Here is a 56795-nt window from a genome sequence, read left to right on the forward strand (position 1 = left end):
GCGTGGGTGGGCGAGCGTGGGTGGCCGAGCGTGGGTGGCCGAGCGTGGGTGGCCGAGCGTGGGTGGCCGAGCGTGGGTGGCCGAGCGTGGGTGGCCGAGCGTGGGTGGCCGAGCGTGGGTGGCCGAGCGTGGGTGGGCGAGCGGTGTGGGCCTGCGTGCGTGGGCGTGTGTGGGCGTGCGTGCGTGTGTGGGCGTGCCGTGGGTGCGCGTGTGTGGCGTGCGTGCGTGGGTGGGTGGGCGTGTGTGTGGGCGTGGCTGGGCCACCGATCTTCGCCCGGTGGGCGCGGCACAGGCTTGAGTTGGTAATTGATCGCGGGGCTCGGCGGGGCGAGAAAGTGCTTTTGTGGGCTTGTGTCGCGTACCGATGAAAAATGTTTTTTCTGTGCACGTGCACACGAGAGGCCGAGAAAGATGCGATCTCCGTAATCGATTGATCACTATGTGCAAATGGCACTTTCGCCCGATGGCGAACCATCGAAGGCACTCGCAGAGTCAGTACCCGATCGCCGACCGTCGTGGGATCGGGATCACAGTCGATAGCGGGAGGTTGACGGTGTCCACCGTCGCGCTGAAAGAGGTCACCAAGATCTGGCCAGACGGCACCACTGCCGTCGACAACGTCAGTCTGGACGTGCAGGACGGCGAGTTCATGGTCCTGCTGGGGCCTTCGGGCTGCGGAAAGTCGACCGTGCTGCGGATGATCGCCGGGCTGGAGGATCCCACGCGGGGGGACATCCTCCTGAACGGCGAGCCGGTCCTGGAGCTGCCGCCGCGGGACCGCAGTATCGCGATGGTGTTTCAGGATTTCGCGCTCTATCCGCACATGACCGTCTCGGAGAACATCGGCTTCCCGCTGAAGCTGTCCGGTATCGAGCCGGCGCCGCGGCAGGAGCGGGTGGACGCGATCGCCGGCGCGCTCGGCATCGGCGAGGTGCTGGCGCGACGGCCGAGTCAGCTCTCCGGCGGCCAGCGGCAGCGGGTCGCGATGGGCCGTGCCATGGTGCGCCGACCAGGCATCTTCCTGATGGACGAGCCATTGTCCAACCTCGACAGCGGCCTCCGCGCCGAGTTGCGTGCCGAGATCACGAGCATGACCCGTGAGCTGGGTGTGACGACCATGTATGTGACCCACGACCAGGCCGAGGCGCTGACCATGGCGGACCGCGTCGCGATCATGCGCAAGGGCGTGCTCCAGGACGTCGGCACGCCGACCGAGGTGTACCGGCGCCCGGCCACCCTGTACGTCGCCGCCTTCCTGGGCTCGCCCAAGATGAACCTGCTCGAGGCCGCGGTCTACGTGCACCTGGACCGCTACATCGCGCTGAGCTTCGGCGAGCAGACGCTCTACATGCCGTGGAACGACCCGCGTGCCCGGGCGGTGGCCCGCTACCACGGCGAGCGGATCGTGGTCGGCATCCGGGCCGAGGCGCTCACCCCGGTCACCCCGGACACGCAGGGGCACGTCTTCCAGGGGCGGATCCGCTACCTGGAGCACCACGGGCACGAGTCGCTGGCGTACCTGGACATCGGCGCCACCGCGATCGTGGTGGACGAGATGAGCGGCCCGGTGACCGAGACCCGGACGGGCGGCGGGTTCCGGAAGGCGCTGCAACGTCTGACCGGCCAGGCGCCGGAACCGGTGGCCCCGCAGGGCCGTGTCGGTGTGCTGAGCGAGGTGGGCAAGCATCACCGCAAGCCGGCCGAACTGGCCGTGCGCCTGGCGCCGTACCCGGCGATCGGTTCCGGTCACCCGCTGGCCGTGTCGGTGCGGATGGAGGCCGTGCACTTCTTCGACGAGCGGGGTGACCGGATCGATGTCGGCTGGCGCTGACCGGTGGTCCCGCACGACTTCCAGGCGCGTTCGAGGATGCCTCCCGCTACCGGTCGGCCACAGCGCGTAGGCTGCTGCACGGTGGAGGAAAGGAACGGCCAGGGCGTACGCGCGGCTTCCGGCCCCTCGCGGGCGTGGCCGGTGCTGCTGGACCGTGCCTTCGGCCGGGCCGACATCACGATCCTGCGGCACGAGATCACCCGGTTGCTGGGCGTCTGCGGGCTCGCCGGCGACCGCCTGGACGGTTTCGTGCTGGCGGTCAACGAAGTGATCACCAACGTGGTGCTGCACGCGGGTGGGCGGGGCCGGGTGGTGCTGCGGATCGACGGTGGGTCGGTGTGGTGTGTGGTGACCGACGCCGGTCCGGGCATCCCGAGCGCCTATCTGGACGGCGTGCGCACGCCGGAGACGTTCGAGGTCGGCGGTCGCGGTCTCTGGCTGGCCCATCAACTCTGTGACGAGGTCACCACGAGCACCGGGCCGATCGGTACCACGATCGGTCTGCGCATCGGTTTGGATGTCGTGCCGGATCTCCGGTGAAACAGCAGGTTGAACGCTCTGTGAAACATCGTGGAAATGTGAAGACGCCCTTCCGCTCTCCTCGTGGATCGCGTCCGGCTACATTGGGCGCGTGCTCGGACTTCCTTCACAGGTGACCGCTTGCCTTTTCGATCTCGACGGGGTGCTGACGCAGACCGCACTCGTGCACAGTGCCGCGTGGAAACAAACGTTCGATACGTTCCTGGAATCGTGGGCGAAGAATCATGATCAACTTTTCGTCCCGTTCGATTCCGGCGTCGACTACCACCGGTATGTCGACGGCCGTCAGCGTGCCGACGGCGTCCGTACGTTCCTGGCGTCCCGGGGCATCACGCTGCCCGAGGGCGATCCGGACGACACCCCCGATCGGGAGACCGTCAACGGCATCGGCAATCGCAAGAACGTGCTCGTGCTACAGAAGATCAAAGAAGGCGCCGTCCAGGTCTACCCCGGATCGGTGGAGTACCTGAGGGCCGCCAAGGCCGCCGGACTACGCCGTGCGGTCGTGTCGGCGAGCGCCAACTGCAAGGACGTCCTGGAGGCGGCCGGGATCGCCGACCTCCTGGAGGCCCGCGTGGACGGCGTCGTCGCGCGTGAGCTGGGCCTGCCCGGCAAGCCCGCGCCGGACACCTTCCTCAAGGGCGCCGAACTGCTCGGACTCGACCCGGTGAACTGTGCCGTCTTCGAAGACGCGCAGGCGGGCGTGGCCGCCGGGCGGGCCGGCGGATTCGGCATCGTGATCGGCGTGGACCGGGTGGGTCAGGCCGACGCGCTGCGGGAACACGGCGCCGACGTCGTGGTGCAAGATCTCAAAGACCTCCTCTGAAATCAGTTACGAGAGGCACGACCGTGATCCGTGAACGGGCTTATCCCGTCGACCCTTGGCACATCCGGGAGACCCGGCTCGACCTGGACCTGCTGGCCCAGTCCGAGTCGGTATTCGCTCTCTCGAACGGCCACATCGGGATACGCGGAAACCTGGACGAGGGCGAGCCGCACGGTCTTCCGGGCAGCTATCTGAACTCGTTCTACGAGCTGCGGCCGCTGCCGCACGCCGAGGCGGGATACGGCTTCCCGGAGTCCGGCCAGACCATGGTCAACGTCACCAACGCCAAGCTGATGCGCCTGCTCGTCAACGACGAGCCGTTCGACGTCCGGTACGGCGAGCTGCGCTCCCACGAACGCTGCCTCGACCTGCGGGCGGGCCTGCTGGAGCGCTGCGTCGAGTGGGTGTCCCCGTCCGGCCAGGGTGTCCGGGTGCGGACCGTGCGGCTGGTCTCGTTCACCCAGCGCGCGGTCGTGGCCTTCCTGTACGAGGTGGAGCCCCTGGAGACCTCGGCCCGGCTGATCCTCCAGTCCGAACTCGTGGCGAACGAACAGCTGCCGCCGATGAGCAAGGACCCGCGGGTGGCCGCCGTACTGGACCGCCCGCTGCTGGCCGAGGAGATGATGGAGCAGCCGGCCGGCGGCATCCTGGTCCACCGCACCAAGGCCAGTGACCTGCGGATGGCCGCGGCCATGGAGCACCTGGTCGAGACCCCGGGCCGGCACGCCATCACCACCGAGGGCCACCCGGACTGGCTGCGCACCACGGTCGCCTGCCGTCTGGAGCCGGGGCAGAAGCTGCGGGTGGTCAAGCTGGCGGCGTACGGGTGGTCCAGCATGCGCTCGCTGCCCGCCCTGCGCGACCAGGTCGGGGCGGCCCTGGCCAGCGCCCGGCTGGACGGCTGGGAGGGTCTGGTCCAGCAGCAGCAGGACTACCTGGACGCGTTCTGGGACCACTCGGACGTCAAGGTCGAGGGCGACCCGGAGGTGCAGCAGGCGGTCCGGTTCGGCCTCTTCCACACGCTCCAGGCCGGCGCCCGGGCGGAGAAGCGGCCGATCGGCTCCAAGGGACTGACCGGCCCCGGCTACGACGGCCACACGTTCTGGGACGCCGAGACGTTCGTGCTGCCGGCGCTCACCTACACCCAGCCCTCCGCGGCGGCCGACGTGCTGCGCTGGCGGCACTCGACGCTGGACCTGGCCCGGGAGCGGGCGCAGACGCTCGGCCTGTCGGGGGCGGCCTTCCCGTGGCGGACCATCCGCGGTCAGGAGTGTTCGGGCTACTGGCCGGCCGGCACCGCGGGCTTCCACATCGCCGCCGACATCGCCGACGCGGTCCGCCGCTACGTGCAGGCCACCGGGGACTTCGACTTCGAGCGTGAGGTCGGCCTGGAGCTGCTCGTGGAGACGGCGCGGCTGTGGCGGTCGTTGGGTCACCACGACCGGCACGGGCGGTTCCACATCGACGGCGTCACCGGGCCGGACGAGTACACCGCCGTGGTGAACGACAACATCTACACCAACCTGATGGCGCAGCAGAACCTGATGGCCGCCGTCGACGCCTGTCAGCGGCACCCGGACCTGGCCCGTGGTTTCGGGGTCGACGACGAGGAGGCGGCCTCCTGGCGGGACGCGGCGGCGGCCGTGCACGTCCCGTACGACAAGGAGCTGGGCGTCCACCAGCAGTGCGAGGGCTTCACCCGGCTCCAGGAGTGGGACTTCGAGGGCACCCCGCCGGAGGGCTACCCGCTGCTGCTCAACTACCCGTACTTCGACCTGTACCGCAAGCAGGTGGTCAAGCAGGCCGACCTGGTGATGGCGATGTACATCCGGGGCGACGCGTTCACCCCGGAGGAGAAGGCACGCAACTTCGCGTACTACGACGCCCGTACCGTCCGGGACTCGTCGCTGTCGGCCTGCATCCAGGCGGTCATGGCGGCCGAGACCGGGCATCTCGAGCTGGCGCACGACTATCTGGGCGAGGCCGCCCTGATGGACCTGCACGACCTGCACCGGAACGCGCGGGACGGCGTGCACGTGGCGTCGCTGGCCGGCTCCTGGATCGCGCTGGTCGCCGGCCTCGGCGGCATGCGGGACTTCAACGGCCAGCTGAGCTTCGCGCCGCGGCTGCCCAGCCGGATCAACAACCTGGAGTTCTCGCTGCTCTGGCGGGGTCTGCGGCTGCGCGTCAACGTGACCTCCGACGAGGTGACCTACTCGCTGCGCAACGGCGGCGGGCAGGCCCGGCTCACCCTGGTCCACCACGGCAAGGAGCTCGAGGTGACCCAGGTGCGGCCGGTCACCATGCCGATTCCGGCCGCGGTGCCGCCGGGCCCGGCGCCGACCCAGCCGCACGGCCGCGCTCCGGTCCGGCGCGCGGTGCACTGAGCACGTGAAAACGGCCCCCGTCCGGATGGGCGGGGGCCGTTCTCGTGAAGTCCGTCAGAGCATCGAGACGTGTACGTGGTCGGTGTGGTCACTGACCCCGTGGTAGGTCTTCCAGCCCGAGGCCGGGAACCAGATCATCTTGTTCCAGATCACGTAGTAGATGCCGAGCTCGTCGGCGTTACGGACCAGGAACGCCATCAGGTTGTTGCCGTACCGGAATTCCTTGTCGGTGTCGTAGACCGAGAATCCGCTCTTCTGCAGCGACCAGTCGCAGGCACGGCCCTTGGGGTGTTCGAAGGGCCCGCCGTCGCGGTGACAGCCGACGAACATGTTGAAGCCGGCCTTCTTGACCTGCTTGTACATGTGCAGTGTGCGCTTGGTGACACAGCCGCCGGTGGTCGGGTCGTCCTCGGTGCAGCCCTCCGAGGAGAAGCCGCCGGAGGAGTTCCGCGGCGCCGGGTCGGCCTCCGGTGAGTCGGCCACCACGAGGCCCTTGGTCACCGAATTGCCGCCGACCAGCTGGAACGCCTTGTCGGCCGCGTCCTTCTGCTTCTTCATCACGGCGGCGTTCTGCTGCTGCGCCTTGACCTCGGCGTCCAGCTGCGCCTTGCTCTCGGAGATCTCGGTGATCGCCGCGTTCAGCTCGTGCAGCTTGGCGTCGTGGAGCTTGTTGATCTCCTCGAGCGAGACCGCCTTGGTCAGGAAGTCGCCCGAGTCCTGGGACCGGAGCAGGAAGCCCATGGCGCTCAGGTTGCCGGTCATGTACTGCTGCTTGGCGATCTGGTCGACCTCGGGGATCAGAGCGTCCCGCCGGCCCTCCGCCGCCTTGATCTGCGCGGCCAGTTTGGCCTGCGTCTTGGTGGACTGCGTCACCGCGGACTTCGCGGAGGCGTAGCGCCGGTTGGTCGACTCGATCACGTCGTTGAGAGTTGCGTCCTCGTCCTCCTCCTGCGCGGAGGATGAGGAGCCGCCTGGCTCGGCCGCGGCCGGAGTCGCGGGCGCCATGAACATCAGGGCGCTCACCAGCGGCGCCAGGGCAAGTATCAGCCACCGGCGGGGACTTGCTGCCATCAACAGTTCCTTCCGTGACACCGCCGACCGAGTTAGCTGACGGGTTCGGGACGGAAGCAATCCCTACCGCAAACTGCGGATACACCCCAGTGAACCTGGTTCCCCGGCTCGTCTCGCGACGATTGGGCGGCGGCCTGCCGGCAACTCGGGGGCGGTGCCGTCCTGGCAGGACCGGCGGCCAGTTTACCCGAGATATCGCCGTGGATCAGACCCCGGGAACCGCTAAAAGAGTTACCTGGCAAACACATTCCGTAATTGCAATCACCTGTCGTGTCGGGGCAATTGCGGTGCGTGCGAGAACTGTCGATCTGTCGATCGAGTGGGTATGGTCGGTGCGGTTCCCGCGCGGGGGCCGCCGCCTAATCGCCCGAAATGGCGAGCCGGGGAACCATTGTGCGACTTATTCGCGACGGTGAGGGCCACCGTCGTCGACCTACGGCGAGCGAGCCTCGAGGTAGGTCGCGAATAAGCCGCCCCCGGGGTGAATCCGCTACCAGCGGTAGGGATTTCCTTCGTCCCGAACCCGTCAGCTAACCCGGCCGGCGGCCGACGGAAGGAAATGCCTGTGCAGCAGAACACTGCGCGGCGATTAGCGGCGTTGCTGGCGCTGCTCGTCGCCGCGTGCGGACTGGCCGTCGCCGCGTCGCCGGCCACCGCGGCCCCCCGACTGCTCGCCGCCCCCGGAGACACCGGGGACGACGGTGAGGGCGGTTCGAAGTCCCTCATCGAACAACTCGAGAAGGCCTCCAGCGGCTTCGTCGAGGCCAAGAAGAAGCTGAAGACCTCCAAGGAGCAGCAGGCCAAGCTGACCGCGGAGCTCAAGCGCCTGGACACCGAACTCGGGCCACAGCAGGCGCAGCTCGACCTGATCGCCACGCAGGCGTACACCGCGGGGCGGGCCGGACCGATGTCCGCCGTGCTCGGCGCCGACTCGGCCGAGGGCTTCCTGGGCCGGGCCGAGACCCTGGCCCTCGTGGCGGCCGACCAGAGCCGGGCGATCCAGGGCCTGAAGACCACCCGCGAGGACCGGCAGAAGGCCAAGGACGCCATCGACATCGCGGTCAAGGACCAGCAGAAGCAGGTCACCGTGATGGCCAAGCAGAAGGCCAAGGCCGAGGCGGCGCTCAAGGCGGCGAACCAGGGCTCGGACGCCTCGTCCTCCTCCGACGGCGGCGGCAGCGCCGACGCGGATCCGGGCCCGAGCGGGTCGAGCTGCAACCAGGACGACCCGACCGGCACCGGCGGCTGCGTCACCGCGACCCTGCTGCACGCCTACAAGCAGGCGCGGGCGGACGGCTTCACCCGGTTCACCAAGTGCTGGCGTACGCAGAACAGCGGCGAGCACCCCAAGGGCCGGGCCTGCGACTTCTCCGCCGAGAAGGGCACCTTCGGCGGAGACGCCACGGGATCCGACAAGACGTACGGCGACAACCTGGCGAACTACTTCATCAACAACGCGGACGACCTCGACGTCCTGTACGTGATCTGGTACCGCCGGATCTGGCTGCCGAGCAGTGGCTGGAAGTCGTACAGCGGGGCGGGCGGCGACCCGTCCAGCGACCACACCAACCACGTGCACCTGTCGGTCAACTGAACCACCGGGGAGTACGGGGCCTACCTGCGGGCGAAGGCCTCGTACTCCTTCATCACCTCGTCGGTCGGGCCGTCGGCGCGGATCGTGCCGGCCTCCAGCCAGATGCACCGCTCACAGGTGTCCCGGATCGACTGCTCGCTGTGGCTCACCAGGAACACCGTGCCGGCCTGGGCGCGCAGCTCCCGGACCCGGGCCTCGCTGCGCTTGCGGAACTTGGCGTCGCCGGTGGCCAGCGCCTCGTCGATCAGGAGCACGTCGTGCTGCTTGGCGGCCGCGATCGAGAAGCGCAGCCGGGCCGACATGCCCGAGGAGTACGTCCGCATCGGCAGGGTGGAGAAGTCGCCCTTGTCGTTGATGCCGGAGAACTCGATGATCTCGTCCTTCTTCGCCCGCACCTCGGCCGGCGACATGCCCATCGCGAGGCAGCCCAGCTCGACGTTGCGGTCGCCGGGCAGCTCGTTCATCAGGGCCGCGTTCACACCCAGCAGGGACGGCTGGCCGGCGGCGTAGATCGCGCCCCGGGAGACCGGCAGCAGGCCGGCCACCGCGCGCAGCAGGGTCGACTTGCCCGAGCCGTTGGTGCCGATCAGGCCGATCGCCTCGCCCTTGTAGGCCACGAAGCTGACGCCCTTGACCGCGTGCACCTCACGGATGTTCGAGTTCTTGCTGCGGGTGGCCAGGCGCTTGAAGCTGGCCAGCGGGCTGGAACTGCCCCCACCGGCCTGGTGGACCTTGTAGATGATGTGGGCCTCGTCCGCGATGACGGTGGGAATCCGCTCGTTGTCAGCCACGGCCGTAGCCCTTCTCTCCGCGCCAGAAGTAAACGAAACCGCCGATGCTGACGAGCACGGTCCAGACGAACGCCTCGATCCACAGCACGGTGGGGGAGTTCGCCAGGGTCGCGTCCTGGAGCAGCGCGTGGCGCATCAGCTCGATGTAGACCAGCAGCGGGTTGGCCTCGACCACCTGGAGCTGCCAGCCGCCCAGCAGGTCCTCGAACTTCGTCACCGGGTAGAGCACGGCCGACCCGTACAGCCAGAACCGCATGATGAACGGGATCAGCTGCTTGACGTCGCGCACCTTGGAGCCGTAGCGGGCCATGAACAGGCCCAGGCCGACGTTGAAGAACGACTGCATGACCAGGACCGGCAGCACGATCAGCCACTCGGCGGTGATCGGCTCGCCGGTGATCAGCACGATGCCCATCAGGACGAAGAGCGCCACCACGAAGTTGCGGATCTCCACCAGTGAGGCGGAGAGCGGCAGGCTGGCCCGGGGGAAGTGCAGTGCGCGGATCAGCCCCAGGTTGCCGGTGATCGCGTTCGTCCCGGTCTGCACCACCGTCTGGGTGAATTGGAACACGAAAACACCGATGCAGAGGTACGCGATGAAGTTCGGCGTCTCCTCGTGGCCACCGAGGACCAGACCGAAGATGACGTAGTAGACCGCCGCGTTGATGATCGGGGTCAGGACCTGCCACACCGCACCCAGCTTGGTGTTGCCCAGCGCGGACGTCATCTTCGCGCTGGCGTGTGCCCGGATGAAGTGCCGGTACGCCCACAGCTGCCGGGTGTAGTCCGGCAGGCTCGGAAGCCGTCCGGACGCACTCAGGCCGTTGCGCCGGGCCAGCTCCTTGAGGGAGAGGCCGGCGTCGGTCTCGGCGACCGCCGTCTCTGTCATGGGGTGGTGCTCCGATCTGGTCGGCCCGAACGGCGCGGCGGGATCCGATGCCTGGTGCGAGGTCACAGCATGCAGCATGACAGGCCCCCGCCGATACCGATGGTACGGGTTCGTATCGACGTGGATGTGACGGTAGCTGACCAAACGGCGGAACGCAACCGTTACGTCGTAGCGCTATAGTGACCGTGTGGCGACAATCAAGCGCGCACCAGCCGGAGCGGCGGTGCTCCGAGGCGACATCACCGTGGCGATCCGCAACGCCGTCATGAGTGAGCTGGCGGAGGTCGGTTACGGCCGGTTGTCCATCGAGGCGGTGGCCCGTCGTGCCGGGGTCGGCAAGACGGCGATCTACCGTCGATGGAGCAACAAGCTCGAAATGGTAATGGAGATAATCTCGGATGTCGCGGAGCGGAAAGTTCCACTTCCCGACACCGGAAGTTTCTCCGGCGACCTCCAGCTCCTCCTGATGATCGTGAGCACGGCCCTCCAACATCGGATCGCGTCCCAGATCATCCCGGACCTGATGGCCGAGGCGGCCCGTAACCCGCAGATCGCCGAAACCCTGCAACGGGCCCTGCGGACCCACCAGCAGGCCGTCGGCGAGAAGCTGATCGGGCAGGCGGTGGCCCGCGGCGAGCTGCCCGAGGGCACCGATCCGGAGGTGGCCGTGGACATGATCCTGGGCCCGCTCTACTGGCGCCTGGCCGTGGCCCGGCAGCCGATCGGCGAGGACTATCTGGAGAAGTTCACGGTGGCGGTGACCGCGGCGTTGCGCGCCACCGGCTGACCGGCAACCGAACGCGCACCGGACCGCTCCCCTTTGCAACTCAGCGATTCCAGCGTCGCGGGCCGGAAGTGCCGACCGGAGAGGTGACCCCACCTCTGGAGCCGGTTTACATGACCTCTGCCTGTGATCTCCGCGTCGACCTCACCGTCCTCGACGCCACCTCGCTGCTCGCCATCGCGCTCGGGGGCACGCCGAGCCCGTCCTTCGGCTCCGGCGGCCCCCGGCCTCCACAGGTGACCAGCGAGGCCGTGGTGGGCTCGTGGCACAGCCCCGACGGCGCGGTCCGGCTGAGCCTGCGGACCGACGGGACGTACGCCGGTGAGGTGGCCGGCCGGCGCCGGCCGGCCCGCGGCACCTACCGGATCGAGGGCGGGTCAGTGCTGCTCCGGGACGACTCCGGCCTGCAGACCGCGGTCGCCGTCCAGGACGGTGAGCTGGAGATGGCCGGTCACCGCCTGCGTCCCGCCGGATAACCCGGTTCCCTCCCGGGCGTACGGGCGTGATGCTGTCCCCCATGATCGATTGGTTGAACAGTCCGGCGCTGGTGGCGTTCGGCGTGCCGACGTCCTGGGCCGAGGTGCTCGGGTTCCTGACCGGACTCGTGAACGTCGGCCTCCTGGTCCGCCGGCACATCCTCAACTGGCCGCTCGGCATCCTCAACGTGCTCCTGCTGATGGTCGTCTTCTGGTCGGCCGGCCTGTACGCCGACGCCACCCTCCAGATCGTCTACGTGGTCCTCGGTTGCTACGGCTGGTGGGCCTGGCTCCACGGCGGCCAGGACCGGACCGCCCTGGAGGTCCGCTCCACGACCCGCCCCGAGTGGATCGGCCTGGCCGTGGCCGGGGTGCTGCTCACCGCCGGCCTCTGGCTCTTCCTGGACCGGCTCACCGGCTCCACGGTCCCGCTGGCCGACGCGCTCACCACGGCGCTGTCCCTGCTGGCCACCTACGGTCAGACCCGCAAGCTGGTGGAGAGCTGGTGGATCTGGATCGCCGCGGACCTGATCTACATCCCGCTCTACGCGTACAAGGATCTCTGGCTCACCGCGATCCTGTACGTGGCCTTCCTGCTCCTGTGTGTGCTGGGCCTGCGCTCGTGGCGGGTGGCGCTCCGGGCCCGGCCGAAGGCGGTTCCGGCGTGAGGTACCGGCACGGGCTGATCGTCGGGAAGTTCTACCCGCCGCACGAGGGCCACCACGCGCTGATCGACGCCGCGGCCGCCGCCTGCGAACGGGTCACCGTCGTGGTGGCGCCCTCCTCGGCGGAGAGCATCCCGCTGGCCGAGCGGCTGGCGTGGCTGCGCGCCGAGCACGGCCCGAACGTCCGGTTCGCCGGGGTGCACGACGACCACCCGATCGACTACGCGGACCCGGCGGTGTGGGAGCTGCACATGGCGGTCTTCCGGGCGGCGGCCGGCACCGACCGGGTGGACGCGGTGTTCTCCTCCGAGGCGTACGGGGCCGAGCTGGCCCGCCGCTTCCACGCCGAGGCGGTCCTGGTCGACCCGGACCGGCTCCGGGTGCCGGTCTCCGGCACGGCGGTCCGCGCCGACCCGGTCGCGCACTGGGACCGGCTGCGGGCCGGCGCCCGGGGCCACCTGGCCCGGCGGGTGATCGTGGTGGGCGCCGAGTCGACCGGCACCACGACCATGGCCCGGGCCCTGGCCCGGCACTACCGGACCCGCGGCGGCGTCTGGGCGGGCACCCGCTGGGTGCCCGAGTTCGGCCGGGAGCTCACCGAGCGCAAACTCGCCGCGTTGCGGGCGGACCGGCCGGAGGCCACCGTCTTCGACGTGACCTGGGACCGGGCGGACTTCGTGACGGTCGCGGTCGAGCAGAGCGCCGGCGAGGACGCGGCCGCCCGCGCCGGTTCGCCGGTGGTCTTCGGCGACACGGACGCCTTCGCCACCACGATCTGGGAGGAGCGCTATCTGGGCAGCGCCTCGCCCGAGGTGTGTGGGCTGGTCCGGGCGCCGGACCTCTACCTGTTGACCGACTGCGCGGACGTGCCGTTCGAGGACGACGGGCTGCGTGACGGCGAACACCTGCGGAAGTGGATGACCGAACGGTTCCGGGCCGGGCTGGCGGCCGGTGACACGCCGTGGGTGGAGCTGACCGGGCCGTACCGGCGCCGCCTGCGCACCGCGATCCGGGCCGTCAACGACCTGCTCGCCGAGGGCTGGCGCTTCGCCGAGCCGCTTCGGCCGCGGGACCCTTAAAACCCGCGTGCCGGAGGCCGATCAGTAGGTGACCCCGATCGGAAGGACGGCACGTGCGGCACACCAGGATCGCGATCGCGCTGGCGGCGACCTCGCTCACGCTCGGCGGCTGCGCCGCGTTCGGCCTCGGCGAGCGCACCGCGACGACCGGGGACACCGAGCGGGGCGGCGAGTCCTGGCTGCTCGTGCAGCAGGGGCAGGCGACCCCGTCCCCGACGGCCTCGCGGGGCGCCCCCACCCCGACGCCGGAGGCCTCGCTCTCCGTGCCCGCCGTCGACCCGAGGTGTACGAAGCTCTGGCCGCGAACCGACCCGGCGCTGATCCCGGTCGAGGTGACCCCGGGCCGCGGTTCGCTCCGGGTCGACTGGCCGACCCAGTTCTCCTCGAACTACCGGGTGGCGGCCGTGCCGCAGAAGCTGGTGACCGGCCCGCAGCCGGAACCGGTGTGGAAGGAGGTGGCGCCGGGCAGCGGGTGTGCGATGAGCACCACGCTCACCGGGCTGACCCCGGGCGCCGCCTACATCGTCTGGCTGGACGCGCCGAACACCGGCCGGCGGCTCGACGGCACCCGCAACCTGTACAGCGGCCGGTCAGGCGTGGTCTACCCGAAGTAGCCGGGCTCACCACTCGGCGCCGGCCCGCTCCACGGTCAGGACCTCCAGGCCGTCCGGGCCGAGCCGGTACTTCGTCATGGTGGTCAGCGCCGGACCGTAGACGTGCACGCTGACCGCCGGCCGGACGCCGTTGTTGACGATCCGGTGGATGTGGCGGCCGCCGAACCGCCGGCCCACGCCCTCACCCAGCTCCCGGGAGACGATCCGGGGCCGGCCGCCGGCCGTCGACACGGTGTCCTCGGTGAGATCGCCGCCGTGCACGAAGAACGCGCCGGACGAGCCGCCGTGGTCGTGGATCTCGGTGGCCTGGCCGGGCAGCCAGGTGAGCAGCCAGACCTCGTGGTCGTCGGCCACCGCGAGCCGGTGGTACCAGCGGTCCACCGGATCGAAGCGGGGCGCGACGGCCCAGTCGTGTGCGGTGGCGGAGTACCACTGCGCGATGGCGAGATGGTCGGACACGGCAGCCTCCCGGCAGGCATACAAAACCTATAGACCAGATAGGTTTTACCACATGATCGCCGCCGGGGTGGGGCGAATCCGCCGAAGGCTTCGGGAGGGAAAGAGGCTTGGCGACTTTTGCCTCTTTCGAAACGTGGTGCAAAAAACTGCGATGAGCGACCGTGTCGCCACGCTGCGTCGAGATTTTCGGGTGGTCTGTCACCAGATCGGCCTACCCCGATCGGCCGTATTGGCAGAATCCGCTGCTCAGGCGGTCCCTGCCCAATCGAGATGGCTATATGGTGACCAGCGCCGCCGAGAACCGGTCGCCGGAGGCCATCGCACCCCGCCTCCGATGCCCACACACCGAGGACGGACACGTGTCGAAGTCACGCCGCGGGCTGTTCGCCGCCGGCCTAACCGCAGCCGTGATCGGCTCCATCGGAGTCGTCTCGACCCTCAACGCGGGTGCGGAGCAGATCCCGGAGAGCACGGTCCCCGCGGTGGCGCCGGCCGACCCCGGTCCGGCGGAGGGCGGCGAGCCGCCGGTCGAGGACCCGCCGACGAACCTGCCCTGGGGTCAGCGGCCCCAGGAGATCCAGACCGGGCGTGACGGCGCCAGCAGCGGCGCGCTGAAGGCCGCCGGGCTGGACGCGGCCGCGCCCGACGCGAGCGGCGAGGAGGCCGAGGAGGAGTACGCGCCGAAGGGCCGCTCCTCGCGTACCGGGGTGCTCAAGAAGGAGACGACCACGGTCGTGCCGCCGGAGCCGCCGAGCCCCACCCCGACCGCCGCCGCGGCCAGGCCGACCGTCCACTTCCTCTACAACGTCGGGTCGCAGGCCGCGGTCTCCGACGGGGCGTACGCGAACCTGACGATCAGCAAGCCGGTGCTGGCCCGCTCCGACTACCACACACTGGCCGAGCTGGCCGTGCAGTCCGCCGACGGCGCCCAGATCGTCGAGGTGGGGTGGAACGTGGACCGTGTGGTCAACGGCGACGACGACCCGCACCTGTTCGTCTACCACTGGGTGGACCGGAAACCGACCTGCTACAACGGCTGCGGCTTCGTGCAGTACAGCGGCAACGTCCGGCCCGGTGACACGCTGCCGCGGGACAACACGAAGCGGTTCGGCATCCAGTACTACAACGGGGCCTGGTGGATCGCCTACGACACCGAGTGGGTGGGCTACTTCCCGGAGTGGCTGTGGCCGACCGTGGACTTCTCCAAGACCGGCCTGGTCCAGGTCTTCGGTGAGGTGGCCGCGGCCACCGCCAGCCCCTGCACCCAGATGGGCAACGGCAGGGACGGCAGCGACATGACGGCCGCCCGGGTGGGCAGCCTGACCTACCTCAACGGGCCCGCGGCGGAGATGCACATCCGCAGCACCAGCGACCTCTACACGGTCACCAGGATGAGCGCCCGGACCTTCCGCTACGGCGGCCCCGGGAACTGCTGACCTGGATCTTCAGATGTGATGCCCGGTGCCCGGAAGGGTGCCGGGCATCGGCGTTCTCCGGTTTTTCCGGGGCGGTCTTGAACCGGTCCACATGCCACGATGTACATCGAGGTGGCCGGGCCGAACCCGAGGGGAGAGCTGGCGCCGATGAAGCGACGGGTGAACCCCGACGAGCAACTGATGACCGCGCTCTACACCGAACACTATGCCGTCCTGATCAACTTCGTCTCCCGGTACGTGAACGACCGGCACAAGGCGGAGGACCTGGTTCAGGAGACACTTCTGCGAGCCTGGAAGCACATCGACCACCTCGACCCGGAACCGGGACGGACCAGGTCGTACCTGCTCACCATCGCCCGCAACGTGGTGACCAACGCCTGGCGGGCCGAACAGCGCCGGCCACGCCTGGTCGCCGACGAGAACGCGGTCAACTCGGTGCCGTCGGCGGACAATGTCGATCAGATGGTGGAAGGCTGGTTGGTGGCGGAGGCTCTGGAACGCCTCTCGCCGGAACACCGGGCGGTCATCCAGGCGATGTATTACGAAGGGCAGAGCGTGGCGGACGCGGCGCGGAAGCTGTCGGTGCCGGAGGGCACCGTCAAATCCCGGGCCTACTACGCCGTCCGTGCTCTGCGCACCGTCTTCGAGGAGATGGGGATGTTGCGATGAGCGAGCGGAGCGAGCTCATGATCAGGCTCAGCGCGGAAACTCATGACGTCCCGGAGCGAAGCGGAGGGACGGCATGAGCGATCTTGACGAGCACGGCGCTCTGCATCGTCTGCTGGGCGGCTATCTCCTGGGCGGTCTGGACGAGGCGGACACCGACCGGCTCGACGAGCATCTGCACGACTGCGCGGAGTGCCGGGCCGAACTCGACCGGCTCTCCCCCGTACCGGAAATGCTGCAGAGCCTGCCGGACGCGCGGCACCTGGGTGGCGGCGCGGCGCTCGCGGTCTCACCGACCGCCCGGCCGAGCCCGCAGAACATCGAGAACCTGCTCAGCCGGATGCGGCAGGCGAAGTTCAAGGAGACCCGGGTGAACCGGGTGCGGTGGCTGGCCGCCGCCTCGGTCACGCTCATCGCGGCCGCGGCGATCGGCTACGGGATCATGACGAACACCGGCGAGAAATCGCCGACCGGCCCGGAGGCGCTGCCCAGCGTGCAGTTGATCAGCGCGCAGTTCCAGCCGGCGCCGGGCAGCGGCCTCACCGGCAAGGCGTCGATCACCCCGAAGAAGTGGGGTGTCGAGGTGGGGCTGGACGTGAGCCGGATGTCCGGAAACGGGCCGTTCCTGTGCCTGGTGCGCACCAAGAGCGGCGGCACCGAACAGGCCGCCGCCTGGGGCGACACGCTGGACGGCGAGGCGAAGCTGACCGGGGCCAGTTCGGTGAAGGCGGCCGAGGTGGAGGCCATCCTGATCACCGACCGGGACGGGAAGGTGCTGGGCACGGCCACGGTGGCCTGAAAGCGGTTTGCCGGGGTGGGTTGAATGAGAGTCATGAAACTCCGCCCCGGCGATCGTGTCGCCGTCGTCTCGCCCTCGTTCGCCGCGCCCGCGCTCTTCCCGGAGATCCACGAGCAGGCCATGCGCCGCCTCCGGGAGGAGTTCGGCCTGGAGCCGGTGGAGTATCCGACCACCCGCCGGTTCGGCGCCTCGCCGGAGGACCGGGCGGCCGACCTGACGGCGGCCTGGGCGGACCCGTCGATTCGGGCGGTGCTGGCCACCATCGGCGGCGACGACCAGATCACCGTGCTGCGGCATCTCGACCCGGCGGTGTTCCGGGCCGACCCGAAACCGTTCCTCGGCTTCTCGGACAACACGAACCTGCTGAACTGGCTGTGGTTCCACGGGATTCCGGCCTATCACGGCGGTTCGACGCAGGTGCACCTCGGCATCGGCGGGGGGATCGACCCGGTGCACGCGGCCTCGCTGCGGGCGGCCCTGTTCGAGGAGACCGACCTGGAGATCCGTCCGCTCGCCGAGATCCGCGAGGAGGAGATCAGCTGGGAGGATCCGCGTTCGCTGACCGAGCAGGCGCCGTCGTCACCCGCCTCCGGCTGGGAGTGGCACCGGGCGGACCGGGTGGTGACCGGGCCGACCTGGGGCGGCTGTCTGGGGATCCTGCACGCGAACCTGGCCGCCGGGCGCTGGATCCACCCGGTCGAGCGGTACGCCGGTTCGATCCTGCTGCTGGAGACGCCCGAGACGATGCCGTCGGGCGAGGAGGTGTTCCGGGAACTGCGCGACGCCGGCGAGCGCGGCCTGCTGGAGCGGTTCCCGGCGGTGCTGGTGGCGGCCGCGAAGGCCAGCCACTTCTCGGCGCCGAAGCCGCCCGCGGAGCGCGAGAAGTACCGTGCCGAGCAGAGGGAGGCGGTGCTCAGGGCGCTGGAGTCCTACCACCCGGAGGCCATGGTGGTCTTCGGCGTGGAGTTCGGGCACACCGCGCCGCAGTGGGTGCTGCCGTACGGCGGACGGATCACGGTCGACGGCCCGGGCCGCCGGATCACCGCCCACTACTAGGCGATGTGCCGCACCACCTGCTTCTTCTGCTCCGCGGCAGGCGGCGGCATGGCCTGACGTGCCGCGATCAGGGCCGCCCGGGCCGCCGCCGTCGCCCGGGCCGCGGCCGCCGTCCGGAGGCGCATCAGCGCCTCCACCCGCGCGGTGAACTCGGCCCGGCTGAACGGTTTGCCCAGGAAGTCGTCAGCGCCGGCGTGCAGGGCCGTCAGGGCTTGATGACGGTGCAGGCCGGCACTGACCATCAGGATCGGCAGGGCGGCGGTCTCCGGCGCGCGGCGGATGAGGCGGCACAGTTCGATACCGGAGATCCCGGCCATCCGGACGTCGATCACGGCGACGTCGATACCGCCCTCGGCCAGCCGGGCCAGCGCCGCGGTGGCGTCGGGGACGGTGACGACGTCGAATCCCATCCGGAGCAGCGCCAACATCAGCAACTCTCGGTGGTCGACCTCGTGGTCGGCTATCAACACGGTGGCCACGGAAACCTCCCGTAACGTGGCGGGCTGCCGCTACTCCTGTTCGGCAACCGGGATGAACCACTGAGCGCGAATAGGGTGGGAGCCATGCGCGCCGCCGTCTTCCCCGAAACGGGCCCCGCTTCCGTCCTCCGCCTCGTCGACCGTGATCTGCCGCTGGCCGCCGCCGGGGAGGTCCGCGTCCGGATCGTCCTCTCCGCGGTGAATCCCACCGACACCGGCACCCGAGCCGGTCGTGGGGTGCCGGACGGGGTGGCCCCGCCCCGGGTGCCGAACCAGGACGGGGCCGGTGTGGTCGACGCCCTCGGTGAGGGTGTCTCCGGTCTCGAGCCGGGCGACCGGGTGTGGGTGTGGGACGCCGGGTACGGCCGCGTGAACGGCACCGCCCAGGAGTACGTGGTTCTGCCCCGTCACCAGGTGGTCCGGATGAACGACTACGTCCCGTTCGAGGTCGGCGCCGCTCTGGGCATTCCGGCGCTCACCGCGCACCGCTGCCTCACCCTGGCCGCCGACGGCCCGGCCCGGCTGGCCCCGGGCGCGCTGGACGGCCGGACCGTGCTGGTCGCCGGTGGTGCGGGCGCGGTCGGCAACGCCGCCATCCAGCTCGCCAAGTGGGCCGGCGCCACCGTGCTGACCACGGTCAGTTCGAAGGAGAAGGCGGCCCTCGCGCTCGCCGCCGGCGCGGACGCGGTGATCGACTACCGGGAGGAGGACGTCGCGGCCCGGGTCCGGGAGCTGAGCCCGGGCGGCCCGCACCTGATCGTCGAGGTGAACACCGCGAACCTCGACCTCGACCTGGACGTGATCGCCCCGGGCGGTGACATCGCCGTCTACGTGGGCGGGAAGGTCAGCGTGCCCAGCTTCAAGGCGATGCTGAAGAACGTCAGCCTCGACTTCGTGCTCACCTACACGACCAGGCCGGAGGAGAAGGCGAACGCGGTGGCGGCGGTCGCCGAAGCGGTCGACCGGGGCGCCTTCCGGGTCGGCGAGGACGCCGGGCTGCCGATCATCCGGTTCCCGCTGGACCGGGTCGCCGAGGCGCACGAGGCCGTCGAGAACCACGCCGTCGGCAAGGTCGTCATCGAGGTGACCGCTCCCTGAGCAGGCTGTCCGCCACCCGTTCGACACCCCGGCCGTCCACCGCGGCCCATCCGCGGACGGCCAGGGCGGTCCGCTCGCCCGGGTTCAGCAGCAGCCGGCGCAACGTGGTCACCGCCTCGCCGCCCAGCTCCCCGAGACGTCCCAGGCCGGCCGCGTAACCGCGGGCGACGGTCCGTTCGTACCCCCGGGCCTGGTTGTCGACGACCCAGACCAGCGCGGCGGCCCGGCCCAGGCACAGCAACTCCCAGGTCGACGTGCCGCTCGCGCTGACCACCAGATCGGCGTCGGCGAGCAGTTCGGGCAGGCGGTCGGTCGGTTCGATGACGTGCAGGGCCTGGCCCTCGCCGGGCGGGACGGCGAGAAGTTCGGTGCGCAGTCCGTCGTCGGCGGCGACCACGGTGGCGTCGAAGGGCGCCGCGGTCCAGGCGAGCAGTCGCGCCACCTGCGGCGCGGCACGGTAGGCGTCGGTTCCGCCGAAGAACGCGACGACCTTGGGCGTACGGGCAGGCGAGTGCACCGGCGCAGACGACGGCCGCAACCGTCGCACCGAGGCACGCAGCAGCGCATAGTCGAGCCCGGCCAGCCGCACGTCCCCGACGTCGAGGGCGGCGTCCAGGTTCTGGTCGACGTAGATGTCCGCCTCCTGGCCGCGCGGGTCACCGTCCACGATGGCCAGCACGGTCCGGCCGGCGTCGCGGACCGCCCTGCCGTGCGACGGGGGCAGTGTGTACGAGTCCACCACCAGCGCGTCCAGGTTGAGCCGTTCGACCGCCGCGACCAGCCCCACCTCGTCGTAGGGCGCCGGATGCCAGGGCAGCCCACGCCGGTCGAGTTGCGCGGCGGCCCACTCCAACCCGCCCAGGTCGCTGAGGAAGTGCACGTCCACCCCGCGGGCGGTCAGCTCCTCGGCGAGCGCCACGCACCGCACCAGGTGGCCCACCCCGGTACGCGGTCCGGCGTCACACCGGATTCCCACGGAGGTCATGCCTGTTCGAGCTCCTTCTGCCGGATGTGCGCGTTCAGCCCGGCCAGTTCGGGGCGGCCGCCGAGCCAGTCGGCGATGGCGGTGACCGGGACCGGGGCGTCGCCGAAGTGGCCGACGATCGCCTCGATCAGCCGCCAGTCGTCCTCGGTGTCCAGGGTGAGCCGGAGGTGCGACAGGTCCGGCAGCACGGTCAGACCGATCACGTCGAACGCGGCGGGGTGGGTGTAGACGTACGACGTCACGTGGGTGCGGTGATGGTCGTACGCCGGCTTGTCGATCTCCTTGAGGACCGCCGCCCGGATCACCTCGACGTCCAGGCCGCGCGGCAGGGTCCGGGTGATCGACGTGGTCAGGTAGTCCGCTCCGGAGGCCGCGAACACCCGGTACGCCCGGGCGACCAGCCGCGGGTCGAGCAGCGGGCAGTCGGCGGTGAACCGCAGGACGTGCTCGGCCGACCGGGTCTCCAGCACCCCGAGGAAACGGGTGAGCACGTCGTCGACCGGTCCGCGGTGGCAGTCGACCCCGATCGCCGCGCATGCGGCGGTGACCGCGTCGTCGTCCGGTTCGACCGTGGTCGCCACGACGAGGTCGTCCAGGACGCCGCTCTCCCGGGCGGCGCGGACCACCCGGTCGAGGACGGTCCGGCCGCCGAGGCGGCGGAGCACCTTGCCGGGCAGCCGGGTGGAGCCCATCCGGGCCTGAATGATGCCGAGCGTCGTCATCGTCCGCCTCTGTTTCGGATCCGGTCACGGGCCGCGCGGGCCATGCCGAGGCCCGCCTTGGCGGCGCGGTATCCCAGGGAGCCGCTGAACGCGGCGATCTGCACCTTGGCGCGGCCCAGTTCGGCCTCGCGTCTGCCGAGTTCCACCTCGTAGAACCGGACGCGGTCCTCGGCGTCGGCCAGCCGGCGGCGCACCGCGTCGAGCTGCTCCTCGTGCCGCCGCCGGATGTCCGGCAGCTCGTCGCCGGCCGTGGGCGCCGGCGTCGGCGCGGTGGTCAGCCCGGCCGCCCCGGCGAGCACGTCGGTGAGCCGGGCGACGTCGGTGACGCCCGGCCACGGGTGGTGGTAGCCGCCGGTGGCCAGCGTGTGCGCGAAGCGGGCCAGCGCGTCCGCCCGGTCCGGCGCCGACGGATCCAGCCGGGCGTACCGGTCGCCGTCCACCAGCACGTTTCCGGCGGGCACGTGCGGCAGGCCGGTCATCCAGCCGGTGAGCAGCCGCCGCAGGCCCGGCAGGTCGTGCCCGAGCGCGGCGGTGAGCAGCCGCTCCTCCAGCAGCCGGCCGGTCGGCAGCGGGCCGGCGAGCTCCTCCGGGCCGTGCACGACCCGGCGCAGCCAGGCGCCGTCCGGGCCACCCACCAGCTCGGTGATCGTCCCGGCCGGGCCGGCGATCAGCGCCGGCGCGAGCGGAACGGCCTGGCCCGGGCGGGCGGCCAGCTGGGCGACGGCCAGCCAGGCGGGCGCCAGTTCGGCGCCGAGACCGCGGCGCACGGCCGCGGCGGCCAGCCGGCGGGGATCGCTCAGGACGGACCTCTCCCGGTACGCCGGAGCGGTCGCCGCCGCGGCCAGGGCGGCCAGCGCGTCCAGCGGCCCGTACCGGAGGGTCTCCGGGGTGGCCAGCAGGGTGGGGCATGCGGGCAGCGGCCAGGCGGCGGCCAGCCCGCAGACCGGCAGCCCTTCGGCGCCGAGCGCGGCGGCGAGCCGGTCCGGACGGCCGGGCGCGCTGCCGAACTCGCCGAGCGGAGCCCAGGCGTCCCCGGACCGGGCCGCCGTCGGGGTGCCCGGATCGACCAGGCGGTGCACGCCCAGCTCGTTCTCCACGGCGAGCAGCAGCGTGCCGCCGGGACGCAGCGCCCGCTTGAGCACCCGGACCGAGTCCGTCCAGTCCGGCGGCGGGCCCTCCGGTGAGTGGAGGCGGTCCGTGCCGTCCAGGGCGATCACCGCGTCGTACCGGTCGGTGTCGGTGAACGTGGACAGCGTGCCGCAGAGCACCCGTACGTCGCGGACGTCGACCCGCTCGGCGTCCGGCCGCGAGCGCAACAGCAGGGTGACCTCGCGGCGGTCGGCCACCGCCCGCAGCAGGGTGTCCCGGTGCGGGCCGGCGACCAGCACCCGGATGCCGGTGGGCAGCCGCTCGACCAGATGCCGGAGAAGGGGGCCGCCGGCCGGTGGGCGCTCCTCGGCGTATGCCGGCATCTCGCCGCCGATCAGGGTGATCACGCCGGCCACCCCAGGATCGCGCGCAGTTCGGCCGGCGAGGCCAGATGACCGTCCCCGAGCTCGGCCAGCGCGACGGCCCGGGCCGGTTCCGGGTCCGGCGACGTGCCGTGCAGCTCCGGCCACTCCCGGCGGATCCGTTCGGCGGTCGCGGTGTCCTCGCCGGTCAGGTACATCGGGTCGCCGTAGACGGCCGGGGCGCACCCGGCCACGGCGCCGTAGAGGATCGCGGTGCTCAACCGGTTCGACGCCACCCGGCGGTGCCGGCGCAGCTCGGCGAGTTGCTTGTGGAGGAACCGGGCGTCGGTCTGCCGCCGCAGGTAGCCGCGGTAGCCGTGGCAGACGACCCGGCCGGCGCGCTGGTAGGCGGCCCGGATCCGGTCGTCGCGGTACTCGTTCCAGTACAGGCAAAAGGTGACCGGGCCGGTCTCGGTCGCCACGATCTCGTCGATCAGGCGGAGGTGGTCGCCGGTGACCCGCTGGCCCTCCCAGCCGTGGAACGGGTACCAGATCGTGCCCTCGCGCTCGCCCTCGTTCGCGCTGTCCGCCGCGGATCGCAGCAGGTAGAGGAACGGGGCGCCGGTCACGGTGGCCAGCGGGCGGCCCATCGACCAGGCTCGGCGGCGGGTGCGCTCGGACCACACGAAGACCGGTGCGCCGGGCGCGTACGGCGTGCCCGCCCCCAGCCCGTCCACCACGTTCCAGCCGTGCTGGAGGTAGCCCTCGATCCGGGGCGGGTCGTCCGGGTCCAGACCGCAGTACCCGGCGAGCACCTGGGCGTGCCCGTAGAAGTGGTTCCCGTGGTGCACCCGTCAGCTCCCGAGGATCCCGCGCAGCGCCTCGACCACGCGATCCTGGTCGCTGTCGGTGAGGTCGGCGAAGAGCGGCAGGGACAGCTCCTCGGCGTAGAAGGACTCGGCCACCGGGCACATGCCCCGCCGGTATCCCAGGTCCTCGAAGACCGGGTGCCAGTAGACCGGGATGTAGTTGACCTGCACCCCGATGCCGGCGGCGTGCAACCGGTCGTACACCTCCCGCCGGCGGCCGTCCTTCACCCGTACCGGATAGAGGTGCCGGAGCGGGTCCACATCGGAACGCCGCGCCGGAAGGCCCAGGCCGGGGACGTCGGCGAGAAGCTCGTCGTAGCGTGCCGTGAGGCGCGCACGGCGGGCCTGGAACGCGCCGAGCCGCCGCAGCTGGGCCGAACCCAGCGCGCAGAGCACGTCCGGCAGCCGGTAGTTGAGGCCGAACTCGTGCACCTCGTAGTGCCAGCCGCCCTCGTCGGCGCGGCGCAGCCGCCGGGGGTCGCGGACCGAGCCGACGGTCCGGAAGTCCCGGACCCGTTCCAGCAGCTCCGGACGGATCGAGGCGACCGCCCCGCCCTCACCGGTGGTGAGATTCTTGGTCGGGAAGAACGAGAACGTGGTCAGGTCGGCGAGCGTGCCGACCGGTCGCCCCCGGTAGGCCGAGCCGATCGAGTGCGCCGCGTCGCCGAGCAGGAACGCCCCGGCACTGTCGGTGACCTTGCGGAGCCGGTCGTAGTCGGCCGGCACACCGGCGTAGTCGACCGCCGAGATCACCCTGGTCCGCGACGTGACCACGGCCTCGGCGGCGGCCGGGTCGAGGTTCGCGGTGTCCTCCTCGACGTCGGCGAAGACCACCGTCGCACCGAGCATGGCCGCGCCCGAGGCGGTGGCCACGAACGTCATCGGCGTGGTGATCACCTCGTCGCCGGCGGTCAGGCCGGTCGCCGCGTAGGCCGCGTGCAGCGCCGTCGTCCCGTTGGTGACCGTCACGCAGGGCGCACCGGCGACCGCTTCCAGGTCGGCCTCGAACGCGGCGACCCGAGGGCCGGTGGTGAGCCGGTCGCTGCCCATCGCCGCGACGACCGCGGCCACGTCGGTGTCGTCGATCGACTGTCGTCCGTACGGCAGCATCACTTCTCCGCGAGCAGTTCGCGCATCTCGTCGACCGAGAGCCAGAGGTCGTTGTTGTCCGAGCGGTAGTTGAACCCGTCGGCCACCTCCTCGCCGCCCTCGGGCGTCCGGTAGCCCCAGCTGGCGACCACCGGCTGGACCACGTACCGGTCCTTGAAGCGCAGCGTGCGGCGGCTGTCGTCGGCGGCGATCATCTCCTCGTGCAGCTTCTCGCCGGGCCGCATCCCCATCTCGTGGGTGGGGGCGCCGGGGGCGACCGCCTCGACCAGGTCCATGATCCGCATGCTCGGGATCCGCGGTACGTACAGCTCGCCGCCCTGCATGACGTCGAACGAGTCGACGACGAACTTCACCGCCTGGTCCAGCGTGATCCAGAACCGGGTCATCCGCTTGTCGGTGACCGGCAGGCTCCGGCCCTCGCCGGCCAGCCTCCGGAAGAACGGGACCACCGAGCCGCGGCTGCCCATCACGTTGCCGTAGCGGACCACGGCCAGCCGGGTCGGGTGGGTGGCGGCGTAGTGGTTGCCGGCGATCACGATCTTGTCGGCGGCCAGCTTGGTGGCGCCGTACAGGTTGATCGGGCTGGACGCCTTGTCCGTGGAGAGCGCCACGACCTTCCTGACCTCGGCGTTGATGGCCGCGTCGATGACGTTCTGGGTCCCGTTGATGTTCGTGGCGACGAACTCCGACGGGTTGTACTCGGCGGTGTCGACCTGCTTGAGGGCGGCCGCGTGCACCACGTGGTCGATCCCGTGCATGGCCCGGGCGAGACGCTTCTCGTCCCGGATGTCACCGATGAAGAAGCGCAGGCGCGGGTCGTCGCCGAACATCTGGCGGACCTCGTACTGCTTCAGCTCGTCGCGGGAGAACACCACGATCCGGTGCGGGTCGAGGTGGGTCAGCGCGTACCTGAGGAATTCCTTGCCGAAGGAACCGGTGGAGCCGGTGACAAGGATCGAGGAGCCGGCGATTTCAGACAAGGTTCTCTCCGGGGGATGGGCGGAAGGCCGGTACGAGGCGGAAGCATAACCAGCCCGGACCGCAATTCCAGGAGAGCGGGAGAATGCTGCGATCAGTTCATTTCCAGTTCAGCCGGGATTGGTCGCGACGACCGGGAACCTGCGGGATCGTAGGTTTCCTCCGACCACCCCACCCTGGAGTCATACCGTGACTGAGCTGCAGAGACTGCGCGCGGCGTTTCGTACCGCCCTCAATCTTCCGGCGGATGCGCCCGTGGACGACCTGCGCTACCAGGACAACGAGAAGTGGGATTCACTGGCGCACATGTCACTCGTCGCGACGATCGAAGATGAATTCTCGGTAATGCTCGACACGGATGACGTCATCAATATGTCCGGCTTTGCTGAGGCCGTGCGAATCCTCGGTGAATACGGAGTGGACGTCCCGTGAGTGCCGCCCTGGTCACCGGGGCGTCGCGCGGAATCGGCCGGGCCACCGCGAGCCGCCTCGCCGAGCGCGGGTACGACCTGGTCCTGCACGGCCACCACGAGGCCGGCGTCTCCGATGCCGCCGCCGAGCTGGCCGGGAAGTTCGGGGTCACGGTCGTGCACGCGGCCGGCGACATCGCCGACCCGGCCACCAGCAGAGCCCTGGTCCGCCTGGCCTTCGAGACGTTCCAGCGGCTGGACGCCCTGGTCGTCAACGCCGGGACGCACGCCGCCGGGATGCTCGGCATGACCCCGGACGACACCGTCGAGCGGCTCTTCGCGGTGAACGCGGCCGGCGCGGCGTACACCCTCCAGAACGCGGTCCGGCTGCTGGCCCGCGGCGAGAACCCGGCCGTGGTGCTGACCGCCTCGATCACCGGCACCCGGGGGGCGGCCGGGCAGGCCGTCTACGCCGCCTCCAAGGCCGCCGTCGCCGGGCTCACCCGATCCGCCGCCAAGGAACTCGGGCCGCGCGGCATCCGGGTCAACGCGGTGGCGCCCGGTTTCATCGCCACCGACATGCTGGACACCCTGGACGAGGCCGGCCGCGCCGACCGGATCGCGAACACCGCCCTCGGCCGGCTCGGCACCGCCGAGGACGTGGCCGACGTGATCGCCTTCCTCCTCTCCGAGCCGGCCCGGTTCGTCACCGGGCAGGTCATCGGGGTCGACGGAGGTCTGACGCTGTGAACCTGCTCCACCCCGGCGCGCGGGTCGTCGACGCGGCCACCGGCGAGACGCTGACCCCGGCCATGATCGACGCCTGGTCGTCCCCCGGCGAGCGCGGACCCGTCTTCATGGGCATGCCGACGACGGTTCCGGCGATCGCCCGCTACCTGGCGGCGCTGCGGTCGGGCCGGCCGGTCCTGCTGCTCGACCCGGAGACCGACCAGACTTCGCTGCGCGCCCTTTACACCACCACCGACGTGCATCCCGACCTGGCGCTGCTGCTCACCACCAGCGGATCCACCGGCGACCCGAAACTCGTCCGGCTCTCCCGTTCGGCGGTGCTGGCCAACGCCGGACAGGTCGCCGAGAGCCTCGGCATCACCGGGGACGACGTCGCGATCACCACGCTGCCGCTCTTCTATTCGTACGGGCTGTCGGTGCTGCACTCGCACCTGCTCCGCGGAGCCACCGTGATCCTGGACCGCACCGGGATCACGCGCCGGGACTTCTGGACCGCCGTGGACGAGCACCGGGTCACCTCGATGGCGTTCGTCCCGTCCCAGTACGAGATGCTGCGGCGGCTGCGATTCGACCCGGCGGAGCACCCGTCCGTCCGTACCCTCACGCAGGCCGGCGGCCGGTTGCGAACCGACCTGGTCTCCGATTTCGCGGCCCGGATGGAGGCCGTGGGCGGCCGGATGTTCGTGATGTACGGCCAGACCGAGGCCGGGCCCCGGATGGCCTGCCTGCCGCCGGAGCGCCTCGCCGGGAAGCTCGGATCGGCCGGCCGGGCGATGCCCGGCGGCGCCTTCGCCATCGAGGACGGCGAGGTCGTCTACCGCGGGCCCAACGTCATGATGGGGTACGCGGAGAGCGCCGCCGATCTGGCCAGGGGCGACGAGTCGGGCGGCGTCCTGCGTACCGGGGATCTGGGCCGTCTCGACGACGAGGGGTTCCTGTACCTCACCGGCCGGATCAAGCGGATGGGCAAGGTCTTCGGCACCCGGATCAATCTGGACGACGTGGAGCGGCGGTTCCCGGTCGCGGCCGTGGCCGGCGACGACCGGGTGCACGTCTTCGCCGAGGGCGCCTCGGCCGACGAGGCCCGCGCACTGCGCACCGGGATCGCCGAGTGGCTGGGAGCGCACTTCACCGGTGTCGACGTGCGGACCATCGACGTCCTGCCGCTGCTGCCCAACGGCAAGACCGACTACCGGGCGCTGGAGGCGTCACTGTGAGTGTCTTCACCCTGTCCCAGCCGGCGCGCGAGAAGGTCCTGCTGCCCGCGCTGGTGGATCTGGTCGCGCACCATCGCGAGCGCTGTGCCCCCTATGACCGGATCCTCGCCGCCGGTGGTTTCACCTCGGCCGCTTCGGTGGCCGATCTTCCCTGGCTGCCCGTCCGGCTCTTCAAGACCCTGGAGTTGAAGAGCATCCCGGACGACGAGGTCTTCAAGGTGTTGACCTCCAGCGGCACGACCGGTGACGTCAGCCGGATCCATCTGGACAGAGCTGCCGCGGCGGCGCAGACCCGGCAGCTCGGCGCCACCCTCCAGACCGTGCTCGGCCCGAAACGCCTGCCGATGCTGATCGTCGACACCAGGTCGATCCTCAAGGACCGTCGCTCGTTCAGCGCCCGTGGCGCCGGCGTGCTGGGCATGGCCACCTTCGGGCGGGACCACGTCTGGGCGCTCGACGAGGAGGGCACGGTCGACGTCGAGGGCATCCGCGGCTTCCTCGCCGAGCACGGTGACCGGCCGTTCCTGGTCTTCGGGTTCACCTACCTGGTCTGGCTGCACCTCTACGAGACCGCGCAGGCGCACGGCCTGGACCTGGGCAACGGTATACTGATCCACTCCGGTGGATGGAAGAAGCTGATCGATCAGGCCGTCTCGCCGGAGGAGTTCCGCGAAAGGCTGGGCCGGGCCGGACTCACCCGGATCCACAACTTCTACGGCATGGTCGAGCAGATCGGGACGATCTTTCTTGAAGGTCCGGACGGTGGTTCGCTGTATTGCCCCGACTTCGCGGACGTCGTGGTTCGTGACCCGGAGACCTGGGCGGAGCTCCCGCCCGGCGAACCGGGCCTCCTGGAGGTCGTGAGCACCCTGCCCACGTCGTACCCGGGGCACGTGCTGCTCACCGAGGACCTCGGCGTGGTGCACGGCATCGACGACGGCGCCTGGCCCGGCAAGCGATTCTCGGTGCTCGGCCGGCTGCCGCGTGCCGAGGCCCGGGGCTGCTCGGACACGTATCGGAGCGCGGCATGAGGTTCAGGTTCGGGGCCGAGGGCGATCTCACGGCACCCTCGCGGGACCGGCTCGCCGTCGGCGACCCGCGCGTCGTCGACTTCCTCGCGGCGCTCGCCCGGCGGCTGCTCGCCCCGGCCGTGGCCCGCCGCTTCCCGGAGCTCGGATCGCTCGGCTACTTCCTGCGCCCGGCCGAGCTGACGCGCGCGGTCACCGCCATGCGCCGCACCGACGCCCTGGTCTTCCCCCGGGGCAACGTCTTCCATCTGCCGCCGGCCAACGTGGACACCATCTTCGTCTACTCGTGGGCGCTGTCGGCGCTGGCCGGCAACCACAACGTGGTCCGGATCTCGTCGCGCTCGGCGGGCGCGGCCGAGGCCGTCCTGGAGGCGCTCGACGCGGTCGACGGCGACCCGGTGATCGGGCGGACCCAGCGGATGGTCACCTACGGCCACGACGACGCGATCACGGCCGCCCTCAGCCGGTGGTGCGACCTGCGGGTCGTCTGGGGTGGGGACGCCGCGGTGGACGCCATCCGCCGGCACCCGTTGCGGCCGTCGGCGCGGGACCTCACCTTCCCGGACCGGACCTCCTGGGCGGTGCTGTCGCTGCCCGGCTGGCGGGCCGCCGACCCGGCCGCCCGGCGGGCCGCGGTGACCGGGTTCGCCAATGACGCGTACTGGTTCGACCAGGCGGCCTGTTCGTCGCCGCGGACCGTGTTCCTGGTCGGTGCGGGTGATCCGGACGAGGTCCGGGCCGAGTTCCTGGAGCTGCTGCGCGACGCGGTGGACAAGCGCGGCTGGACGGTCGACGCGGCGATGGCGGTGGAGAAGCGGGTCAACGCGTACGGGCTGGCCGCCACCGGCGCCGCCACCGCGCTGGACCTCTCGGACAACCGGGTGACCGCGGTGACCCTGGCCGGCGCCGAGCGGGCGCCCCGGCGGTGGATCGGCGCGGGGGCGTTCCCGTTCGCCCGGGTGGATTCGCTGTCCGAGCTGGTGCCGGCGATGAACCGGCAGGACCAGACGGTCAGCCACTTCGGCTTCACCCCGGCCGAGTTGCACGCCTTCGCGACCGAACTGGGTGGCCGTGGGGTGGACCGGATCGTGCCGTTCGGGTCGGCCCTGACCTTCGGCGGGATCTGGGACGGCTACGACCTGCCGAACGAATTCACCAGGCTCACCGTGGTCCAGCCGTAAAGGCCGTTGATCGACGTTGCGCCGGGGCGGTAGCGTCGCGCCCATGTCCAAGATTATCAATGGCCGGCTGACCGGGGCGCTGGCCGTGAGCACGGCCGTTCTGGTCGGTGTCGCCGGGAGCATCACGCCCGCCTCCGCGGCCGTGAGCGCCACCCCCGGCTCGGCGGGCCTCGGCGACCGGCTCTACCCCCTGCTCGGTAACGGCGGCTACGACGTCACCAACTACAACCTGCGGCTCAACCATCCGGCGAAGAACCCGGCGCAGACCGTCAACGGCAGCGTCACGATCAGCGCGAAGGCGACGCAGAACCTCTCCCGGTTCAATCTCGACTTCGCCGGCAACAGCGTCGGCTCGGTCTACGTGAACGGCAAGGCGGCCACGTTCAGCCGGTCCGGCGAGGAGCTGGTGATCACGCCGTCGGCCTACCTGCCGAAGGGCAAGGGCTTCTGGGTCACCGTCAACAACTTCACCGCCACCCCGGTGTCGGCCACCAGCGGCGCGCCGGAGGGTTTCGTCGCGACCAAGGACGGCACGGTCCTCGCCGGCCAGCCGGACACGTCGCACAACCTCTTCCCGAGCAACGACCACCCGCGGGACAAGGCCACCTACACCATCTCGGTGACCGTCCCGTCCGGCTGGAAGGGCGTGGCCAGCGGCCGCCACCTGAAGACCACCACCGCCGGCGGCTACACCACCTCGGTCTACCGCGAGGCCAAGCCGATGGCCAGCGAGCTCGCCCAGGTGGTGGCCGGTGACTTCGTGGTCTACAACCGCAAGGCCGTCGACGGCGTGCAGATCCGCGACGTCGTTCCGCGCCGCCTGTCGGGCAAGCTGCTCCCCAAGGCCAAGGTCGAGCGCGCCCAGCTGGCCTACATGACGAAGAGGGTCGGAAAGTACCCGTTCGAGAACTACGGGTCGCTGGTCATCGACGCGAACCTCGGCTTCGCTCTGGAGACCCAGACGCTCTCGCTCTACGACACCAGCCTGTTCGGCGCTCCGGCCCACGTCCTGAACCCGATCATGGTGCACGAGCTGGCGCACCAGTGGTTCGGCGACAGCGTGGCGCCGAAGTCGTGGAGCGACGTGTGGCAGAACGAGGGCCACGCCACCTGGTACGAGCTGCTCTACGCGGCCGACACGAAGACCTTCAAGAAGTACACCGGCTTCGCCAACCCGGACGCCTACTTCAAGGCCGTCTACCAGTCCAGCGACATGCTGCGCGCGGAGTACGGCCCGGTCGCCCGCCCGAAGGGCTCGGCGTCGGTGTGGGACGTCTTCAACCCCAACGTGTACGCCGGTGGCGCGCTCGTCCTCTACGCCCTCAAGCAGAAGATCGGCGCCAAGAAGTTCGCCAAGCTCGAGCGTGAGTGGGTCCGCAAGTACCGCGGCAAGTCGGCGTCGACGCAGGACTTCATCGCCCTCGCCTCGAAGGTGTCCGGCCAGAACCTCAAGCCGTTCCTGAACCGGTGGCTGTACGGCACGAAGACCCCGGCCATGCCCGGTCACAGCAACTGGAAGGTGGCGTCGGCCTCGGCGGCGTCCACCGCGGCCGCCGCTGACACGTTCATCGTGCCGCTGCGCGAGCACATGGCGGACCACCACTAGGACAGGTCGGGTTATCCCTACCTTCTGATCGGCGGTCAACGGGATCGCACGGCAGGGCGCCGGTGCCTAGCGTCTAGGGCATGACGACCACACACGCGGGGCCGGCGCCCGCTCCCCGTCCCACCCGGCGGTTCCTGCGCCAGTTGGGGATCGACACGCAGTACGTGCTGGTCGGATTCCCCCTCGGCCTGATCGCTCTCATCGTCGGCATCACCGGCTTCGCTCTCGGCAGCGGCCTGGTGGTCATCTGGGTCGGCCTGCCGATCATGGTCGGCACGCTGATGTTCGCCCGCGGGTTCGCCATCACCGAGCGGGCCCGGATCGCCCCGGTGCTGGGCCGCGGCGTCCCGCAGCCGATCTACAAGAAGGTCCGCGGCAAGGGGCTGCTGCGCCGCACCTTCGGCCCGCTCTCCGACGGGCAGTCGTGGCTCGACCTGGTGCACGCGATCTTCCGCTTCATCCCGAACACCCTGGCGTTCTGCCTCGTCGTCACCTGGTGGGCGGTCGCTCTCGCCGGGCTCACCTACCCGCTGTGGGACTGGGCCCTGCCGCACCCGCCGGACAACTACGAGCTGCACGAACTCCTCGGCTTCGACGACACCATGGCCGCCCGGATCCTCTTCAACGTGAGCATCGGCCTGTTCTTCACCGGCACGCTGTACTGGGTGGTCCGCGGCGCCGCGCTGATGGAGGCGCACTTCGCCCGTGGCCTGCTGATCGGCGCCGGGGAGCTGCGCCGGCAGGTGGCCGCCGCCGAGGAGGCCCGCGACGTGGCGCAGCGGCAGAAGGCGGCGGCCGTCTCGGCCGAGGCGGTGGCGCTGCGCAAGCTGGAGCGCGACATCCACGACGGCCCGCAGCAGCGGCTGGTCCGCCTCGCCATGGACCTGGGCCGGGCCGAGCAGCAGTTCACCGACGACCCGGAACGGGCCCGCGCCATCGTGGCCGAGGCCCTGGCCCAGACCCGGGAGACGCTCGACGAGCTGCGCGCCCTGTCCCGCGGCATCGCCCCGCCGATCCTGGTGGACCGGGGCCTGCGGGCGGCGCTGACCGCGCTGGCCGGCCGGTGCACCGTCCCGGTGGACCTGGACGCGCCCCCGATCGACCGGCTCGACCCGGCCGTCGAGTCCACCGCCTACTTCGTGGTGGCCGAGGCGCTCACCAACGTCGCCAAGCACAGCCACGCCAACGAGGTGCAGGTCAGCGTGCAGCGGATCGCCACCGGCCTGATCGTCACGGTCAGTGACGACGGCGTGGGTGGGGCGAGCCTGGCCAAGGGGCACGGCCTGGCCGGGCTGGACGACCGGGTCCGGGCCGCCGGGGGAGTGCTGGCGGTGGACAGCCCGGAGGGCGCGGGCACACGGCTCACGGCGGCCCTGCCGATCTGACAGCATGGCGGCATGCGTGTGGTGATTGCCGATGACGCCGTGCTGTTGCGAGAGGGCCTGATCCGCCTCGTCGAGGAGAACGGTCACACCGTCGTCGCGGCCGTCGGTGACGGGCCCGCCCTGGTCGAGGCGATCAAGGAACACCGTCCGGACGTCTCCATCGTGGACGTCCGGATGCCGCCGTCGCACACCGACGAGGGGCTGCGCGCCGCCGTGGAGGCGCGGACCGCGGTGCCGGGCAGCCCGATCCTCGTGCTCTCGCAGTACGTCGAGGTCTCGTACGCCGACGATCTCCTGGCCGACCGCCGTGGCGCGGTCGGCTATCTGCTGAAGGACCGGGTCTCCCTGGTGGGCGACTTCCTCGACGCCCTGGACCGGGTGGCCGGCGGCGGCACCGTGCTGGACCCGGAGGTGGTGGCCCAGCTGCTGGTTCGGCGCCGGCGCGACGACCCGATGCGCAGCCTCACCCCGCGCGAGCGTGAGGTGCTGAGCCGGATGGCCGAGGGCATGTCGAACACCGCGATCGCCCGCACGCTGGTGGTCACCGACGGCGCGGTGGAGAAGCACGTCCGCAACATCTTCACGAAGCTGAGCCTGCACCAGGACGAGGAGCAGCACCGCCGGGTCCTGGCGGTGCTGGCCTACCTCCAGGCGTAGGGCTAGCCCTACCCCGGATCCGGGTGGCCGCCATATCGTCCGGCCACTGCGGAATCCATAGCGTTCTCGCCATGGAGACCAGGGAAGACGTCAAGGGAATCGCGGCTCGTGCCGCGATCTGGAGCGCCCGCCATCGGGTGCTCGCGATACTCGGCTGGATCGCGTTCGTGGCCGCCACCGTCGTTCTCAGCGGCATGATCGGCACGAAGCAGGCGGACGAGGGCACGGCCGGGCACGGGGACTCCGGCGACGCCGACCGGATCGTCGCGGCGGCCGGGTTCCCGGAGCAGCCGGCCGGCGAGATGGTGCTGATCCAGAACCGGGCCGAGTCGAACCGGACGGCGGCCACCGCCGAGATCACCGAGGTTCTGAGCGCGACCGCCGGCGTCACCGGCGTGCAGGAGCCGATCCAGTCGGCGGACGGCCGGTCGACGCTGATCAGTTTCAGCATCACCGGTGACCCCGAGACCGCGGCGGAGCGGGTCGGTCCGGCCCTGGACGCGGTGGCGCGGGTGCAGAGCGCCCACCCCGGCCTCCTCATCGCCGAGGCCGGCTCGGCGAGCGCCGACCGCCTGGTCGACGAGGAGCTGACGGGTGGCCTGAACCGGCTGGGGATGCTCTCCATCCCGGTGACGCTGGGCATCCTGCTGGTCGCCTTCGGCGCGGTGGTCGCCTCGTTCCTCCCGGTCCTCCTGGCGATCATGTCGGTGGTCGCCGCGATCGGCCTGATGGCGGCCGCCAGCCGGTATGCGCCGGCGGTCGACGAGACGACGCACGTGATGCTGCTGATCGGCCTGGCCGTCGGCGTCGACTACTGCCTGTTCTACATCCGCCGGGAACGCGACGAGCGCCGCCGGGGCGCCGACCCGCACCGGGCACTGATGATCGCGGCGCAGACCTCGGGCCGGTCGATCTGGGTCTCCGGGCTCACCGTCATGATCGCCATGGCCGGCATGTTCTTCACCCAGGACGTCGTCTTCGTCAGTTTCGCCACCGGCACCATCCTGGTGGTGGCCACGGCCGTGCTCGGCTCGCTGACCGTGCTGCCCGCCCTGCTCTCCCTGCTCGGCGACCGGGTCGACGCCCTCAAGATTCCCGGCCTGTACCGGCGGAACAGCGACGGCCGGGTCTGGAACGCGCTGCTCGACGTCGTACTCGCCAAGCCGTTGATCTCCGCTGTCGTCGCCGTCGCGGCGCTCGGCGCACTGGCCTACCCCGCCCTCGATCTGAAGACCCGGGGCCAGGCCATCCAGGACGTCTCGCCGGACGCCCCGGTCGTGCAGACGTTCCTCGCCATCGGCGAGTCGTTCCCCAGCAAGACCACCCCGGCACAGATCGTGGTCAAGGACGACTCGGTCGAGACCGCGGAGTTCGAGAAGGCGCTGGCCGCGCTGGAGGCCGCGGTCCGGGACAGCGGCGGGAAGCTGGCCGAGCCGGTCGGTGTCGAGGTCAACCCGGCCGGGAACGTCGCGGTGGTCTCGGTCGGCCTGGCCGGTAAGGAGAGCGACAGCGTCGCCGTCGACGCGCTGAACCTGCTCCGTGACCAGGTCGTGCCGGACACCTTCGGCCGGATCGACGGTGCCACGGCGCTGGTCACCGGGTCCACCGCGGGCGGCGTCGACTACAACGAGCAGCTGGACAAGACGCTGCCGCTGGTCTTCGCGTTCGTCCTGGGGCTGGCGTTCCTGCTGCTGCTGGTGTCGTTCCGGTCGGTCGTGGTGGCGGTCACCGGGCTGCTGCTGAACCTGCTGTCGGTCGCGGCCTGCTACGGCATGCTGGTCTACGTCTTCCAGTACGGGCACTTCGAGGAGCGGCTCGGCTTCGTCTCCGGCGGGGGCATCACCAACTGGATCCCGATGTTCCTCTTCGTCATCCTGTTCGGGCTGTCGATGGACTACCACGTCTTCGTGGTCAGCCGGATCCGCGAGGGCCACGACCGCGGCCTGTCGACGCGGGACGCCGTCCGCGAGGGCATCGGCCGGACCGCCGGCGTGATCACCAGCGCGGCCGTGGTGATGGTCGCGGTGTTCGCCCTGTTCGCCACGCTGCCGCTGACCGCCACCAAGGAGCTGGGCATCGGCCTGGCCGCCTCGGTCCTGCTGGACGCCACGATCATCCGGGCGGTCCTGCTGCCCTCGGTGATGGCGCTGCTCGGCCGGGCGAACTGGTGGCTGCCGAAGTGGCTGGGCTGGCTGCCGGAGGTGGCCCACGAGCCGCCCGCGCAGCCGGACGAGCCGCGGATCGAGCGGGAGCTCACCCCGGTCAGCTGACCGCCTGAGCGAGGGCGCCGCCGAGCACGGCGGCGCCCGTTCCGGCCCCGATGCTGAGCAGGGCGTATCCGGCCGCGGCCGCGATCTCGGAGCGCCGGGTCAGCGTCAGGATCTCCCAGCTGAAGGTCGAGTACGTGGTGAGCGCCCCGCAGAACCCGGTGCCGAGCAGCGCCACCGCGCCGGCCGGGAGCGGCAGCCCGAGCACCAGGCCGAGGACGAACGAACCGGTGACGTTCACGGTGAGGGTGCCCCACGGGAAGGCCGCCCCGAACCGGTTCCGCAGCATCAGGTCGGTCAGGTAGCGCAGCGGCGCGCCGACCGCGGCACCGAGGGCCACCAGCAGGACCGTCATCGGGCGGCCAGGGCGCTTCCGGCCGCGACCGCCGCCACCGCGCCGGCCAGGGTGGCCGCCGGATAGATCAGCCCGGCCTGGGACGTCTCGACGACCGCCGTGGAGAAGGTGGTGTAGCCGCCGAGGAACCCGGTGCCGAGGAACAGCCGGGGCAGGCGCGGCTCGACCCGGCTGTAGAGCACCCCGATCAGGAAACAGCCGGTCACGTTGACCAGCCAGGTGGACCAGGGGAAACCGTGCGGCGCGGTCGGCCACGCGGTGGCGATGCCGTAGCGGGCCAGGGCGCCGAGCGCGCCACCGGCGGCGACGGCGGTGAGGCTGGCGCGGTTCAGGTAGGGGCCCATCTCCTGGGACGCTATCCCATCGGAAGTGCGGCGGCCGGGGGGACGTGGCGGCGTCCACCCCGGCCTGGATCCACTGTAGATCAACATGGCCCCGCGAGGGCAGGTGACCCCGGGACGGGACGGGCGCCTGAATTCTGCGGGGACGGCCGGTGAACTGTGGCGCGAGAATCGGTAGAACAGCCATAAAGTGGTGCGATCAGCCCCGGTATCGGCTGATAACGTGCGGCTCCGTACGCGGACGGAGCGGACCGACATGCACCACGCCAACCATCACTACGGCCACTCGCACATCCTGGCCCGCTACTGCGGGATGCCCGAGCCGGCGCATCCGCCCCGGATCCACGGCTACCTCCAGCACGGCTGGAACATCGGCGACGGCCTGGCCCCCGGTACGCCGTACGTGACCGGCTCCCGGCTGCTCGTCTGGTCCGCGGAGACCCGGCGGCGGTCCTGGTCGCAGGGCCGGCGCAACGTGATCGTGGTGGGCGCCCCGTTCGCGTACCTGGTGGAGATGACGCCGGCCGGCGACGAACCCGGCGAGGGGACGATCTTCTACCCCTTCCACGGCTGGGAGGGGCAGCAGGTCCACGGCGACCACCAGCGCCTCATCGACGAGGTGCGGGCGACCGAGACCGGCCCGGTCACCGCCTGCCTGTACTGGAACGAGTACCGGATGGGCGCGGTACGCCGGCTCTACGAGCGGGCCGGGTTCCGGGTGATCTGCCACGGCTACCGGGGCTTCTGGTGGCGCGACCACGACCGGGACTTCCTGGTCAAACAGCTCGCCGAGCTGCGGCGGCACCGGCGGGTGGTCTCCAACCGGTTGTGCAGCGCCATCTGGTACGGCCTGCTGGCCGGCCGGGAGGCGGCGGTCTACGGCGACCCGATGGTGCTCGACAACGCCGACATGACGTTCGGCGGGGAGCCGCGGCTGCACCGCCAATGGGCCGACCTGTACGGCCGGGAGACCGACTTCGCCACCTGCCACCGGCTCGCCCGGGCGCAGCTGGGCGCCGACGAACTGGCCGGACCCGAGGAACTGCGCAAGCTCCTGGGCTGGTCGAAGAAGGGGTACGTCTGATGCCGGACCGTCCGGACACGGCCGCCGCGCCGGCCGCACCACCGCTGACCAATCTGACGCGGGTGGGCGGTGAGATGTTCAGCTGGACCGAGCCGGTCGCGCGCGACAACCCGCTGCTCACCCATCTGAGCGTCGAACTGGCCGGCCCCGGCGGGACCGTCCTGGTCGCCGGCCCGCACCCGGACGGGCTGGTCACCGCGCTGACCACGGGCGGTGCCGAGGTGACCTGGCTGCTGCGCTCGCTCACCGACGCCGAACAGGCCGCCCGCGCCCATCCCGCCGTGACCGTGCTGGCCGGGGCGCTCGGCAAGGCCGACCTGACCGCCGGGTACGACCTGGTGGTCGCCACCGACGGCATCCAGCGGCTCAACTCGGCCGAGGGAGACCAGCTCCCGGCCGCCGAACTGCTCGACCGTCTGGCCCGAGCAGTACGCCCGGGTGGCGCCCTGATCCTCCTGCACGACAACCGGCTCGGGGCGCATCACACGGTGCGGCTGGACCCGGGTGCCGGGCACCGTGACGACGCCGCCTGGCACCCGGCCGAGGCGATGGACGGCCCGGCCGCCCGCCCCCAGCTCACCGCGGCCCTGACCGGGTCCGGCCTGGAGATCGGCACGGCGTATGCCGCTTTTCCGGAACCGGGCGCGCCGACCGTACTGATCGGTGGGGAAACCCTCGGTGACGTCGCGTCGCCGCTGCGACCCTGGCTGCGCACCGTGCTGGCGCGGGCCTACACCACGGCCTTCCGCGGCCGTCCGGTGCTCAGTGACCCACGCCGGTTGATCGATCGGGCGCTGCGGGCCGGTGCGGAGGACACCGTGGCCGGCGGGTGGCTGGTCATCGCGCACGCGCCCGGTGATCGCGACCGGCCGGCGCGGCGGCCCGATGTCCTGGTCGGCGATCAGCACGGCATCCGCACGCCGGATGCGGCGATCCGGACCGGTCCGGCTCCCCGCGAGCCGTACGGGCTGCGCCGTGCCGAGCTGGTGCGGCCGGCCGCCGGCTACCCGTTGGAGGAGCGGCTGCTCGACCTCTGCGCGGCGGCCGACGTGCGGCGGCTACGACAGGAGATCGCCCAGTACGAGGCCTGGCTGGCCGGACAGTCCCGGGACGGCCTGATCGACGGCCCGGCCGCGCTGGCCGATCTCTCCGATCTCGGTGTCACCCCGGACGGCCCGGTGGTGCTGTCCGCGCGCTGGGCGCCGGCCGAGCCGATTCCCGCCCAGACCGCGCTGGTCCGGGCGCTCTGGCAGTTCGCGGTCCGTCTGGTCACCTGGGCCCGCCCGCACCCGTGGCCGCTCACCGCGAGCGCGGCCGACCTGGCGGCGATCCTGACCGGCATGGCCGGGCGCAGCGTGACCGAGGAGGATTTCCGCGCGGCCGTGGACCTCCAGGTGACGGTCGACGCCGCCGAGTTCGGGCTGCGCCCGGCCGAGCGGCGGGCACACCGGCTCGCCCTGCTCGCCGTGCAGCCGGGCACCGCGCCGCTGGACGTGGCGGGCTACCACGAGCTGACCGAGGCGCTCTGGCGGCAGCGTTACCAGGCGAGCCACCTGCTGGCGATGATGGAGTGGACCGAGCAGATCATCGCCTCCCGGGACGCCCAGCTCAGCCGGATGGAGTGGGAGCTGCGGTTCCACCGCAGCCGGGTGTCCGGGAGGGCGCTGATGGCCGCGAAACGCGCCTACCGGATGATCAGATCAGGTCCCAGGTGAGCGGGGTGCCCTTGGCCGCGCCGACGGTGAAGGTGCGGCCGAGCACCGTCCCGATCAGGTCGGGTTCGAGCCCGCCGGTGGGCCGGATCGACCGCACGTTCTGCTCGGTGACCGGGTCGCCCGCCCGGACGTCGGTGACCACGTAGAGGGAGCGCCGGAACCGCAGGCTCTCCCGCTCCGCCTCGGTCGGGCCGATGGCCGTGGTGCCCAGCGCCTGCCAGGCCCGCTCCGACTCGGTGACCAGCAGCCGCAGCTCGTCCCGGTCGAGGGAGAACGCCGCGTCCACGCCGCCGTCGGCCCGGTCCAGGGTGAAGTGCTTCTCGATCAGCACGGCGCCGTACGCCACCGCGGCGATCGGCACCCCGATGCCCATGGTGTGGTCGCTCAGCCCGATCGGCAGCCGCAGCGCCCCGGCCAGCACCGGGATGCGCCGCAGGTTGGTCTCCTCGGGCGGCGCCGGGTAGGAGGCGGTGCAGCTCAGCACGGTGATGTCGGTGGCGCCGGCGCCCTGGGCGGCCTCGACCGCGGCGGTGATCTCGCGCAGCGTCGCCATGCCGGTGGAGATGATGACCGGCTTGCCGGTCGAGGCGGCCAGCCGGATCAGCGGCAGGTCGGTGATCTCCGAGGACGCGATCTTGTACATCGGCGCGTCCAGCTTCTCCAGCAACTCGACGGCGGTCCGGTCGAACGGGCTGGAGAACGGCGTGATGCCTCGCTCCCGGGCCCGCTCGAAGATCGGCGCGTGCCAGTCCCACGGGGTGTGTGCCCGCTCGAAGAGCTGGTAGAGGTGCTCGCCACCCCACAGGCCGTGGCCCGCGGAGATCTGGAAGCGCGGGTGCCTGACGTCCACGGTCATGGTGTCCGCGGTGTACGTCTGGATCTTGATGGCGTCGGCGCCGGCCTCGGCCGCGGCGTCCACCAGGGCCAGGGCCCGCTCCAGCGAACCGTTGTGGTTGCCCGACATCTCCGCCACGATGTATGGCTTCCTGCTGCTCATCTGCTTCTCTCCGTCCAGACGACGGTCTTCGGCACGCCGTCGACCAGCCGTTCGTATCTGCGTGTCTCGCGGAACCCGAATCGCCGGTGCAGGGCGAGGACCTGCTTGTTGTCGGCGAGCGTCTCGCCGCCCAGGGTCGCCAGGCCGAGGGTGCCGAAGGCGTACTCGACGGCCTCCCTCTCCAGCCGCATCCACGCCGGCAGCAGGCGCGGGCCGAGCCCCTCCACGTCGAGGTAGAACGACCAGGCGGAGCCGTTGAAGATCACTACGCCGGCCGGGACGCCGTCCTCCTCGTAGATCAGGACGTCACCGCCGCGCCGGGCCCACCAGGCGGCGTGCTCGGCCGGCCGGATCTCGTGCGTGGTCAGGCTGACGGCGCGGACCGAAGGGTGGTTGCGCCAGGGCAGGACCAGGTCACGGTCGGTGTCACGGGCGGGTCGAAGCACGGGAGTCAACGTAGGGAGGCGCTCTGGACCGCCCGTGGCGGCGCGGGGACCTCCGGGGAAACCGCGGGTGTCCGTTCCGTGGGCCGGCGGCGCAGTCCGGCCACCCGGTAGCCGGTGCGCAGGGCGGCGTACATGGTGTAGCTGTTCGCCGCCACGAGCCGGTGCTTGAGACCCGGGGTGCCGGCCGGCGGCAGGTAACCGGCCGGGCGGTGCCGCCGGTAGAGCGCCGCGATCCGCCGGAAGTAGGCACGGCGCCGGGACGGGTGCACCCGGCTCTCGTTCCCGGCGACCACCAGCAGGTGGCTGATCATCAGGCTGAACATGCGGACCCGGAGCGCGGGCGCGACACCGGCCGCGGCCAGCCACGCGTGCAGCCGGTCCCACTGCTCGAACGCCTCGAAGTGCCGGTCGCTGCGGGTCGCCGTGATCGCGCCGAACCGGCCGACCCGGTAGTGGTAGCAGACCCGGTTCAGCACGTCGAGACGCTCGGCGGCGATCAGGACCGGGTTGCTGAACGGGACGTCCTCGTACCACCCGGCCGGGAAGCGCAGCTCGTGCTCGGCCAGGAACTCCCGGCGCATCACCCGGTTCCAGGCGGTGTGCTGCACGCCGAGCAGCCGCGCGAGGTCCACCGGCCCGGCCAGCAGCGGCGAGCTGGCGTCGGTCTGCAACCGGCCGTTCTCGTGCACCCGCAGGTGGTCGACGAGCAGCACGTCCGGCTCGGTCTCGCGCAGACGCTCCAGCACGGCCCGGACCGAGCCGGACGGCAGCCAGTCGTCGCTGTCCACGAACCACACGTACGCGCCGCGCGCCTCGGCCAGCCCGGCGTTGCGGGCCGGGCCCAGCCCGACGTTGCCGGGCAGATGCAGGACCCGCAGGTCACCGTGGCGGGCGGCGTACCCGTCCAGCATCGCCCCGCAGGCGTCCGGCGAGGCGTCGTCCACGGCGATGACCTCGACCAGGGCGTTCTCCTCCGCGGTCAGGCCGGCGCGGAGCGACTCGAGACACTGGTAGAGGTAGCCCTCGACCGCGTAGACCGGCACTACGACGGTCAGCAGAACATCCATGCCGCCCACGGTCTGCCCCGGACGTGAAGTCCAGGGGAACGCCGGTTGGCTGTTCGCTACAAACCAATCAACAAACCTTTACCGGTACGGGCTACGCGTACCCGCCGTACCAGACCCGCGAGGCCACCGCGACTCGCGCCCGGCGCCGCGCCCGCCGGGCGTAGAGTGCGTGGTCACCCGCCCGCTCACGCGGACGGGGGAAACAGCAGCTCCTGCATGGCGTCGGTGGTCAGCGGCTCGGCGAAGTAGTAGCCCTGGCCGAGTTCACAGTTGCCGTCCGCCAGTTCGCTGAGCTGGCCGGCGTCCTCGATGCCCTCGGCGACCGTGGACAGCTGCAGCGCCTGGCCGAGCTGGATGATGCCGTGGGTGAGCGCCGCGGCGGCCGGCACGTCGCCGACGTCGTCCACGAAAGACTTGTCGATCTTGATGATGTCGACCGGGAAGCGCCGCAGGTAGGCCAGTGACGAATAGCCGGTGCCGAAGTCGTCGATCGCCAGCCGCACGCCCAGATCCTTGATCGTCTGGAGCCGTTCCACGATCTCCGCGCGATGATCCACGAGCAGTGACTCGGTCAGCTCGATGATCAGGTGGTGCGGCGGCAGCCCACTGTCGGCCAGCGCCGACGACACCAGGTCGGGCAGATCGGGGCGGTCCAGCTGGACGGCCGACAGGTTCACGCTCACGGTGAGCGGCGCGTTCGTGCCGCGCTGCGCGTTCCAGCGGGCCGCCTGCCGGCACGCCTCCCGCAGCACCCACTCGCCGATCGGGACGATCATCCCGGTCTCCTCGGCCAGCGGGATGAAGGCCAGCGGCGGGATCATCCCGTGCAGCGGGTGCTGCCAGCGGACCAGCGCCTCCAGGCCGGAGATCTCCCGGGTCGCCAACCGCACGATCGGCTGGAACCGCAGCTGGAACTCGTGCCGCAGCACGGCCCGGCGCAGGTCGGCCTCCATCTCCAGGTGGCGCTGGAAGGACTCGCGGATGGCCGGGTCGAAGACGGCGTACTGGTCCTTGCCCTTCTTCTTGGCCTCGAACAGGGCCAGGTCGCCGCGGACCATCAGCTCCTGGGCGTCGTGCGTGCCGGCCTCCCCGAAGGCGACACCGATGCTGCACGTCACGAACGTCTCCCGGCCGTCCAGGTCGAACGGCTCCCGCATCGCCGTGACGATCCGCCGGGCCACCGTCACGGCGGCGTCCGCGGCGGCGCCGTCCGGCAGCAGCACGGCGAACTCGTCACCGCCCAGCCGGGCCGCCGTGTCGTCGGTGCGCAGGCAGTCACGCAGGCGGTCGGCGACCATGACCAGCAAGCGGTCTCCGGCCTGGTGCCCGAGAGAGTCGTTTATGACCTTGAACCGGTCCAGGCCGATCAGCAACGTGGCGAGCCCGCCGGTACGGTCCGCGCCGAGCGCGTTCTCCATCCGGGTGACGAACAGCGAGCGGCTGGCCAGCCCGGTCAGCGCGTCGTGGAACGAGGCGTTCATCTCGTGCAGCGCCCGGGCGTCGGTGACGGCCAGGCTGGCGTGCTCGGCGAACGCCGACAGCACCTCCCGCGAGGTCTCGTCCCACTCCCGCCGCGCGGTGTGCGAGGCGGCGAACATGGCGCCCACCACGACGCCGTTCTCGTGCACCGGCACCGCCATCACGCTCTCGAGCCGCGCTCGGACCAGCTCCGGCACGGCGATCGGCGAGGTCGCGTAGTCGTCCACCGCGATCAGCTCGTCACCCATGATCGCCAGGCCGACGACGCCCAGCGTGGCGACCGGGATCCGCTGCATCCGGGACATCAGCTCGTCCGGGATGCCGGCGGCGGAGATCAGGCTCATCCGGCCCGGGTCGTCGCTCTCCAGCACGGTGAGCCCGGCGATGTCGACGTCGAGCAGCTCGGCGGCCGCTCCGGCGATCCGGTCCAGGATCCGGCTCAGCGGCTCGCGCTGCGCGATCGACCGTTGCACCGAGCTGAGCTCGTCGAACAGGCGTTGCCGGCGCTGCAACGAGTCGATCAGGCGGGCGTTCTCCGCGGACTGGCGGCGCTCGGTCTCGACCAGGTGCAGTGCCTGAAGACTCAGCTCCAGGACCCGGGCCATGCCGCGGAGCAGACAGACCTCCTCGTCGGTGAACGCGCCGGAGCGCCGGCCGATCACCAGCACGCCGGCGGACGAGCTGCCCAGCGGGGCCACCGCCAGGTGATAGCGGACGTCGCCGGCCCACATCGTGGACCGGCGACCCAGCAGGTGGTCGGCGGTCAGCGCGTGTACCGGGATCTCCTCGGCCGGCAGGCCGACGGCGGCGGTCACGCGGGAATCGACGGTCAGAACCGCGATATCGGCGCCGAGCGCACGCTGCGCGCACTCCACGGCGGCACGCTGTGCGGCGGCCTCGTCGGGCCGATCGGCTACGACGGCCAGGAAGTCCGTCAGTTGCTGGGTGGCGAGCACCTGGTTGCAGTCGGCGGGGCGTGGGCCCAGTTGAGGAAAACGCGCATGCGGTTCGGGGTTCGTGCCAATCTGGTCACGAACGGTCAGTGCGTCGATACGTACGGTTGTCAAAGCCGGGCGGGTGCGACTGAATGGACCCGTGGAGATCTCCGAGGAGGATCCGTCGCCGGGGCTGGCCGCCGGCCGGGTCGGCGCCGCTTCGATCGCCTTTCTCGGGCTGGCCGCGGCCGCCCCGATCGTCACCCTCGTCACCGTGGTTCCGGCCGTCCTGGCCGACGGCGCCGGGCCGCTCGTTCCCTGGTCGTTCGCCGCCGCCGGGCTCCTGCTCCTGTTCCTCTGCGGCGCCCAGTCCGCGATGATCCGGCGTCACCCGAGCGCCGGAGCGGCGTACTCGCAGGTGGTCAAGGGCCTCGGCCGGCCCGCCGGGGTGGCCGCCGCCTGGCTCGCGATCGCCGGTTACCACGCGATCCAGTTCGGTCTCTACGCCCTCGCCGGGGTGGCCGCCGCGCCGCTGGCGCAGAGCTTCCTCGGCCGTGACCTGCCGTGGTGGGCGGTGGCGGCGGCCTGCTGGGCGCTCGTCGCGCTCTGCGGCACCATGCGGATCGAGGTGGCGGCCGGGGTGATCGGCCTGTTCGCGGTCGCCCAGGTGGCCGTGCTCGCCGGGATCGGCGCGGCCAACGTGCTCCAGCCGTTCGGTGACCGGGTCACCGCCGGCTCCATCCGGATCACCGACTGGACCGTGCTGGACCGGCCGGCGATCGGGCTGCTGCTGGCCGTCGCGGTGCTGGCCTTCGCCGGTTTCGAGTCCACCGCGGTGTCGGCCGAGGAGGGCTTCCAGCCGCGCCGCAGCGCCGGGCTCGGCGGGTCTCTCGCGGTGCTGCTGATCGCCCTGCTGCTCGGCGGCCTCTCCTGGAGCATGCTGGTCGCCGCCGGGCCGGACCGCGCTGCCGTGGTGGCCGAGGTCCGCGGCGCCGACCTGCTCTTCGACCTGGCCGCCGACCGGCTCGCCCCGTGGGCTGTCACGCTGGGCCGGTTCATGCTGCTGGCCGGCGTGGTGGCGGCCGTGCTGGCACTGCACCAGGCGATCACCCGCTACCTGTTCGCGCTGGTCCGGGAACGGGTGCTCCCCGCCGTGCTGGGAAACGTCCGTCGCCGGACGGCCGCGCCGCGCGCCGCCTCGGTGACCCAGTCGCTGATCGCGGGGTCGACGCTGGCCGGCGCCTACCTGGCCGGCGCCGATCCGGGCCCGCGCACCGCCCGCTGGCTGATCGTCGGCGGCGTCCTGAGCATCCTGCTGGTGCTGCTGCTCGTGGCGGTGGCCGCGCTGCTGCACCTGAACCGGATCCCCGGCCCCGAGCGCGCCTGGGGCCGCTTCGTCGCGCCCGTTCTGTCCACAGTGTCCCTCGGAGTGGTCGCCGTCCTGGCGTTCCGCGACCTGCCCGCCCTGCTTGACATGCCGCCCGGATATCCGCTGGTCCGGGCGATCCCGGGGTGCCTGCTGGGCTGTGTGCTGCTGGCCGTCGGCCACGCGCTGCTGATGCGCGCGCTGCGCCCGGTCCGCTACGCGGGCATCGGCCTGGCCGGCGCGGCTGTCGTGATCACGCCGGCGAGCCCGCCGGCCCCGTCCGCCCCGCACGCCGAGCCGGCGGCGCCGAAGATCCCCCGGCAGCGCGATCCCGGCGCGCACCGGCCGGAGCGGGTCACGACCCGAAGAAGTCCTGGACCTGAGTGAGCGTCAGATAGCCCTGCGGCTCCAGCTCGCGCGGGATGGACGGCAGGCCCTTGGCCGTCACCGGCACCTCGCCGGCGTCCTCCGGCGGGGCCGACGGCGTGGGCGGCGGCGGCAGGTCGGGCAGCGCCAGCGCCTCGCGGATCAGCTCGAACATGGTGCGCACCTCGGTGGCCGCCCGCCGGACCAGCTCGTCGCGGGCGGTCCCGGCCGGCGGCAGCGCGCACGTGAAGTTGGCGCGCAGCCGGTCGTCGACGCGCCGCAGGTCGGCGCTGGGGCGCAGGTGGTCGAGCCGGCCCTCGGTGACGATGCCGAGTTCACAGTCGAGGAAGCCGGACCGGTGCCACCACTGCTGCCAACGCGGGTCCGCGTCCAGGGTCTGTACGGCATGTTGCAGCGCCAGCAGGTAGAACCGAGGCGCCTGTCCGTCCCGAGTCGCCGTCCCCAGCCGTGGGTGCAGCCAGAACTCGTCCATGGTTCGCAATAGTTGCAAACGGGGCGGCGGTCGGTAGGGATTCCGTGGTGGCGCGTCCGAGTGGATTGCGGAAGCGGATCACGATGAACGGGCTTATCGGAAAAATTACCTTAAGAGGTGGCGTCTCGGCGTGGGCGGGTGATAGGTGACCGACCTCCCACCAGCATGGGGGTGAATCGGACACAAGGGGCTGGTATGAGAAGAATCTGGGCGACCGCCACCGCGGTCGCGCTCGGTACGGTCGGTGCCACGGTCAGCGCGGTGCGGGCCGAACCGGCGCGCGTGGCGCCGGCGCCGATCGTGTGGAGCGCCTGCACCGACGCGACACTGAAGTCGCACGGCGCCGAATGCGGTCAGCTCTCCGTGCCGCTGGACTACGCGAAACCGGACGGCGTGAAGATCCAGATTGCCGTCTCGCGGATCAAGGCCACCGTGCCCAAGGACAAGTACCAGGGCGTCATCCTGGTGAACCCGGGCGGACCGGGCGGCGCCGGGCTGGGCATGGCGGCACTCGGCGAGCACGTGCCGAAGCAGGCCGGCAAGGCGTACGACTGGATCGGATTCGACCCGCGCGGGGTGGGCGCCAGCACGCCGAAGCTGACCTGCGACGACGGCTACACGGGTTACCGCCGGCCGGCCTACGTGCCCGGCACTCCGGCGGTGGAGAAGGCCTGGCACGCCCGGACCACGGCGTACGCGGCCGCCTGCGCCAAGGCCGGCGGCGCCCTGCTGGACCACATGAAGAGCGTGGACACGGTCCGCGACATCGAGAGCATCCGCACCGCGCTCGGGGTCGACAAGATCAGCTTCTACGGCTTCTCGTACGGCACCTACCTCGGGCAGGTCTACGCCACCAAGTATCCGGAGCGGGTGAACCGGATGGTCCTCGACGGCGTGGTCGACCCCACCCGGGTCTGGTACCGCTCCAACCTCGACCAGGACATCGCCTTCGACAAGGCGATCAAGGTGTACTTCGCCTGGCTCGCCAAGTACGACTCGGTCTACCACCTGGGCAAGACCGCCGCCGAGGTGGAGAAGACCTACTACGAGCAGCTCGCCGCGCTGACGGCCGAACCGGCCGGGGACATCGGCCCGGCCGAGCTGACCGACGTCTTCCTCCAGGCCGGCTACTACGTCTTCGGCTGGCAGGAGGTCGCCCGCGCGTTCTCCGACCTGGTCGCCAAGAAGGATCCGGCCGGTCTGAAGCGGCTCTACGACGAGGAGCACCCGCAGACCGCCGGGAACGACAACGGGTACGCCGTCTACCTGGCCGTGCAGTGCACCGACGTCGCCTGGCCGTCGGACTGGAAGAAGTGGGCGCGGGACAACTGGAAGGTGCACAAGAAGGCGCCGTTCGAGACCTGGGGCAACGCCTGGTACAACGCGCCCTGCCGGCACTGGGCCGGCGACACCGGCCGCCCGGTCGAGGTGGACGGCGCCAAGGCTCCGCCGATGCTGCTGATCAGCGAGACCCTGGACGCCGCCACGCCGTTCACCGGGGCCCTGCGCACCCGCAAGCTCTTCCCGCGGTCGGCTCTGGTCGAGGGCGTGGGCGGCACCACCCACGCCGGATCGCTGTTCGGCAGCGCCTGTATCGACAACGCGATCGCCGACTACCTGGCCACCGGCGCGCTGCCCGCGCGGGTCAAGGGGAACCGCTCCGACCAGCAGTGCGAGCCGATCGCCCAGCCCACGCCGCTGGCCGCCACCGGCAAGAGCGCCGTCGCGGTGAGCGAGCGCCTGCGGTTGCAGCGGATCATCGCGGGCCGCTGAGCGAACCGCCGGTCAGCGGTCCGGTGTCCTTCCTCACCGGGCCGCTGACCAGGACGTGAGCTATGCTCGACCGCGCGAAGGGGAGTAGCTCCCAATGTCGCGGTCGACATACTGATCCCGGTTCGCCGGGCTCCGGCCGCGCGGCCTCCGACGAGGCGAGCGAGACCTTCGACCAGGCCGTATTCATCGACGGCCGGGTCGAGGTCGCCCTGCGCCCAGAAACCCGGTCGTGATCACCGGGAGTGGAAAGTTGGAAGGTTTCCTCGCCGCGCTGGGCATCAGCTTCGCGGTCATCTTCGTCGCCGAGCTCGGCGACAAGTCACAGCTCATGGCGATGACGTTCGCCACCCGTTACCGCCCCGTCCCGGTGCTGATCGGCATCACCGTGGCGACCGCCGTGGTGCACCTGGTCTCGGTCGGCATCGGCTACGGGCTGGGCACCACCCTCCCGACCGGCTGGATCTCGCTGGTCGCCGGCATCGCCTTCCTCGCCTTCGGCGCCTGGACGCTGCGCGGCGACGTCCTCACCGACGAGGAGAAGAGCAAGGCCGAACGCTCCACCGGATCCGCCATCCTGGCCGTCGGCGGCGCCTTCTTCCTGGCCGAGCTGGGTGACAAGACCATGCTGGCGACCATCACCCTGGCCACCCAGCACGGCTGGTTCGGTACCTGGATCGGCTCCACGGTCGGCATGGTGGCGGCCGATGCGCTCGCCATTCTGGTCGGCCGCTATCTCGGGAAGCATCTGCCCGAAAAGGTCATCAAGTACGGAGCTGCCACACTCTTCGCTATCTTCGGCATCTGGTTGATCACCGAAGGCGTGATCGAGTTGCGATAGGGGGAGCCGTGCTGGATTACCGGGCCGAGTTCGACGCCGAGGTCGCTCTCGAAGGTGGGGGCGAGTTGCGGGCGCGCGGGTTCCGCCTGGACATTCCGCACGCCGACGTCACCGAGGTCGAGGTGACCGCGATGCTGGTGGCGGCGCTCGCCCCGCAGCGGGTGGAGCGGGCCGAGGTGCGCGGCATCCGGATCATCGCCGAACCGCACCCGCCGGCCGGCCGCCTGCCGGTCGAGCGGGTGCGACACGTCGATCTGAGCCACGTCGTCGAGGCCGGCCTGATCACCTTTCCCGGCCTGCCCGGCCCGGAGATCGTCCCGCACCTGACCCGGGAGGCGTCCCGGGGTGTCTACGCGCCCGGCACCGAGTTCTCCATCGAGCGGATCAGCATGGTCGGCAACACCGGCACGTACGTGGACAGCCCGTACCACCGCTACCCGGACGGCGCCGACCTGGCCGGCCTGCCGCTGGAGCGCCTTGCCGGGCTGCCCGCCGTGGTGGTCCGCGCGGTCGGCGGCGAGCGCGGGGTCACCGCCGAGATGCTCGCCGACGTCGCGGTGGCCGGGCGGGCGGTCCTGCTGCACACCGGCGGCGACCGGCACTGGGCCACCCCGGCGTACGCGACCGGCGCGCCCTTCCTGACCGCCGACGGCGCCCGGCTCCTGGTCGACCGGGGCGCCGCGCTGGTCGGCATCGACGCGGTCAACATCGACGACATGTCCCCGTCCACGTGCGGCGAGCGCCCCGCGCACACGCTGCTGCTGGCGGCCGGCATCCCGATCGTCGAGAACCTCACCAACCTGCGTGAGCTGCCGCCGTCCGGAGCCCGGTTCACCGCCGTGCCGCCGCGGATCGCCGCGTTCGGCACCTTCCCGGTCCGGGCCTTCGCCACCGTCCCGGTCGAGGACCCGCAGACGTGACCCGCGAACTGGACCTGGCCCGGATCCGGTTGAGCCGCGGTGAGCCGGCGGCCGCCGCCGAGCTGCTCGGCCCGCTGCTGGCCGCCGAACCGGACGATGTGACCGCCCTGGTGCTGATGACTCACGCCCAGCTCGCTCTGAAACGGCGCCACATCGCCGACGAGCTGGCCCGCCGTGCGGTCGAGCACGCCCCGGAGCGACCCGACGCGCTGGCCGCGCTCAGCCGGGTGCACACCGAACTCGGCCGGCACGACGAGGCGATCGCCGCCGCCCGGGCCGCCGCCGACCGGCAGCCGGAGAATCCGTACCGGTTCAACCTGCTGGCCTGGGCGCTGCTCGAGGAGGGCCGCCATCCGGTGGAGGCCGAGCACGCGGCCCGCGAGGCGATCCGGCTGGACCCGGAGGAGGCCGACTTCCGGATCACCTATGCCATGGTGATGAAGCAGTTGCACCGCACCGAACGGGCCCGGCAGGCGCTGCGGGACGCGCTCGGCCTGGCTCCGGACAACGCGGTGGCCCGGCACGAGCTGGCCGCCCTCGACGTGGCCGGCCACCGCCCGTTCGCGCTGACCCGGCTGGCCCGGGGCGCGTCCGGGCTGGTCGGCGCGCTGCGGGCGGACCCGCGCCAGGAGGCCAGCCGGTTCCTGCTGGACGTGGCGCTGCGCCAGTTCCTGGTCTACACCGCGATCATCCTGGTCCTGCTCGCCTTCCTGGGCTGGCGGACGGCCGGGTCGTCGGTGCTCGGCGCCCGGCTGGCGGCCGCCGCGGCGGTCCTGGTCCCGGCGGCCTACGCCGGCTACTTCGTGAGCCGTCTCGATCCGTCGCTGCGTGTCTACCTGCGCGACCTGGTCACCCACGGCCGCCAGCGGATCGCCGTCGCGGCGGCCGTGCTGGCGTTCGTGCTGCTGCTGGCCGCGCTGGTCGCCCCGGCCGCCTGGCTCGGCGGCCTGCTCGGCTCGGCCACCGCGGCCGGGTTCGTCGTCCGCCTGCTCACCGCCAAGGCGGGTACGGCCGACCGGTGACCACCCACTCACGCCCGGCGGGCGCGGCACGGTCCGGACCCGGCAGACGATCGCGGGGTACGGCGGTGCTGTGCACTCCCGTACCTCTAAAGATCTTCGGGTTTTTGCCGATTAGGGCGTCGTGATCACTGACCGCGAATCCGGAGCGGCGCTGACCTCCCCCAGCGACGCCCCCGCACTGGCCTTCGCCGATCCGGGTGACCTCGGGGTGGCGCGTGCCGCGGCCCTGTTCGAACACATGCAGCCGGAGAAGGCGGTCGAGCTGCTGGCGCCGGTGCTGGCGCAGCGGCCGGACTCGGCGCCCGGCTGGATCCTGATGGCCCGGCTCCGGCTGGCGCTCGATCAGGTGGATCCGGCGCTGGAGGCGGCGAACCGGGCCGTGGAGCTGGCGCCGGACGACCCGCGCCCGCTGGCCATCGCGAGCCGCGCGCTGACCCTACTGGGGCGGCACGAGGAGGCGATGAGCATGGCCTACCGCGCGGTCATCGTGGAGCCGAAGAACCCGCTGTGGCACGACCGGGTGGCGTGGGCGCTGGTCGCCGCCGACCGGCAGCTCGGTGACGCGGAGCAGGCGGCCCGTACGGCGGTCGGCCTCGACCCGGGCGAGGCGCACTACTACTTCACGCACGGCGTGACGCTGGCCGCGCTCGGGCACGTGGACCAGGCCCGGCAGGCGTTGCAGACGTCGTTGCGGCTGGAGCCGGAGAACCCGGTGGCCAAGCACCGTCTGGACGTGCTGAACGGCGAGGCCGTGCCGGTGGCGGAGAAGAAGAAGCGGGGCTGGCGGCTGTTCGGCCGCAAGGAGGAGAGCAAGCCGACGCGCCCGGAGGAGTTCCGTCCCTGACTAAGTGCACTATAACGGTATATAAGTATGATTTCGGGCATGCGATCTTGTTTGTCCGCTGTGATGCTGGCGTTCGCGACGCTCGTCGTGACCGCCGTGCCGGCGCATGCGAACGAGCCGTTGCTCATCGCCCACTACAGCTTCAACGCCCGGCCCGGCGCCCTCGCCGACGAATCGGGTAACGGGCACACCCTGCGGATGCTCTCCTTCCAGGGCGGCCGGGTCCGCGCCGTGGCGCACGGCGTCGGCGCCGCGCTCGCCTTCCCCGGCAAATGCACCCGGATCGTCTGCCCGCACGTCGTCCTCCAGAGCGGCACCTCGGCCGACCTCAACCCGGGCACCCGGGACATCGCCTTCGGCGCCGACGTGATGCTGTCACCCGGCCAGACCAGCCCCGGGCAGAACATCCTCCAGAAGGGCTACTCCACCCTGAGCAGCCAGTACAAGCTCCAGATCGACGGCGCCGCGGGCCACCCCAGCTGCGTGCTGGTCGACGAGCGGCAGCCCGGCATCCGGATCGCCCGCAGCATGGTCACCACCGCGGACGGCCGCTGGCACCGGGTGCGCTGCCAGCGGATCGGCACGTCCTTCTCGATCTACGTCGACAACGTGCTGCGGGGGCGGACCACCGTTCCGGCCGGGCTCAGCGTCTTCAACGATCAGCCGCTGCGCATCGGGTCGAAAGGCGCCTACCGGGACAACGACCAGTTCAACGGGGTGCTGGACAACGTCTGGGTACGGATCACCCGCTGAGCGCCCGCAGAAGCACGGCGTCGTCGGTGTCCCCGGACAGCTCCCAGGCGAACAGCCCGCCGAGTTCACGCTTGCGGGCGTACGCCACCTTGGCGGCGACCGTCTCCGGTGTGTCGTACGACCACCACTGGTCGCCACAGTCGGCGTAGGCGGTACCGCCCAGCGTCCCGGTCGGCGGGCACCGGCTCACCAGCATCCGGTAGTCCTCCAGCCCCCGGGCCGCACCGGTCCACCCCCGCCCGTAGAAGCCGACCCCGATCAGCAGCTTCCCGGCCGGCACCCCGGCCCGCAGCAGCTCGTCCACGGTCGCCGAGGTGGTGGCCGTCTCCCGGGGGATGCCGGGATAGGCCATGAGCGGCGAGTGCGGCGCGGACGTGCCGGGCCCGCTCCCGGCCGCTCCGAAGTAGTCGTAGGTCATGGCGCCCAGCCAGTCCGCCTGCCGGGCCGCCGACACGTAGTCGGTGGCCCGCAACCGGCCCACGTCACCCGGTGCCGCGGCGCTGATCAGCGCACCCGGCCCGAGTTCGGCACGCAGCGCCGACAGCACCCCGGCGAGCGCCGCCGGGCCACTGTCGTCGCAGGTCATGCCGCAGGCGTTCGGGTACTCCCAGTCGACGTCGATCCCGTCGAACAGCCCGGCCCAGCGCGGATCACCGAGCAGCCGCCGGCACGACGCGGCGAACCCCGCCGGATCCTTCGCCGCCTCGGTGAACCCGGCCGAACCGGTCCAGCCGCCGAACGACCACAGCAACCGGACGCCGGGATGCCGCTTCTTGAGCTTGCGCAGCTGACCGAAGGTGCCCCGCAGCGGGTCGCCCGCCGTGTCACCGACGCCGTCCACACTGTCCGCCGCGGTGACCGGGCGCTGATGGGCGGCCCACGCGTCACCCATCGCACAGCGGCCACCGGCCACCCGGCCGAACGCGTACGTCAGATGGGTGAGCCGCTCGGCCGCCAGATCCTTCACCCGGAAGCCACGCCCGTAGACGCTCCACTCGGTGAGGTAACCCACCACGACCAGCGGCTCCCGGTGCGGCATGGGCGCCGGCGGGTCACCGCACCCGGCGAGCAACAGGATCAGGAGCAAGAACGCCGACCGGAAGCGCATCGCCCCGAAGGTATCCGTCCCACGGCGGGGGTGGCACGCCGTTCCCCCGTTCGGGTTCGGATGCGCCGGTGTGTAATCGTCGGTTCGTGGCCATTCGCACCCATGCACGCTGGGCCGCCCACCGCGGCCGGGCCGTGCTGCGCAGCGCCATCCTCACCTTCGTGGTGCTCACCCTCACCCTGTGGCTGATGCCCGGGGTGGCCGGCACCGACGTGGTCGACACCCTCGGGCTCGTGGTCCTGGTCGCGGCCGTCGGCGCGGTGCTGCGGCCGCTGCTGCTGCTCGGCATCACGGCCCTCGGCGGCTGGGCGGCCATGCTGCTCGGCGTGGTCGCCCAGGTCGTCGTGATGGTGGTGGCCCTGCGGTTCGACCCGGGCAGCCGGATCAGCGGGCTGCCCAGCCTGGTGTTCGCCGCGATCCTGGCCGTCGTCGTGGCCGCCCTGCTCGACTGGATGGTCGACAGCGGCAGCGACGACACCTTCGTCCGCGAGGCCCGCCGCCTGATGCGCGGGGTCCGCCGCCGCGCCGCCGGCCGCCTCCTCACCCTCCGCCGCCCGCCCGCCGGCACCGAGCCCGGCCTGCTCATCGTGCAGCTGGACGGGGTCGCCGAACCGGTCCTGCGCTGGGCGATCCGGGCCGGCAACCTCCCGGTCCTGGGGAACTGGCTGCGCACCGGCAGCCACACGGCACGCGGCTGGCACACCGGCCTGCCGTCGACCACCCCGGCCTCACAGGCCGGCATCCTGCACGGCGCCACCCGGCAGATCCCCGGCTTCCGCTGGTACGAGAAGGACACCGGCAAGATGATGGTCTCCAACCGCCCCCGGGACGCCGCGATCATCGAGTCCCGGCTCAGCGACGGCCGCGGCCTGCTGCGCGACGGCGGGGTCAGCATCGGCAACGCGTTCAGCGGCGACGCCGTCACCAACCTGCTCACCGTCAGCCACGCGGCGCTGCCCGGCCGCTCGGCCCGGGGCTGGGCGGCGTTCATGGCCTCCCCGTACGGCTTCACCCGCGCCCTCGTCCTCGGGGTGGCCGAGGTCCTCACCGAGCTGCACCAGGCCCGCCTCCAGCGGCGCCGCAACCTGCAACCCCGGGTCAGCCGGTCCGGCGCCTTCCTGGCCCTGCGCCCGGCCTCGATGCTGCTACGTGACGTGAACGTGTCGCTGGTCGCCGAGCAGATGGCCCGCGGCGTCCCGGCGATCTACTGCGACCTGGTCGACTACGACGAGGTGGCACACCACGCCGGCCCGGCCCGCCCGGAGTCGATGCGCCAGCTGGAGAACCTGGACCGGATGCTCGGCGTGCTGCACCGGCTCGCCCCGGAGGCGGCCCGCCGCTACCACCTCGTGGTGCTCTCCGACCACGGCCAGAGCCAGGGCCCCACCTTCCGGCAGCGGTTCGGCGAGAACCTCGACGACGTGGTCCAGCGACTGGCCGCGGAAGCACTGGTGGTGTCCTCCGGCAACCTGTCGATGATCTACCTGACCCGGTTCCCCCGCCGGGTCGGGCGGGCGGCGATCGAGCACGCCCACCCGCGACTGATCACCGGGCTGACCGCCCACCCCGGGATCGGTCTGGTGGTGGTGCAGGACGAGGACGGGCCGGTGGCGTACGGGCCGGCCGGCACCCACCGGCTGCGCGACGGGGCCGTCACCGGGACCGACCCGCTCCTTCCGTACGGGCCGCACACCCGCGCCGACCTGCTCCGCCACCAGAGCGCCGCGCACGTCGGCGACCTCGTGGTGATCAGCTCGGTGGATCCGGAGACGCTGGAGGTGTGCGCCTTCGAGGAGCTGGTCGGCTCGCACGGCGGGCTCGGCGGCTGGCAGACCGACGCCATGCTGGTCCACCCCGCCGACTGGCCGGTCACCCACGAGCTGAACGGCCCCGACGCGGTGCACCGGCAACTGCTCGACTGGCTGGTCATGCTGGGTCTGCGCCAGCCGGACCAGGCCACCCTGGAGCGGTCCGCGCCGATACCCCCGACCGGCCCGCAGGCGGAGGAGATCGCGCGACTTTCCCCCATCCGGGATGGTTAGACCCATGTGCGACTGCTCGTTCTGACCCTCCTGCTCGTCCTGTCCGTCGCGGCCCCGGCCCGGGCGGTCGAATCCGCCGCCCGGTCCGCGCCCACCTTCAACGGGACCGTGTACGCGATCGCCTACCTGGGCGGCACGGTGTACGTCGGCGGGGAGTTCACCAAGGCCCGGTGGGGTGGGCGCGGCTATCCACGGCAGCGGCTGGCGGCGTTCGACGGGCGTACCGGGGCGCTGCTGGACTGGGCGCCCCCGGCGGACGGCACGGTCCGCGCACTGGCCGCCACCCGCGGCGCCGTCTACGCGGCCGGCGGCTTCCACCGGGTCGGCGGCGAGAAACGCGACTCGATCGCCCGGATCGACCCGGCCACCGGCGCCGTCACCTCGTTCCGGCACGACATCGCCGGCACCCCGTACGCCCTCGCGATCGGCAACGGCCGCCTCTACCTGGGCGGCAGCGTCACGGCCGTGAGCGGGCACGCACTGCGCAACCTGGCCGCCTTCTCGCTGGCCACCGGACGACTCGACACCGGCTGGCAGGCCGGCGCCGACGACCGGGTGCGCGCCCTCGCGGTCTCCGGCGGCCAGGTCTTCCTGGGCGGCGCCTTCCGCGAGGTCGACGACGACCGGCAAGCGGTACGCCTGGCGGCCGTCGACGCGAACACCGGCGTCCTCGACCACTACTTCCGGCCCAGGGT

General features: G+C 71.5%; 54 protein-coding genes and 2 riboswitches (1 of these 56 running past the window's edge). Of the genes, 35 read left to right on the top strand and 19 right to left on the bottom strand.

Annotated features, from left to right (window positions below):
- Window positions 1-553: 553 nt before the first annotated feature.
- The 4 genes from J5X75_RS40060 to J5X75_RS40075 all read left to right on the top strand — a co-directional run bounded on the left by J5X75_RS40060 (window position 554) and on the right by J5X75_RS40075 (window position 5584).
- The gene (locus J5X75_RS40060) at window positions 554-1831 is read left to right on the top strand and encodes an ABC transporter ATP-binding protein (RefSeq protein ID WP_208472947.1); all 1278 of its coding nucleotides are present in this window, start codon (window positions 554-556) and stop codon (window positions 1829-1831) included.
- Window positions 1832-1912: 81 nt separating this feature from the next.
- Complete coding sequence (locus J5X75_RS40065) at window positions 1913-2371, top strand: ATP-binding protein (RefSeq protein ID WP_307798577.1); 459 nt, start codon at window positions 1913-1915, stop codon at window positions 2369-2371.
- 91 nt (window positions 2372-2462) lie between these two features.
- Entirely contained in the window at window positions 2463-3197 is a 735-nt protein-coding gene (locus J5X75_RS40070) for a beta-phosphoglucomutase family hydrolase (RefSeq protein ID WP_208472949.1), read from the top strand.
- A gap of 23 nt (window positions 3198-3220) precedes the next feature.
- Entirely contained in the window at window positions 3221-5584 is a 2364-nt protein-coding gene (locus tag J5X75_RS40075) for a glycoside hydrolase family 65 protein (protein ID WP_208472950.1), read from the top strand.
- Between the two features lie 54 nt (window positions 5585-5638).
- Here J5X75_RS40075 and J5X75_RS40080 read toward each other — a convergent pair whose 3' ends face one another.
- A complete protein-coding gene (locus J5X75_RS40080; protein ID WP_208472951.1) occupies window positions 5639-6655 on the bottom strand; it encodes a coiled-coil domain-containing protein in 1017 nt (338 codons plus the stop codon).
- Window positions 6656-6659: 4 nt separating this feature from the next.
- A riboswitch (cyclic di-AMP (ydaO/yuaA leader) is annotated at window positions 6660-6794 on the bottom strand.
- Window positions 6795-7001: 207 nt separating this feature from the next.
- Window positions 7002-7216, top strand: a riboswitch (cyclic di-AMP (ydaO/yuaA leader).
- Between J5X75_RS40080 and J5X75_RS40085 the strand changes: the two genes are divergently transcribed.
- Entirely contained in the window at window positions 7215-8249 is a 1035-nt protein-coding gene (locus J5X75_RS40085) for a coiled-coil domain-containing protein (RefSeq protein ID WP_208472952.1), read from the top strand. (Overlaps the previous riboswitch by 2 nt.)
- Before the next feature lie 20 nt (window positions 8250-8269).
- Here J5X75_RS40085 and J5X75_RS40090 read toward each other — a convergent pair whose 3' ends face one another.
- Both J5X75_RS40090 and J5X75_RS40095 read right to left on the bottom strand, forming a co-directional pair.
- Window positions 8270-9040 carry an ABC transporter ATP-binding protein gene (locus J5X75_RS40090; RefSeq protein ID WP_208472953.1) on the bottom strand — a complete coding sequence of 257 codons (771 nt, stop codon included), beginning with the start codon at window positions 9038-9040 and terminating at the stop codon, window positions 8270-8272.
- The gene (locus tag J5X75_RS40095) at window positions 9033-9929 is read right to left on the bottom strand and encodes an ABC transporter permease (protein WP_208472954.1); all 897 of its coding nucleotides are present in this window, start codon (window positions 9927-9929) and stop codon (window positions 9033-9035) included. Before J5X75_RS40095 ends, J5X75_RS40090 begins: the two co-directional genes overlap by 8 nt.
- 187 nt (window positions 9930-10116) lie before the next feature.
- On the opposite strand from J5X75_RS40095, the gene J5X75_RS40100 reads away from it, so the two are divergent.
- From J5X75_RS40100 to J5X75_RS40120, 5 genes are all read left to right on the top strand, one after another.
- The gene (locus J5X75_RS40100) at window positions 10117-10716 is read left to right on the top strand and encodes a TetR/AcrR family transcriptional regulator (RefSeq protein ID WP_307798578.1); all 600 of its coding nucleotides are present in this window, start codon (window positions 10117-10119) and stop codon (window positions 10714-10716) included.
- Window positions 10717-10826: 110 nt separating this feature from the next.
- Window positions 10827-11189 (top strand): Atu4866 domain-containing protein, encoded by a 363-nt coding sequence (locus tag J5X75_RS40105; RefSeq protein ID WP_208472955.1) that lies wholly within the window; start codon window positions 10827-10829, stop codon window positions 11187-11189.
- A 41-nt stretch (window positions 11190-11230) separates the two neighbouring features.
- Entirely contained in the window at window positions 11231-11857 is a 627-nt protein-coding gene (gene pnuC, locus J5X75_RS40110) for a nicotinamide riboside transporter PnuC (protein ID WP_208472956.1), read from the top strand.
- Complete coding sequence (locus J5X75_RS40115; RefSeq protein ID WP_208472957.1) at window positions 11854-12933, top strand: AAA family ATPase; 1080 nt, start codon at window positions 11854-11856, stop codon at window positions 12931-12933. Before pnuC ends, J5X75_RS40115 begins: the two co-directional genes overlap by 4 nt.
- A 53-nt stretch (window positions 12934-12986) precedes the next feature.
- A complete protein-coding gene (locus J5X75_RS40120; protein ID WP_208472958.1) occupies window positions 12987-13547 on the top strand; it encodes a hypothetical protein in 561 nt (186 codons plus the stop codon).
- 6 nt (window positions 13548-13553) lie between these two features.
- Here J5X75_RS40120 and J5X75_RS40125 read toward each other — a convergent pair whose 3' ends face one another.
- Window positions 13554-14006, bottom strand: a complete 453-nt coding sequence (locus J5X75_RS40125) for a cysteine dioxygenase (protein WP_208472959.1) — start codon at window positions 14004-14006, stop codon at window positions 13554-13556.
- Window positions 14007-14365: 359 nt separating this feature from the next.
- Between J5X75_RS40125 and J5X75_RS40130 the strand changes: the two genes are divergently transcribed.
- From J5X75_RS40130 to J5X75_RS40145, 4 genes are all read left to right on the top strand, one after another.
- The gene (locus tag J5X75_RS40130; protein WP_307798580.1) at window positions 14366-15442 is read left to right on the top strand and encodes a neprosin family prolyl endopeptidase; all 1077 of its coding nucleotides are present in this window, start codon (window positions 14366-14368) and stop codon (window positions 15440-15442) included.
- Window positions 15443-15589: 147 nt separating this feature from the next.
- On the top strand, window positions 15590-16111 hold the full coding sequence (locus J5X75_RS40135; protein ID WP_208472961.1) for a sigma-70 family RNA polymerase sigma factor: 522 nt from the start codon (window positions 15590-15592) through the stop codon (window positions 16109-16111).
- A gap of 73 nt (window positions 16112-16184) precedes the next feature.
- On the top strand, window positions 16185-16907 hold the full coding sequence (locus J5X75_RS40140) for an anti-sigma factor family protein (RefSeq protein WP_208472962.1): 723 nt from the start codon (window positions 16185-16187) through the stop codon (window positions 16905-16907).
- Window positions 16908-16940: 33 nt separating this feature from the next.
- A complete protein-coding gene (locus J5X75_RS40145) occupies window positions 16941-17963 on the top strand; it encodes a S66 family peptidase (protein WP_208472963.1) in 1023 nt (340 codons plus the stop codon).
- Here the strand turns inward: J5X75_RS40145 and J5X75_RS40150 are convergent.
- Window positions 17960-18442, bottom strand: a complete 483-nt coding sequence (locus J5X75_RS40150; protein WP_208472964.1) for a response regulator transcription factor — start codon at window positions 18440-18442, stop codon at window positions 17960-17962. The genes J5X75_RS40145 and J5X75_RS40150 overlap by 4 nt on opposite strands.
- Before the next feature lie 84 nt (window positions 18443-18526).
- Between J5X75_RS40150 and J5X75_RS40155 the strand changes: the two genes are divergently transcribed.
- Window positions 18527-19540 (top strand): NADPH:quinone reductase, encoded by a 1014-nt coding sequence (locus J5X75_RS40155; protein WP_208472965.1) that lies wholly within the window; start codon window positions 18527-18529, stop codon window positions 19538-19540.
- Here the strand turns inward: J5X75_RS40155 and J5X75_RS40160 are convergent.
- The 6 genes from J5X75_RS40160 to pseB are packed head-to-tail and all read right to left on the bottom strand — an operon-like array spanning window position 19518 to window position 25657.
- Window positions 19518-20525 (bottom strand): PseG/SpsG family protein, encoded by a 1008-nt coding sequence (locus J5X75_RS40160; RefSeq protein WP_208472966.1) that lies wholly within the window; start codon window positions 20523-20525, stop codon window positions 19518-19520. The two genes, J5X75_RS40155 and J5X75_RS40160, sit on opposite strands and share 23 nt — an antisense overlap.
- Window positions 20522-21247 carry a cytidylyltransferase domain-containing protein gene (locus J5X75_RS40165; protein ID WP_208472967.1) on the bottom strand — a complete coding sequence of 242 codons (726 nt, stop codon included), beginning with the start codon at window positions 21245-21247 and terminating at the stop codon, window positions 20522-20524. Before J5X75_RS40165 ends, J5X75_RS40160 begins: the two co-directional genes overlap by 4 nt.
- Window positions 21244-22743, bottom strand: coding sequence for a hypothetical protein (locus J5X75_RS40170; RefSeq protein WP_208472968.1), 1500 nt, complete (start codon window positions 22741-22743; stop codon window positions 21244-21246). Before J5X75_RS40170 ends, J5X75_RS40165 begins: the two co-directional genes overlap by 4 nt.
- The gene (locus J5X75_RS40175; protein ID WP_208472969.1) at window positions 22740-23549 is read right to left on the bottom strand and encodes a hypothetical protein; all 810 of its coding nucleotides are present in this window, start codon (window positions 23547-23549) and stop codon (window positions 22740-22742) included. The genes J5X75_RS40170 and J5X75_RS40175 overlap by 4 nt, the downstream gene beginning before the upstream one ends.
- Window positions 23550-23552: 3 nt before the next feature.
- Window positions 23553-24677: a DegT/DnrJ/EryC1/StrS family aminotransferase gene (locus J5X75_RS40180; RefSeq protein ID WP_208472970.1), complete on the bottom strand. Its 1125-nt coding sequence runs from the start codon at window positions 24675-24677 to the stop codon at window positions 23553-23555.
- The gene (gene pseB, locus J5X75_RS40185) at window positions 24677-25657 is read right to left on the bottom strand and encodes a UDP-N-acetylglucosamine 4,6-dehydratase (inverting) (RefSeq protein ID WP_208472971.1); all 981 of its coding nucleotides are present in this window, start codon (window positions 25655-25657) and stop codon (window positions 24677-24679) included. Before pseB ends, J5X75_RS40180 begins: the two co-directional genes overlap by 1 nt.
- Before the next feature lie 187 nt (window positions 25658-25844).
- Between pseB and J5X75_RS40190 the strand changes: the two genes are divergently transcribed.
- The 9 genes from J5X75_RS40190 to J5X75_RS40230 all read left to right on the top strand — a co-directional run bounded on the left by J5X75_RS40190 (window position 25845) and on the right by J5X75_RS40230 (window position 36159).
- On the top strand, window positions 25845-26087 hold the full coding sequence (locus J5X75_RS40190; protein ID WP_208472972.1) for an acyl carrier protein: 243 nt from the start codon (window positions 25845-25847) through the stop codon (window positions 26085-26087).
- The gene (locus J5X75_RS40195; RefSeq protein WP_208472973.1) at window positions 26084-26815 is read left to right on the top strand and encodes an SDR family NAD(P)-dependent oxidoreductase; all 732 of its coding nucleotides are present in this window, start codon (window positions 26084-26086) and stop codon (window positions 26813-26815) included. Before J5X75_RS40190 ends, J5X75_RS40195 begins: the two co-directional genes overlap by 4 nt.
- Window positions 26812-28032 carry an AMP-binding protein gene (locus J5X75_RS40200; RefSeq protein ID WP_307798582.1) on the top strand — a complete coding sequence of 407 codons (1221 nt, stop codon included), beginning with the start codon at window positions 26812-26814 and terminating at the stop codon, window positions 28030-28032. The genes J5X75_RS40195 and J5X75_RS40200 overlap by 4 nt, the downstream gene beginning before the upstream one ends.
- A complete protein-coding gene (locus J5X75_RS40205) occupies window positions 28029-29063 on the top strand; it encodes a LuxE/PaaK family acyltransferase (protein ID WP_208472974.1) in 1035 nt (344 codons plus the stop codon). The genes J5X75_RS40200 and J5X75_RS40205 overlap by 4 nt, the downstream gene beginning before the upstream one ends.
- Window positions 29060-30241 (top strand): acyl-CoA reductase, encoded by a 1182-nt coding sequence (locus J5X75_RS40210; RefSeq protein ID WP_208472975.1) that lies wholly within the window; start codon window positions 29060-29062, stop codon window positions 30239-30241. The genes J5X75_RS40205 and J5X75_RS40210 overlap by 4 nt, the downstream gene beginning before the upstream one ends.
- Window positions 30242-30284: 43 nt before the next feature.
- A complete protein-coding gene (locus J5X75_RS40215; protein ID WP_208472976.1) occupies window positions 30285-31847 on the top strand; it encodes a M1 family metallopeptidase in 1563 nt (520 codons plus the stop codon).
- Window positions 31848-31927: 80 nt separating this feature from the next.
- Entirely contained in the window at window positions 31928-33232 is a 1305-nt protein-coding gene (locus J5X75_RS40220; RefSeq protein ID WP_208472977.1) for a sensor histidine kinase, read from the top strand.
- Between the two features lie 12 nt (window positions 33233-33244).
- Window positions 33245-33889 (top strand): response regulator, encoded by a 645-nt coding sequence (locus tag J5X75_RS40225; protein ID WP_208472978.1) that lies wholly within the window; start codon window positions 33245-33247, stop codon window positions 33887-33889.
- 71 nt (window positions 33890-33960) lie between these two features.
- Window positions 33961-36159 carry an MMPL family transporter gene (locus J5X75_RS40230; protein ID WP_208472979.1) on the top strand — a complete coding sequence of 733 codons (2199 nt, stop codon included), beginning with the start codon at window positions 33961-33963 and terminating at the stop codon, window positions 36157-36159.
- Here the strand turns inward: J5X75_RS40230 and crcB are convergent.
- Both crcB and J5X75_RS40240 read right to left on the bottom strand, forming a co-directional pair.
- Complete coding sequence (crcB, locus tag J5X75_RS40235; RefSeq protein ID WP_208472980.1) at window positions 36152-36511, bottom strand: fluoride efflux transporter CrcB; 360 nt, start codon at window positions 36509-36511, stop codon at window positions 36152-36154. The genes J5X75_RS40230 and crcB overlap by 8 nt on opposite strands.
- A complete protein-coding gene (locus J5X75_RS40240; protein WP_208472981.1) occupies window positions 36508-36855 on the bottom strand; it encodes a FluC/FEX family fluoride channel in 348 nt (115 codons plus the stop codon). Before J5X75_RS40240 ends, crcB begins: the two co-directional genes overlap by 4 nt.
- Before the next feature lie 253 nt (window positions 36856-37108).
- On the opposite strand from J5X75_RS40240, the gene J5X75_RS40245 reads away from it, so the two are divergent.
- On the top strand, window positions 37109-37936 hold the full coding sequence (locus tag J5X75_RS40245) for a hypothetical protein (protein WP_208472999.1): 828 nt from the start codon (window positions 37109-37111) through the stop codon (window positions 37934-37936).
- On the top strand, window positions 37936-39651 hold the full coding sequence (locus tag J5X75_RS40250) for an amino acid adenylation domain-containing protein (RefSeq protein ID WP_208472982.1): 1716 nt from the start codon (window positions 37936-37938) through the stop codon (window positions 39649-39651). Before J5X75_RS40245 ends, J5X75_RS40250 begins: the two co-directional genes overlap by 1 nt.
- Here J5X75_RS40250 and pseI read toward each other — a convergent pair.
- The 4 genes from pseI to J5X75_RS40270 form a co-directional block, all read right to left on the bottom strand.
- A complete protein-coding gene (gene pseI / locus J5X75_RS40255) occupies window positions 39632-40648 on the bottom strand; it encodes a pseudaminic acid synthase (RefSeq protein ID WP_208472983.1) in 1017 nt (338 codons plus the stop codon). The two genes, J5X75_RS40250 and pseI, sit on opposite strands and share 20 nt — an antisense overlap.
- Window positions 40645-41103, bottom strand: coding sequence for a GNAT family N-acetyltransferase (locus J5X75_RS40260; protein WP_208472984.1), 459 nt, complete (start codon window positions 41101-41103; stop codon window positions 40645-40647). The genes pseI and J5X75_RS40260 overlap by 4 nt, the downstream gene beginning before the upstream one ends.
- A complete protein-coding gene (locus tag J5X75_RS40265; protein WP_208472985.1) occupies window positions 41100-42161 on the bottom strand; it encodes a glycosyltransferase family 2 protein in 1062 nt (353 codons plus the stop codon). The genes J5X75_RS40260 and J5X75_RS40265 overlap by 4 nt, the downstream gene beginning before the upstream one ends.
- A gap of 185 nt (window positions 42162-42346) precedes the next feature.
- Window positions 42347-44596: a putative bifunctional diguanylate cyclase/phosphodiesterase gene (locus J5X75_RS40270; protein WP_307798583.1), complete on the bottom strand. Its 2250-nt coding sequence runs from the start codon at window positions 44594-44596 to the stop codon at window positions 42347-42349.
- A gap of 139 nt (window positions 44597-44735) precedes the next feature.
- Here J5X75_RS40270 and J5X75_RS40275 point away from each other — a divergent pair, with 139 nt between their 5' ends.
- A complete protein-coding gene (locus tag J5X75_RS40275; RefSeq protein WP_307798584.1) occupies window positions 44736-46328 on the top strand; it encodes an APC family permease in 1593 nt (530 codons plus the stop codon).
- Here the strand turns inward: J5X75_RS40275 and J5X75_RS40280 are convergent.
- The gene (locus J5X75_RS40280; RefSeq protein WP_183225273.1) at window positions 46297-46800 is read right to left on the bottom strand and encodes a hypothetical protein; all 504 of its coding nucleotides are present in this window, start codon (window positions 46798-46800) and stop codon (window positions 46297-46299) included. The genes J5X75_RS40275 and J5X75_RS40280 overlap by 32 nt on opposite strands.
- A gap of 195 nt (window positions 46801-46995) precedes the next feature.
- On the opposite strand from J5X75_RS40280, the gene J5X75_RS40285 reads away from it, so the two are divergent.
- The 6 genes from J5X75_RS40285 (at window position 46996) to J5X75_RS40310 (ending at window position 52950) form a co-directional block, all read left to right on the top strand.
- Entirely contained in the window at window positions 46996-48573 is a 1578-nt protein-coding gene (locus J5X75_RS40285) for an alpha/beta hydrolase (protein ID WP_208472986.1), read from the top strand.
- Between the two features lie 250 nt (window positions 48574-48823).
- Window positions 48824-49411: a TMEM165/GDT1 family protein gene (locus tag J5X75_RS40290; RefSeq protein WP_208473002.1), complete on the top strand. Its 588-nt coding sequence runs from the start codon at window positions 48824-48826 to the stop codon at window positions 49409-49411.
- 8 nt (window positions 49412-49419) lie between these two features.
- Window positions 49420-50331 carry a cyclase family protein gene (locus J5X75_RS40295; RefSeq protein WP_208472987.1) on the top strand — a complete coding sequence of 304 codons (912 nt, stop codon included), beginning with the start codon at window positions 49420-49422 and terminating at the stop codon, window positions 50329-50331.
- A complete protein-coding gene (locus J5X75_RS40300; protein WP_208472988.1) occupies window positions 50328-51353 on the top strand; it encodes a tetratricopeptide repeat protein in 1026 nt (341 codons plus the stop codon). The genes J5X75_RS40295 and J5X75_RS40300 overlap by 4 nt, the downstream gene beginning before the upstream one ends.
- A 121-nt stretch (window positions 51354-51474) precedes the next feature.
- A complete protein-coding gene (locus tag J5X75_RS40305; protein WP_307798586.1) occupies window positions 51475-52197 on the top strand; it encodes a tetratricopeptide repeat protein in 723 nt (240 codons plus the stop codon).
- Window positions 52198-52236: 39 nt separating this feature from the next.
- Complete coding sequence (locus J5X75_RS40310; RefSeq protein ID WP_208472989.1) at window positions 52237-52950, top strand: LamG-like jellyroll fold domain-containing protein; 714 nt, start codon at window positions 52237-52239, stop codon at window positions 52948-52950.
- Here J5X75_RS40310 and J5X75_RS40315 read toward each other — a convergent pair.
- Complete coding sequence (locus tag J5X75_RS40315; RefSeq protein ID WP_208472990.1) at window positions 52940-54058, bottom strand: glycoside hydrolase family 18 protein; 1119 nt, start codon at window positions 54056-54058, stop codon at window positions 52940-52942. The genes J5X75_RS40310 and J5X75_RS40315 overlap by 11 nt on opposite strands.
- 86 nt (window positions 54059-54144) lie before the next feature.
- On the opposite strand from J5X75_RS40315, the gene J5X75_RS40320 reads away from it, so the two are divergent.
- A complete protein-coding gene (locus tag J5X75_RS40320; RefSeq protein ID WP_307798587.1) occupies window positions 54145-56100 on the top strand; it encodes an alkaline phosphatase family protein in 1956 nt (651 codons plus the stop codon).
- A 6-nt stretch (window positions 56101-56106) separates the two neighbouring features.
- Window positions 56107-56795, top strand: partial view of an NHL repeat-containing protein gene (locus tag J5X75_RS40325; protein WP_208472992.1) — the 5' portion only. It continues 418 nt past the right edge of the window; the window shows 689 of its 1107 coding nt (coding positions 1-689); its start codon is at window positions 56107-56109; the stop codon falls past the right edge of the window.

Source organism: Actinoplanes flavus, from assembly GCF_017592555.1.
Classification (GTDB): Bacteria; Actinomycetota; Actinomycetes; order Mycobacteriales; family Micromonosporaceae; genus Actinoplanes; species Actinoplanes flavus.

Bases quoted from the DNA above. Each gene is read 5' to 3' on its own strand.
- J5X75_RS40210 (WP_208472975.1), top strand. From the start codon at position 29,060: ATGAGGTTCAGGTTCGGGGCCGAGGGCGATCTCACGGCACCCTCGCGG.
- J5X75_RS40080 (WP_208472951.1), bottom strand. From the start codon at position 6,655: ATGGCAGCAAGTCCCCGCCGGTGGCTGATACTTGCCCTGGCGCCGCTG.
- J5X75_RS40220 (WP_208472977.1), top strand. From the start codon at position 31,928: ATGACGACCACACACGCGGGGCCGGCGCCCGCTCCCCGTCCCACCCGG.
- J5X75_RS40240 (WP_208472981.1), bottom strand. From the start codon at position 36,855: ATGGGCCCCTACCTGAACCGCGCCAGCCTCACCGCCGTCGCCGCCGGT.
- J5X75_RS40250 (WP_208472982.1), top strand. From the start codon at position 37,936: ATGCCGGACCGTCCGGACACGGCCGCCGCGCCGGCCGCACCACCGCTG.
- J5X75_RS40165 (WP_208472967.1), bottom strand. From the start codon at position 21,247: ATGACGACGCTCGGCATCATTCAGGCCCGGATGGGCTCCACCCGGCTG.
- pnuC (WP_208472956.1), top strand. From the start codon at position 11,231: ATGATCGATTGGTTGAACAGTCCGGCGCTGGTGGCGTTCGGCGTGCCG.
- crcB (WP_208472980.1), bottom strand. From the start codon at position 36,511: ATGACGGTCCTGCTGGTGGCCCTCGGTGCCGCGGTCGGCGCGCCGCTG.
- J5X75_RS40225 (WP_208472978.1), top strand. From the start codon at position 33,245: ATGCGTGTGGTGATTGCCGATGACGCCGTGCTGTTGCGAGAGGGCCTG.
- J5X75_RS40160 (WP_208472966.1), bottom strand. From the start codon at position 20,525: ATGACCTCCGTGGGAATCCGGTGTGACGCCGGACCGCGTACCGGGGTG.
- J5X75_RS40135 (WP_208472961.1), top strand. From the start codon at position 15,590: ATGAAGCGACGGGTGAACCCCGACGAGCAACTGATGACCGCGCTCTAC.
- J5X75_RS40310 (WP_208472989.1), top strand. From the start codon at position 52,237: ATGCGATCTTGTTTGTCCGCTGTGATGCTGGCGTTCGCGACGCTCGTC.
- J5X75_RS40315 (WP_208472990.1), bottom strand. From the start codon at position 54,058: ATGCGCTTCCGGTCGGCGTTCTTGCTCCTGATCCTGTTGCTCGCCGGG.
- J5X75_RS40280 (WP_183225273.1), bottom strand. From the start codon at position 46,800: ATGGACGAGTTCTGGCTGCACCCACGGCTGGGGACGGCGACTCGGGAC.
- J5X75_RS40105 (WP_208472955.1), top strand. From the start codon at position 10,827: ATGACCTCTGCCTGTGATCTCCGCGTCGACCTCACCGTCCTCGACGCC.
- J5X75_RS40180 (WP_208472970.1), bottom strand. From the start codon at position 24,677: ATGCTGCCGTACGGACGACAGTCGATCGACGACACCGACGTGGCCGCG.
- J5X75_RS40095 (WP_208472954.1), bottom strand. From the start codon at position 9,929: ATGACAGAGACGGCGGTCGCCGAGACCGACGCCGGCCTCTCCCTCAAG.
- J5X75_RS40140 (WP_208472962.1), top strand. From the start codon at position 16,185: ATGAGCGATCTTGACGAGCACGGCGCTCTGCATCGTCTGCTGGGCGGC.
- J5X75_RS40215 (WP_208472976.1), top strand. From the start codon at position 30,285: ATGTCCAAGATTATCAATGGCCGGCTGACCGGGGCGCTGGCCGTGAGC.
- J5X75_RS40265 (WP_208472985.1), bottom strand. From the start codon at position 42,161: ATGGATGTTCTGCTGACCGTCGTAGTGCCGGTCTACGCGGTCGAGGGC.
- J5X75_RS40145 (WP_208472963.1), top strand. From the start codon at position 16,941: ATGAAACTCCGCCCCGGCGATCGTGTCGCCGTCGTCTCGCCCTCGTTC.
- J5X75_RS40085 (WP_208472952.1), top strand. From the start codon at position 7,215: ATGCCTGTGCAGCAGAACACTGCGCGGCGATTAGCGGCGTTGCTGGCG.
- J5X75_RS40230 (WP_208472979.1), top strand. From the start codon at position 33,961: ATGGAGACCAGGGAAGACGTCAAGGGAATCGCGGCTCGTGCCGCGATC.
- J5X75_RS40155 (WP_208472965.1), top strand. From the start codon at position 18,527: ATGCGCGCCGCCGTCTTCCCCGAAACGGGCCCCGCTTCCGTCCTCCGC.
- J5X75_RS40245 (WP_208472999.1), top strand. From the start codon at position 37,109: ATGCACCACGCCAACCATCACTACGGCCACTCGCACATCCTGGCCCGC.
- pseI (WP_208472983.1), bottom strand. From the start codon at position 40,648: ATGAGCAGCAGGAAGCCATACATCGTGGCGGAGATGTCGGGCAACCAC.
- J5X75_RS40285 (WP_208472986.1), top strand. From the start codon at position 46,996: ATGAGAAGAATCTGGGCGACCGCCACCGCGGTCGCGCTCGGTACGGTC.